The sequence below is a fragment of the Corynebacterium guaraldiae genome, from assembly GCF_053480195.1.
Window position 1 is genome coordinate 1 of sequence record NZ_JBRBAU010000017.1, and the last position, 43,960, is coordinate 43,960.

The window sequence follows — 43,960 nt, forward strand, 5'->3', positions numbered from 1 at the left end:
CGGCCACAATGAATAAAATCAACCAACACAAAAGTACATTGGCACACTATTGAGTTCTCAAACATCGTTCGCACACCACAAACAAAATTAACCAAACGTTAACCTCTCTGCAGCGGCCCGAACAACCTTACCCAACAAGCTCAACCAAAGTCAAACCCGCCGAACAAACATTGCCCGAACATCTACCACCAGTTAACCTCCCGGCTACCTCGCGGCGACTCGGATAAATATACGCACACCCCCAACAAACAACAAATCCCCAGGTGACACACCGAAAAGGTGCGCCACATAGGGACGTCGCCAAGCAATGCTCCTTAGTAGAGCTCCTCCTCTTGAGTGCGCTCGATGGTGGCGCCCAAGGCCTGCAGGTTCTCCACAAAGTTGGGATAGCCGCGGTCGATGTGAAAGACATCGTGCACGGTGGTCGTCTCATCCGCACACAAAGCGGAGAGGACCAATCCGGCACCTGCGCGGATATCGGAGCTCCAGACATGCGTCGAGGACAGGCGCTCTTGACCGCGGATAACTACGTGGTGTCCATCCACCTGGGCATCAGCGCCAAGGCGGAGCATCTCATCGACGAACCGGAAACGAGACTCAAAGACATTTTCCGTGATGATGGATGTACCTTCCGCGACCGCGGAGAGCCCGATGGCAATCGGCTGAAGATCCGTGGGGAAGCCGGGGTACGGCAGCGTTTGGTAGTCCACAGCAGTTGGACGCCGGTCCATGCGCACGCGGAAACCATTGACATAGTCCTCGATATCCGCACCGGCGGACTTAAGCTTCTCCAACGGCAGGTGCAGGTGCTTGGGAGCAATACCGCCCACCGTGATATCCCCGCGAGTCATTACGGCAGCATATGCCCACGTACCCGCAACAATACGGTCACCGATAACCTCGTGCTCCGTCGGTTGCAGCTTGTCCACTCCCCGAATGGTGATGGTGGATGTCCCCTCCCCGGAGATGTCGGCGCCCATTTCCTTGAGCATCGTGCACAGGTCCACAATTTCCGGTTCGCGGGCCGCATTGTGGAGTTGGGTTTCGCCATCCGCAAGGACTGCAGCAGTAAGAATATTTTCGGTAGCGCCTACCGAGGGAAAATCGAGCTTGATGTTCGCGCCATGGAGTTGATCCGCCTCTGCTACAACGGCGCCGTGTTCGATGCGCGTGCTAGCGCCCATCTTCTCTAGCCCAGATTGGTGCATGTCCAGTGGGCGGGAACCAATGGCGTCGCCACCTGGCAAAGCTACCTTTGCGTGACCACAACGCGCCGTCAGCGGCCCCAATACACACACCGACGCGCGAAATTGGCGCACCGCATCGAAGTCTGCATTGGAATGCAACGTGGCCGGCGTGGTGATCTGCACGGTGTGGCCATCGATTTCCACTGAACAGCCAAGGCCTTCAAGGACCTTTCGCATCAGTGGAACATCAAGGATTTTAGGACAGTTGGTCAGCGTGGTGGTGCCCTCCGCCAACAGTGCCGCAGCCATCAGCTTCAGCACACTATTCTTGGCACCGTCCACCTTGACGGTGCCCTGCAGGCGCGCCCCACCGGAGACAATAAATTGGTCTTTCACGCCCACCCAACTTACCTACGATCAGGGCAACGCGCCTATACGACGGGCCGCATTAACCGCCTCATAGCGAGTATGTGCACCCAGTTTGCGCATGACAGAGCGCAAATAGGACTTCACCGTTTCGGCGCCAATACCCATTTCCTCGGCCGCCTCGACATTGGTATGCCCCAACGCCACGCAGGAAAGAACATCCAGCTCGCGAGCAGAAAGCTTGGTGGACTGCTTAACGCGCACCGGGGAGACCATCTGGTCGCAAAGAGCCTCTAGTTCCTTACGGAGGTCTTCATCGTTGACTCGGTTAGCCAACATGCGGAGCTTGGAGTGCGTTGAGCGCACCTGCTCCCACTCAGCCCCGTTCATCACGTGACCGCGAGCAGCGCCGCCCTTGCCTCCGTCGGCACGACGCAACGCGGAATTAACGGCCAGATCCTGCTCGAGGCACCGAGCGGTCATGGTGACTTCCTCGATTACCTTGTCGCCCAAGCGCACCGGCGAATGGACGCCAACATAGAGGACACCGCGGATTTCACGCTGAACGGTGACCGGCACCGCCACGATCGAATGCAGCCCCTCATCTTGGATATGGCGATCATTCTCATGGCTAATTGTGGTGGCACGAGTGTAGTCGGACACACCAACCGCGCGGCGAGTGCTGACAACGCGCCCGCCGACGCCCACGTTCGCGTCAATCACCAAATTCTGCAAGGCCGGGGTCCGCAGCCCTACCCACTGGGTAATCTGCAGGCGATTGTCCGGCAGCAAGGTCCCGTACATCGTGACGGGGATTCCCGTTGCGGTCTTTAGTGACGAGAGCGCTGCGCGTACGGCTTCGTCGTCATCCTTGAGTCGGTGCGGCTCCATGAGACTCTCTCTTACTCGGGGGTAACCAGCAGGTGCACCCACATTTCCCGCCTGAAACGGGGGTAGGCGAACACTATTTGCGAAGTATAACCGGCCGACGGGGGTAATTCTAAATCACGCCTCGCCCTCATGAGACGCCTCAAATCCCACATGCCATGCCCGAATGATCTGTTCAGAATCTATATACCACTTGGTCTATTGCCACGGTGTAGAGTGTCTGCTGTACATCAGAACTTATTTTCAAGGAGTCCACATCGTGGCTGTATACAACAATATTCTCGACACCATCGGCGGTACCCCGCTTGTCCGCCTCAACCGCCTGACCGAAGGCCTCGGCGCCGAGGTACTGGTGAAGGTTGAGTCTTTCAACCCCGCTAATTCCGTCAAGGATCGCATTGCCAAGGCGATTGTCGACACCGCCGTAGAATCCGGCGAGCTAAAGCCAGGCGGCACCATCGTTGAGGCCACCTCCGGCAACACCGGCATCGGCTTGGCACTCGTCGGTGCCGCCCAGGGTTACAAGGTCATCCTCACCATGCCGGAGACCATGTCCAACGAGCGCAAGGTACTGCTGCGCGCCTATGGCGCTGAAATCGTCCTCACCCCGGGCGCTGCCGGCATGAAGGGTGCTGTCGAGAAGGCCAACGAAATTATCGCTGAGACCCCCAACGCCATCCTGGCCTCCCAGTTCGCCAACGAGGCAAACCCGAAGATTCACGAGGCAACCACGGGCCGCGAGATCTGGGACGACGCTGAGGGCAAGGTTGACGCTTTCGTCGCTGGCGTCGGCACCGGCGGCACCGTCACCGGTGTGGGCCGCTACCTGCGTTTCCAGAACCCCGACACCTATCTGGTCGCCGTTGAGCCCGCTGACTCCCCCGTCCTCTCCGAGGGACACGCTGGCCCCCACAAGATCCAGGGCATCGGCGCCAACTTTGTCCCCGAGGTTCTGGACCGCGAGATCCTCAACGAGGTGCTCACCGCAACCACCGAGGAATCCGTTTCCACTGCCCGCAAGCTGGCCACCGAGGAAGGACTGCTCGTCGGCATTTCCTCCGGTGCCAACGTCTCTGCGGCACTCAAGCTGGCTGCGCGCGAAGAGTTCAAGGGCAAGACCATCGTCGTCGTCGCCCCGGACTTCGGTGAGCGCTATGTCTCCACCATCCTCTTCGAGGACATTCGCGAGGCCTAAGGAAAACGCTAACGTGGCTTTCCACGGGACGTCGCCAAGCACGGCGCCGTGGTGAGCCCTCCGAATAAAAGCGCCCTCTGTGCTAGGGGGCGCTTTTTCTTTCTAGATAGGATGGTTCGCATGCACATCTTGAAGATGATTCGTGAAGACCTCGCCAACGCGCGCGAGCATGATCCGGCCGCGCGCGGCGACGTCGAAAATGCCGTGGTCTACTCCGGCCTTCACGCCATTTGGGCGCACCGAATCGCCCACCGCATGTGGAAACGTGGATGGCGTGGGCCAGCCCGTATTTTGGCGCAGCTTAACCGCTTCTTCACCGGAATCGAGATTCACCCCGGCGCTACCATTGGCCGGCGCTTCTTCATTGACCACGGCATGGGGATCGTCATCGGTGAAACCGCCGAAATTGGCGATGGCGTCATGCTTTACCACGGCGTCACGCTCGGTGGTCAGGTGCTGACACAGACTAAGCGCCACCCAACAATTGAGGACAACGTCACCATTGGCGCGGGCGCTAAAGTGCTCGGCCCGATTACCGTCGGCCACGGCTCCGCTGTGGGTGCCAACGCCGTGGTGACAAAGGACGTGCCACCGGAGCACATTGCCATCGGTATCCCGGCCACCAACCGCCCGCGCAAGAAGGATGAGCGCATCAAGCTGGTGGACCCGGACTACTACATCTAATAGACCGTGCCCTTAAAGGCTGCCTTCACGGGCAGTCAGCCGCTGGTAATCGGGATTCTTCTCAATGAAGCGCGCCACGGCGCTGCACGTTGGAATGACTTGGCGGCCGGCCGTTGAGTCATCATCCAGTGCCGCTTTAATTAGCGGCTTGGACAGTCCTTGGCCCTGAAATGACTCGAAGATTTCCGTGTGCGTGAATTCGCGTGTGGTAGCGGAATCACTGTATTCGGCGAAGCCTGCTTCTTCCCCATCAACGGTGATGACGAAACGGGATTGATCGGTTTGGTGCGCAACTGAAGTAGTCATGCCGCCCATTAAACCAAAAAGAGCAACAAAAAAGCCCCTTCCAATGGAAGGGGCTGTCTTGTGGCCAGAGCCAGGATCGAACTGGCGACCCCACACTTTTCAGGCGTGTGCTCTACCGACTGAGCTATCTGGCCAGAAGCCACGAGGACTTCGGCGACCCTGACGGGACTTGAACCCGCGACCTCCGCCGTGACAGGGCGGCGCGCTAACCAACTGCGCCACAGGGCCATTTTCAATTATCTGTTGTGCGCTGGGCACGAATAAGTACTCTACACAAAGCTAGATAAGCACACCAAATCAGCATGTCATTCACCGTTTTCAGGGTGATGCAGCCCCTCAATACACACTGTCACCACAGCGCCTAGACCTATACAGATCTATGCGCCATTTGCGACGTTGCAGGAGCCTCCACACACCACCATAAAACGACACAAGCCCCGAGGCATATGTTCTATAAACAATGCTCCGAGGCTGAAATATGGCGACCCTGACGGGACTTGAACCCGCGACCTCCGCCGTGACAGGGCGGCGCGCTAACCAACTGCGCCACAGGGCCATAAGTATTTTCTTGTGCACCAACACAAAAGTGTTGGTACCCCCAACGGGATTCGAACCCGTGCCGCCGCCGTGAAAGGGCGGTGTCCTAGGCCGCTAGACGATGGGGGCCCGTTGCCTTGAGGCAACTTTGTAAAAATATACTGGAGACATCCTCACTTAACCAAATCGTCCTGGCAGAAAGGCAGAAAACCATGGCTGACCAGCGGGATACCTGTTCCTGTCACGAGCCGGGTGTGCACGGCTACAACTCCAATGATGAGCAGAAAGCAAAGTACTTGGCTCGCCTCAAGCGCATCGAAGGCCAAACCCGAGGCATCCACCGCATGATCGCGGAGGACCAATACTGCATCGACATCATCACGCAGATCTCAGCGGTTACTTCAGCGCTCGAGAACGTTTCCCTAGCGCTCTTGGAGGACCACATAGAACACTGTGTGGCGGGAGCAGCCGCCGAAGACGGACAAGTAGCCACAGAGAAGCTCGAGGAGGCCATGCGGGCCATCAGGAAGCTCGTTAAGAGCTAGCCCTGAACCCAGCCCTGCGCTTGGGCCCCAAAACAAAAAAGAGCCGCCCGAAGGCGGCTCTTTTTGTGGGCCCTGTGGGGATCGAACCCACGACCTGCGGATTAAAAGTCCGTAGCTCTACCAACTGAGCTAAAGGCCCAACGCTCACCTATCCTAGCCGGTGGCACCAAAGAAAAGGAAATGGCCCTCACCTTCAGCGGTAAGGGCCACAACCTTGCGGGTCTAAGACTTAGCCGCGCATGTCACCCTTCTCCATGAAGTTCACCTGGAAATCGAAGGCGGTCTTCAGATCGTGCGGGGTGTGCTGGAACTTGTTAGCCTTGGCGCGCTCGAAGTACTCCTCCAGCATCGGGCGGTAGTCCGGGTGAGCCACGGCGATGACCTTCTCCACGCGCTCCTTCGGGGCCAAACCGCGCAGGTCCGCAACGCCATACTCGGTGATGATGACCATGGTGTCGTGCTCGGTGTGGTCGGTGTGAGAAACGAAAGGCACGATGGCGGAGATAGCGCCGCCCTTGGCCACCGACGGGGAGACGAAGGTGGAGATGTAGGCGTTACGGGTGAAGTCACCCGAGCCGCCAGTACCGTTCATGATGCGGGAGCCGGAGACGTTGGTGGAGTTGATGTTGCCGTAGATATCGCCCTCAATCATGCCGTTGGAAGAAATCAGGCCCACGCGGCGAATAACCTCCGGGTGGTTGGATACCTGCTGCGGGCGCAGGATGATGTGCTTGGCGTAGCGATCAGCCTCAGCGTTCATCTTGTCCGCGTACTCCGGGGACAGGGCGAAGGAGGTTGCGGAGGCGACGGTCATCTTGCCAGCGTCGATAAGATCCAGCATGCCGTCCTGGATAACCTCGGTATAGGCCTGAATGTTTTCGAACTTGGAGTCCAACAGGCCTGCCATCACGGCGTTCGGGACGTTGCCCACACCGGACTGCATGATGAACTTGTCATACTCTAGGCGGCCGGCAGCAACCTCGCCCTCGAGGAACTCGATGAAGTTTGCAGCAATCTTCTCAGAAACCTCATCCGGGGCCTTGAACGGAGCGTTGCGGTCCGGGGCATTGGTCTTGACCACAGCCACGACCTTCTCCTCCGGAATCTCGATGTAGGTGGTACCGACGCGGTCAGCCGGCTTGGTAATCGGGATTGGCTGGCGGTTCGGCAGCTTCTCGATCTTGTAGATATCGTGCATGCCCTCGAGGTTGAGGGACTGCCACTCGTTGATCTCAATGATGATCTTGTCGGCGGCATCGATGTATTCGAGGTTGTTGCCCACGGCGGAGGACGGAACGATATTTCCGTTCTCATCAATACGAACGGCCTCAATAATGGCTACCTGGAAGTCACCGTAGAAGCCCTCTTCCACCTGCTGGCCAGAGTGCGAGAGGTGGATGTCCTGGTACAGGGCGGAGCCGTCGTTGAAGCGGCCGCGCAAAACCGGGTCAGAGTTATACGGAGAGCGGAAGCGGATGGCGTCTGCCTCAGCCAACACACCATCACAGTCCGGAGCGGTAGAGGCACCGGAGAAAACATCGATCTTGAACTCCTCGCCCGCCTCATGAGCTGCCTTCGCCTTCTCCGCGATGGCAGTCGGCAACGCCTTAGGGTAGCCAGCGCCGGTAAAGCCGGAGATTCCCACACGGTCACCGTGGTTGACGAACTTTGCGGCCTCGTCAGCGCTCATCACGAGCTTCTCAAACGGTGCGTATGCAATTCTCTCAGACATTAGTCCTCCTTTTATGTGCAGAAACGACCTACGTTACAGTCCTTTCCTGTTAGTTACATGCACCACACTAGCGAATCGGTGGAGGATTTACCGCACTCTGCCCCAAACTGTGTGCACCCCTCACTTTCCTCGTGAGAATTTGCCACCCCAGGCTCTTTCCGCGCACAATTGGCGGCGTGACTCTTGCTATCGGAAAAATCCAGCTCAACTCCCCCGTTGTCCTCGCCCCCATGGCGGGCGTGACCAACGTGGCCTTTCGCGTGCTGTGTCGCGAGCAAGAGATAGCGAAGACCGGCACCGTCTCCGGCCTTTATGTCTGCGAAATGGTTACCGCCCGCGCCTTGGTAGAGCGAAATCCCAAGACGCTGCACATGACCACTTTCGATCCACAGGAGAATCCGCGCTCGCTGCAGCTGTACACCGTCGATCCGGAGTACACCTACAAGGCGGCGAAGATGATCGTGGATGAGAATCTGGCTGACCACATCGATATGAACTTTGGCTGCCCGGTTCCCAAGGTCACGCGCCGCGGCGGAGGCTCCGCACTCCCCTATAAGCGCCGCCTCTTTGGCAACATCGTCGCCGCAGCGGTCAAGGCCACAGAGGGCACCGATATCCCGGTCACCGTGAAAATGCGCGTGGGCATCGACGAGGATCACCACACGCACCTCGACGCCGGCCGCATTGCGGTGGAAGAAGGGGCGTCGGCAGTCGCGCTCCACGGCCGTACCGCCGCGCAACGCTACTCGGGCCATGCGGACTGGAATGAAATTGCGCGCCTTAAGGAGCACTTGGCCCATACCGGTATCCCTGTCTTGGGTAACGGCGATATCTTCAAGGCCACGGATGCCCGCGCCATGATGGAACAAACGGGCTGCGACGGCGTCGTCGTAGGGCGAGGTTGTCTGGGTCGTCCTTGGCTCTTTGCGGAGCTCTCCGCCCACCTTCGTGGCGAGCCGGTGCCGGCCGAGCCCACGTTGGGTGAGGTCACGCAGATTATGATTCGCCACGCAGAACTGCTGGCGCAGCACGAGGGCGAGGACCAGGCCAGCCGCGATATCCGCAAGCACATCGGCTGGTACCTACGCGGTTTTCCCGTGGGAGGTCAGGTCCGTGCTGGCCTGTCCCGCGTGAACTCCCTCGACGCTCTCCGGGAGCTGCTCGAGCCGTGGGCTGATTCGCCTGCGCTTGCCGACGACGCCGATGGCGCCCGCGGACGCCAGGGATCCCCCGCCAAAGTGGTCCTTCCCGAGGGGTGGCTCGACGATCCGGAGGATGCAACCGTGCCGGAAGGCGCGGAGATTATGCATTCCGGCGGCTAGCCACGAAAATCCCCTTTTTGTGTCGCTCGACAGGCACTAGACCAAATGTTCAGCTAAAGTACGTGACATGCGCGCTGCCTACCGTGAACAGTTGGACAACTTTGCCCATGACCTCATCATCATGAGCACTGCGGTTCATAAGCTGATGACTCTTGCCTCTCAGGCATTAATCGAATCCTCCCTGCAACCAGCCGAAGAGGCCTTGTCGTTGCGCGATGAGTTGGATGAAGTCCGCTCGCGCTGCGAAGACCGTGCGGTGTCCCTTCTGGCCTTGGAAAACCCGATGGCCAAGGATCTGCGCCAGGTCATCGCATCCATCTATATTGTGGAAGATTTTTACCGCATGGGCCGCTTGTCTCAGCACATTGCCACCAGCGCCCGCCGCCGCCACCCTGAATCAGTTGTTCCGCCAGACATTATGGGCTATTTCGAGGAATACGCCCGCCTCGTTCTCGACATGTCCTTAGGCCTCAAAGACATCCTTATCACCCGCGATCCGGAGCTGGCGCTCCGTTTGACCGAGGACGACGACGCCGTCGATGACATCAACCAACACCTGCTTCGTATGTTGACGCAGCGGGAGTGGAAAGGAACGGTGCGCCAGGCCGTGGAAACCTCGCAGCTTTCGCGCTACTACGAGCGATTCGCCGATCATTGCGCAGCAGCTGCCGGCCGCATCATTTACCTGGCAACGGGTTTGGACCCCGACCGCTACATGCGCAAGCGCGATCAGGAGCAACGAGAGGCAGAGCTGGAGGCCCGCATGGCGGAGCTGGAGCGCCAGTTTCACCGCTAGCCCCTACCGCTCGCCACACCTAGCGCACAGTGCATGCACAAAGCCGGCACCTCTTCTAGACCTTTAGAAGAGGTGCCGGCTTTCGGCGCTGTCAGTGTTTAGCCGAAGCGCATGTTTAGCCGAAGCGGCCAGAGATGTAATCCTCGGTATCCTTCTTTGCGGGGTTTTCGAAGATCTTCGTGGTGTCATCGAACTCCACCAGGTGGCCAGGACGGCCGGTGGCTTCCAGGGAGAAGAAGCCGGTCTTGTCCGACACGCGGGCTGCCTGCTGCATGTTGTGGGTAACGATAACGATGGTGAAGTTTTCCTTCAGCTCATGGATCAGGTCCTCCACAGCCAAGGTGGAAATCGGGTCGAGCGCCGAGCAGGGCTCGTCCATCAGCAGGACTTCCGGCTCCACGGCAATCGCGCGAGCAATGCACAGACGCTGCTGCTGTCCGCCGGACAGGCCGCCGCCCGGCTTGTCCAGGCGGTCCTTAACCTCATCCCAAAGGTTGGCGCCGCGCAAGGACTTCTCGGCGACTTCCTTCAGCTTCTTCTTGTTCTTCTCGCCGGACAGCTTCAGGCCGGCAACAACGTTATCCTCAATGGACATCGTCGGGAACGGGTTGGCCTTCTGGAAGACCATGCCGATGGTGTTGCGAACGGAAACCGGATCGACCTTGGGCCCGTAGATGTTCTGGCCGTCCAGGAGAATCTCACCCTTGACATAAGCACCAGGGATGACCTCGTGCATGCGGTTCAGGGTGCGCAGGACTGTGGACTTACCACAACCGGAAGGGCCGATGAAGGCAGTCACGGCCTTCGCCGGGATCTGCATGTTGACGTTCTGTACGGCGTGGAAGTCACCGTAGTAGATGTTCACGTCGTTGAGCTCAAGCTTGGACATGAGTAGTGCTCCTATGGGGTAGGTAGAAAGTGAATACGGTTACTTCTTGACGGAGAACTTCGCCGAAACGATGCGCGCGCCAATGTTGAGAATCGCGATGAGGAGAACCAACGTAAGGGCGGCACCCCACAGCTTGTCCAAGACGGCCGGATCAGCGCCGGACTTGTACATATCCAGCATCATCAACGGCAACGAGGACTGCGTACCCTTGAGTGCGTCCCAGTTGATGGAGGAGGTGGAGCCCACCAACACCAGCACCGGCGCGGACTCACCCATGATGCGGGCCACGGCCAACATGATGCCGGTGACGATGCCGGACAGTGCAGTCGGTAGAACGATGCGTGCGATGGTCTTCCACTTCGGCACACCGAGAGCATAGGAAGCCTCACGCAGATCCATCGGGACCACGCGGAGCATCTCTTCGGTATTGCGGACCACAATCGGAATCATCAGGAGCACGAGCGATAGCGCCACCGCCATACCGGAACGCTTGAAGCCGAACAGAGTAATCCACATGGCGAAGATGAACAGGGCCGCAACAATGGAAGGCACACCGGAGAGGATGTCCACCATGAAAGTAGTAAGGCGGCTGAGCGTTCCACCGCGGGAGTACTCCACCAGGTAAATCGCGGTGAAGATGCCGATCGGAACGGAAATGACGGTCGCGATGACGGTCTGCACAAAGGTACCGATAATAGCGTGGAGCGCACCGCCGCCGGCCTCGGTATCAAGGATTCCGCGCTGGGAGTGGGTCCACCATTCGGGGTTCAGGATAGCGCCCGAACCGCGAGAAATGAGCTCAAAGAGAACCCACAACAGCGGGATCATGGCGATGATCATCGTTGCCCACACGAGAACGGTGGCAACAGTATTGGTGGTCTTTCGGCTCGAGGAGATATCCAGGAAGGTCGGGCCGGAAGATGCCGGGACAGAGTTGGAAGTTGTAGTCGTAGTCATCTCTGAGCCCTCCTTACTTGCTCTTCACGATGGAACGGGCAATAGCGTTGACCAAGAAGGTCAGAAGGAACAGCATGAGGCCTGCGGCGATATACGCACCGGCACGCATCTCATTACCGAACTCAGCAGCCGCCAGGGCGATGGCCGTTGCGAAGGTGGTACCGCCGTCGAACAGCGAGAAGCGGAAGTCCACCAGCGGGGAGACAACCATGTACAGCGCCATGGTCTCACCCAGCGCACGGCCCAGTCCCAGCATCGAGCCGGCGATGTAGCCGGACATACCGAAAGGAAGGACCGTCATGCGGATAACTTCCCAGCGGGTGGCGCCGAGTGCCAAGGCGGACTCGATCTGACCGGGAGGGGTCTGCACAAAGACTTCGCGGGCGGTGGCAGCGATGATCGGCAGGATCATCACCGCCAGAACAATGCCACCGGTGAGGACGTTGCGGCCCGTCGCAAAGTTCGGGGAGTTGTCGTAGACCTTGAAGAGGAAGAAGCCACCAGCCCAGGAGTGCAGCCAGGTGTAGAAGCCGGACAGCGCAGGGCCGAGCACCTGCCAGCCCCACAGGCCGTACACGATGGATGGCACGGCGGCGAGCATGTCTACCAAGAATCCCAACGGCTTGACCAGCTTGGCCGGCGCGTAATTGGACAGGAAGATGGCAATGCCGAGCGCGACCGGCATCGCGATGATGAGAGCCACGATGGAAATCAAGACGGTGTGACCGAACATGGTCGGTATACCGAACTTCATAGCATCGGTGTCGTTGGTCTCCCAACGGTCACCGTAGGTGAAGAAGCCCAGAATGCCACCCTCATTGACGGACAGAGAAGGAACCGCACGCCAGATCAGGAAGGCCGCAATGGCAGCGATCATCACCGTAATCAGCGTTGCGGACGCAGTGGACAGGAATTCAAAAATGCGATCACCAGGGCGTTTCACACCGGACTTGACGGCGGGCGTAGAGGTGGCGTCCGCCTCGGACGCATGCGCGCTAGGGCGAGTCGCTGAAACGGCATCCTCCTTCACGGACGACGCTGTGGTGAGATTGTTGTCTGCCATGAGACTAGGGAATCCTTTTCAACGGAAACAATGAAAATACGGGACATGCTGCCGCCCCCAAAGCGCTCGTGAAGGGCGGGTTGGGGGCGGAAGTGTGTGTTCAAACGGACACTACGGGGGTTCAAAGAAACCCGCGTAGTAACGCGCTCTTACTGGATAGCCTCGACGGCTGCCTTCAGGCGATCCAGGTGGTCACCGGAAACCGGGATGAAGCCTGCCTTCTCCAGTTCCTCGGACTGATTGTCCAGGACGGTGTTGAAGAAGGCCTTCACCAGAGCGGAGGTCTCCTCGTCGTAGCCAGCGGAGCAGACGATGTTGTAGGTGGTCAGGATGAGCGGGTAAGCGCCCTCATCCTTGGAAGCAAAGAGCTTGTCGGAGTCAACGACCATGTCGTGCTCGGAGTTGGTCTCCTTGAAAGCGAGGTGGTCGAGAGCGACACCGACGGACTCAGAGCTGAGCTCAACCGGGCCGTTGCCGAAGTCAATCTTGGCAATCTTGACGCCATCGGCTTCCTTCTGGTGAGCGTAGCCAGCCTCAACGTAGGTGATGGCGCCCTCGATGGAGGCAACCTGGTCAGCCACACCGGAGGAACCGTTAGCACCCTCACCAACAGAATCCGGGAACTGCTTGCCTTCGCTGTCCCAGTTGCCGGTAGCGGACTTCAGGAACTTCTGGAAGTTATCGGAGGTACCGGACTCATCAGAGCGGAAGATAACGGTGATGCTCTTGTCCGGAAGGTCGGTGCCCTCGTTCTCAGCCTTGATGGCGTCATCGTTCCACTTGGTGATCTCGCCCTTGAAGATCTTGGCGAGGGTTTCGGTGGAGAGGTTGACCTCGGTGTCACCCAGGTTGTAGGCGATGGCGACGGGGCCAATGGTCGTCGGCAGGTGCCATGCGTCGTTGCCACCGCAACGCTCCTTGGCGGCCTCAACCTCGCCCTTATCTTCCTTCAGAGCGGAGTCAGAACCGGCGAAGTCAACGGTGCCGCCGTTGAAAGCCTTCACACCAGCGCCGGAGCCGGAAGAAGTGTAGGAGAAGTTAGCATCCGGGTATGCCTCCAGGAATGCCTTCTCAAAGACGGACATAGCGGACTTTTGGGAGGATGCGCCCTCACCAGAGAGGTCGCCGGAAACCTCTGCCCCATCGGAGCCGCCTTCAGCGGAGCCAGATTCGTTGGACTCAGAGCAGGCAACGAGAGCGGTGGAGGTGGCGGCGACGATGCCGAAGATAGCGGCGGTGCGCTTGAAGTTGCGGATCACGGGAAACCTTTCCGGTGCGGATACAAGAGAATGATTGTCCGAGCAAATCGCCCTCTACTCTTCTTTGAGCGATCTTCTTGAGACGAGCGCGATTAACTCACGTGTTGTAAAGCTATACAGGGCGGGTTAACCCCACAGGGATCAAGAGATGAACAATCGGTGAACTTGTACCAAAAGCCGGTGAGGCTAGTCACTTTTCGCCCAGACGCAGTGTTCCTCAGCGATGCCAAAGCCCAAACGCTCGTAGGCCTTTACCGCCGGAGCGTTATCAGCCTCGACATACAAAATGACCTTGTCCGCGCCTTTAGCCGCCATGCGCTGCAGCCCAGCGCTCAGCAGCGGTCCACCGAGCCCGCGCCCGCGATAGTCCTCACCCAATCCCACAACATAGACCTCACCGAAGGCTGGGGTAGCCTCGTCGTGCCACTTCAGCCAGTGGAAGCCGGCCATTACCGGGCGGTCGTGGGAGTCATTCGAAGAATCCCACAGGAAAAGCACGTCGGCAGGATCGAACCACTCTGCCTCCATCCCGCGGTGCAGACGCTCCAGATCCCAGCCTCCTTGTTCCGGGTGCCACGAGAAGGCCTCGTTGTTCGTGCGTACCCATTCCGACTCGACGTGCTCACGCCCGAAACGCTCCACCGACTCTGTGTACGTATATATCTCTAGCTCTTCTACCGTTGCCGGCGCATCCTCGGCCGCGCGCAAGTCCTTCCCTTCAATCGCCATGACAAGCAGGCGCCTGACGACGTCCAACTCGTTGCGCTTCGCCAGCGCTTGCGCAGCGGGAAGATTGCCATGGGCCCAGATTTGGGGGGAGGTTGGGAGGGCGTCGACAAGCGCCTGCCCTACCCCTCGCCCACGGTGGTCCATGCCAACAAATAGCTCTACAGTCTGCCCATCGAGGGCAGCCACGCCAGCTACCGCACCATCCTCAATTGCGAGAAGATGATGGTGCCCAAGGCGTTCATCCCTGAGCCCTAAAAGAAACTGCTCGGAGAGGGGCGCAACGCCGTCGTGAGCTTCAGCAGCAGTGGCCAGCTCCTCCACGCGCTGGGCCACATCTGGGTTCTGTGGCAGAGTCTTGGTCTCAATATTCATGCTTCCCACCCTACGTGCGGTAGTAATAGAGGGGTGACTGTCATCTACCTCAACCGCACTGCCGTACGCCTTGCCGCCGTTGCGGGTGTGGCCCTGACAGCATGGCTGGCGGATTCAGCGGTGGCGATGCACGCGGAACACACCGTGGCCCAGAAAGCAAAAGCCAGCTCCCAGTTGGAAAACACCCCGAATGTCTACATCGGCGGCGTCCCCTTCTCCCTTGCCGCGCTAACCAAAGAGATTCCATACCTGGAGGTCAACTCCTCCGACGTGGAAGTTCCGAAACTCGGCATGGTCAATGCCTCCACAACGCTGCGCGACATCACAATTGACCCCGAGCAACTCTTCAGCGGCGAACTGGAAGGCTCACCGGTATCCACCTATACGCGCAGTATCAACCTCGACGGAGTGGCCTTGGGCCGCATGCTGGGTATTACTGACCTCTCCATTGCCAACCCCGATAATATGTCCCCTACCGGCGGGCCCTCCGCCGAGGCTGAGCTCACCGGCACGCTGCCGGGGGATGCCACCAAGTCCACCGCGACGGTGACACTGCGCCTCGTCGGCACAGAGTTTCGCATGAGTGTCTACGGGACGGATGACGAACGCTTGAAAAAGGCTTTCGGCCTGGTCTTGGACACACGCCAACTCCCGTTGCCTTCTCAAGCCACCTCCGTGAAACTACACGGCGGCTCCATCACCTTCGAGGTACAGCGACGCAACATTACGCTGAAAACGGCACAGCTCTCCCCGCTGGAGATCGATGGTTCGGAGGAGAAGGCCGTCGAGGATGCCGCGCAAAAAGCGCAAGACACCGCCAACGAAGTGGGCAGCGCGCCGACGACGCCGCCGAGCTGGCGCCAAAACAGGCAGAACTAAGCCGATGCAAAACTAAGCCGACGGTGCACCAGCGGTACCCGCACCGCAGACTTGTTACTACCGCCGGCTACTTAATACGGATGAGATCTCGCAGGACTCGGCGGAAGCTGCGGTGAATGGGCGGGGCTGGGTCGATGGGAGCAAAGACTTCCAGCGCGTCTGCTTCCGACTCCAAGTGCACCTCCGTAAAGGTGCCTTCCGACTCCCCGTCCGCTTGGAAGCGGTGCGGCTTGGGGCAGACCAGGTCCACCTCAACGGCATCCTCAAAATGCAGCGTGCGGGCATCCGTGACCTTATTCAACCAGTGACGGTGATCCACGCCGAACAGGTGGAGAACGCCCACGAGACCATCAATCCCGCCGAGGTCCGACACACCAAAAAGGCCAAGCCCCTGATCGAAGGAATTGCGCGGATTAGTCACCACCGGCAGCGGCCCCAGGAAGGTCCACGGGTTGGTGTTGGAGGTGAACATGACGGGAACGTCATCGGCCGCGAAGGTTTCGCCCGAGCTCGAGCGCGCACGCACATTAATGCGCGGTGGGCGGATGCGGGCGCGCTGATAGGCCTGAAAGGCCACCGCCAGGTAGCGCAGCGGGGTGGCTGAAAAGCCCATCTCCCGTGCACGGTCCACGCGAGCCAGCACGTCTGCATCCAGCCCGAAACCAGCATTGACCGCAAACCACCGGTCATTCCACATACCCAACGACACGGTGCGGCGGGTGTTTCGCTCCAGCATCCTAGCCAGCACGTGTGCAGCCTCGACAGGGGTATTGGGGAAACCAAGGGCGCGAACGAAGACGTTTGCTGAACCAGTAGGGATCACCGCTAGCGCCGGGATCTCCTGGGGGCTAGGGCGCTGTGCGGAATTCGCCGGGCCGAGCAACCCGTTGACGATCTCATTGACCGTGCCATCGCCGCCGAAGACCAGGATGACGTCAAAGTCCTCCCGGGTCATACCGCGCACCATGTCTTCCGCGTGGCCCGGGTAGTGCGTGAAGCGAGCGAGCAGCTGCAACCCATCCACCTCCCGAATGACGGGCAAAACCTCTCGGAAGAGAGCCGCATTCTGGCTCGTAGAATTAGGGTTTGAAATCAGCAAAGCGCGCATGGCTCCCTAGACTACTGGAGCCTAGTGGTTTCCGCGGCGCTGCCACGACTACGCTGGGGCAGCATGAGCGAACAGACAAATAGCGAGAAAAACACGGAAAACACCCACCCGGAGAACACCAAGGTAGACGGCAACGCGGCCGTCAACCAGGCAGCGGAGGCATGGAAGGATGCAGCCTCCCGCAACATTCCCACCGTTGATGTAGCAGATAATCCCCTGCCGGATGAGACGGCGAACTTGCGCCAGGGCCCGTCGCTGCACGATGGTCTGCTCGGGCTTCTCCCCCTCGTCGGTGTATGGCAAGGGGAAGGCCAAGCCCACAGCACCGACGGTGAACAGTACGCCTTTGGCCAGCAGCTCATCATCGCCCACGACGGTGAGAATTACCTGACCTATACGTCCCGCACCTGGAAGATTGATTCCGAGGGCAACCCGGTTGGCCCCGATGTCCGCGAGTCCGGGTTCTGGCGCATCTCACTCAAGGACGAGATTGAGATGACCTATACCTCGTCCAACGGCATCAACGAAATCTTCTATGGTTCGCTGTTTAACGAGCGCGCCTGGCAGCTCGAGTCCGCGTCCACGATGGTCACCGAAACCGGCCCCGCCAACCTCGGCCCCGGCAAGCGCATGTATGGCCTCATGCCGAACAACAACCTCGGCTGGGTGGATGAGCGGCTTGTCGACGGCGAAATGCGCCCTTACATGTCCGCCGAGCTCACCCGTGTGGCTGGCTAACTAGCAATGCGGCGAAGTTAGCGTGCCAGGGCGGCGTCGATCAGCGCGCGTATCTTCTCCGCGTTCGCCGGCGCCTTGAGCTTCTTTTCATTCAGGCGCGTCACACGCACCGCAGTGCGCACCGAGGAGACGAGCCACACTGAGTCAGCCTCCTCGAGGTAGCGCAGATTCAGCTCCTTCGCCTTGCAGCGATATCCCTGTTCAGAGGCATACTCAAAAAGCGCAGCTTGCGTGGTGCCAGGCAGTATTCCCTTGCCCGCCGGAGTGCGCAGCTTTGTACCCTTGACCGCCACCACGGTGGAGGTGGCCCCTTCCAAGACCAGCCCCGTATCGGGATCGGTAAAAATCACATCATCAAATCCACGCTCGCGGGCCAGGCGCAGCGTGGCCATCGTGGCCGCATAATTCAGCGTCTTCGCCGGCAACTCTTCCGCCACCTGCCACAGACGCGGCGTGCTCATCACCTTGACGCCGGTATCACGCTGCGCCACAACGTCATCCGGAATCTCCTGAACCACCACCCATGCCGTGGGCACCCCAGTCGAGGCCCGCCCGCGGGTATAGGTCCACGTGCACTTGGCCTCTCGCGCTAAACCGTCCTCGCCTTCCCCGGCGGCGGGACCACAATAGTCCGCGATGGCCAGCTCGGTGGCTTCTTTCCACTTGTGGATGGGTGGCTCCGGAAGATCGAGAGCACGCGCGGAATGCCGGAAGCGCTCCGCGTGGCGATGAAAATTGGCCGCCTTGCCGTCACGCACGAGGAGGGACTCGAAGATACCATCACCGCGTGTGACCGCAGCATCGTCCCAATAGACCAACGGTAGGTTCGGCATATGACGCCGCACCGACCCTCCAAACGGTTCCACGACGTAGATGACCGGCTCTTTCCTACGCTGAAGGCTCATAGACCCGATTATGCCCTACCATCGGAGGGCGTGAGTTATACTTCGCCACTTCTTTCCCGGCCCGGGGCCGCTGAGTTCCAGGGCACCACGCTTGTCGACGTCTCCGGTATCCCCTGGCATTACGGCAACCCCCTCGTGGAGCAGCGCGCGGTGGAGACAGGTTCCGCCATCATCGACCGTTCCCAACGCCGGGTCATTGCCGTTTCCGGGCCCGATGCCCGGGCTTTCCTGCACAACCTCCTGAGCCAGAAGCTCGATGACGTGGACGCCGGATTCTCTGCCGGCGCCCTTGATCTAGACATGCAGGGCCACGTCCTACACCACATCGACCTGTCCTTCGACGGGGAAACCTTCTACCTCGATGTGCCACCGGCCCAGTTCGAATCTTTGCGGGACTTCCTCACCGCCATGATTTTCTGGTCCCAGGTCACCGTGAAGGAAGCGGACGCGGCGATCATCACCGTGCTGGGCAAGCCGCTACAGAAGCCTTCCAGCGCCGTGATGGAGCGCTGCGTGCACTGGCCGGGCTGCCCGCGCCAGGATTTCCTCGTGCCGCGGGGTGAGCTGGAGACAGCAGTCGCAGAGTTGGAAAAGCAGGGCGGAAGTTTAGCGGGGCTCATGGCCTACACCGCTGAACGAGTGCGCGCACGCGAACCAGAATTGGCCGCTGACCTCGATGCGAAAACCATCGCCCACGAGGTTCCCCAGTGGATCCGACGCAGCGATGATAACCCCGCGTTCGTCCACTTGGAGAAGGGCTGCTATCGCGGGCAGGAGACGGTCGCGCGCGTAGAGAACCTCGGGCGCTCTCCGCGCTTATTGGTCATGCTGTACCTCGATGGCTCCGCTCCGGAGCTCCCCGTAAGCGGAGCGGATATTTCACTTGGGGGACGGCGCGTCGGCAAGCTCGGCACCGTGGTCGAGGATTGCGATTACGGCCCCATCGCGCTTGGTCTAGTGAAACGCAGCGCCCTCAACCACGGGGATCTGAGCATTGGTCCAGTGGCGGCATCGGTCGAGCCGGACTCCATCCCCGCCGACGAGGGCCCCAAGGCCGGACGCGCCGCTGTGGACCGGCTGCGCGGAAAATAGTGGCGAAATGCACACTGCCCGTTGGCCGCGGGCTAGCGCACTTTTCCACGCACCACTGGGGGGTAGTTCGGAATTTTTTCTTCACACAGGCTATGGTGTCTTACAGGAACATACACATATCTGACTAAGACGATGGGGCGGCCAAGAATCCCTGGACCGCCCTACACACCTCAAGGGGGTCATGCACATGGGACGCGGACGCGCAAAGGCAAAGCAGACCAAAGTTGCACGCCAGCTGAAGTACAATTCGCCCGAGATGGATCTGGATTCGCTCCAGCGTGAGCTCGCCTCACAGAACTCCAAGCGTTCCCACGATGAGGACGAAGACCAATACTCGGAGTACGCGGATTACGAGGACTACGCAGATCGCTGGGACTCGGATGAGTGGGATGAGGATGATTCCGACGCGCGCTAGGCGCGCGAGTCACTGTCCCACCCTGTACATCACTTAAGCGAAAGGCCGGAGCCGTCTCCCCCTCTTCTTAAGGGGAAGCGCCTCCGGCCTTGTTCCTTTTCTCAGGACTTAGAACCCTGGGTGCTCGCCGGTCATGACAACGCGCGGCTCGCCCTCTTCGGCAGCACGAACGGTGCCCAGTTCCCACGCCTCCACGTGGCGGGCGGTCATCATAGCCAATGCTCGCTCGCGATCCTCCGGCGCAACGACGGCGATCATGCCAACGCCCATGTTGAAGGTCTTCTCCATCTCCTCGAGGGCAACCTTGCCCACCGAAGAAATGGTCTTGAAGATCTGGCCCGGAGTCCACGTCGAGCGGCTCACCTCAGCGCTCAGGCCCTCCGGGATGACGCGCTCTAGGTTTCCGGCAAGGCCGCCTCCGGTGACGTGGCAGAAGGTAGACACCGCGCACTCCGATGTCAGCGCCAGGCAGTCCTTGGCGTAGATGCGGGTAGGCTCCAGAAGTTCCTCGCCGAGGGTGCGACCTAAGTCCTCCATGTAGCCGTCGAGCGGCAGACCCGCCTGCTCCAGGAGCACGTAGCGCGCCAAGGAGTAGCCGTTGGAGTGCAGGCCGGAGGACTTCATGGCGATGAGAACGTCGCCTTCGCGCACCTTGTCCGGGCCGAGCAGCTCATCAGCCTCTACAACGCCAACCGCAGTAGCGGAGACATCGTATTCATCCTTGCCCATCACCCCTGGGTGCTCGGCGGTCTCGCCGCCGAGGAGCGCTGCACCAGCCTGGACGCAGCCCTCAGCAATGCCCTTAACAATCTCCGCTACCTTTTCCGGCACTACCTCGCCCACGGCGATGTAGTCCTGCAGGAAGAGCGGCTCAGCGCCGCACACGACAAGATCGTCCACGCACATGGCGACGAGGTCGATGCCGATGGTGTCGTGCTTGTCCATGGCTTGGGCCACAGCCAGCTTGGTGCCTACTCCATCAGAGCCAGCCGCAAGGACCGGTTCTTTGTACTCCCCCAACTTGAATAGGCCGGCGAATCCGCCGAGCCCGCCGATAACCTCGGGGCGGGTGGCGCGCTTGGCGTGGGGGGTGATTAGCTCTACTGCGCGGTCGCCTTCCTCAATGTTGACGCCGGCGGCAGCATACGTGTTCTCGCTCATGAGTGACTTAGTCCTTATTCGTTAGTTGTCGTCGAGCCCTGCAGGGTGCGCACGGCCTCAGCATTGGGGTTTCCGGCAGGCAGTCCGAGTGGGTACTTACCGTCGAAACATGCGCAGCACAGTTCGTTGCGCGGCTGTTGAGTAGCCGCCACCATCTCATCGGTGGAGACAAATCCCAGCGAATCCGCGCCAATCGCGGTGCAAATGGTCTGTGCTACCTCTTCCGGATCATCGGAAGGGTTGGCGTTGGCAATGAGCTCGCCTGGGGAGGCGAAGTCGATGCCGTAGAAGCACGGCCACTTCACCGGCGGGGAGGCGATGCGCACGTGGACTTCGGCAGCACCGGCTTCCCGCAACATCCGGATCAGCGCGCGCTGCGTGTTACCACGCACGATTGAATCATCCACCACGACGATGGACTTGCCTTCAATGACCTCCCGCAGCGGGTTGAGCTTGAGGCGAATGCCCATCTGGCGCTGGGACTGCGTGGGCTGGATGAAGGTGCGGCCCACATAAGAGTTCTTCACCAAGCCGTGCGCGAAGGTCAGCCCGGATTCGCGGGCATAACCGACGGCAGCCGGGTTGCCGGACTCGGGAACGGGGATCACCATGTCCGCATCGGGTGCCGGGTACTGGCGCGCTAGGCGCCGCCCAATTTCCACGCGCGTGGCGTTGACAGAACGGCCCTTGATATTCGTATCGGGCCGAGCTAGATAGACATATTCAAAGACACAGCCATGGCGCTTGGTCTCGGCGAAGCGCTCGGAGCGGATTCCGGTCTCATCGATGGCAACGAGCTCGCCCGGTTCGATCTCCCGGATAAACTGCGCGCCGACGATGTCGAGCGCACAGGTCTCACTGGCTACCACCCAGCCGGTAGTGAGGCGGCCGAGGGCAAGCGGACGCACGCCATGTGGGTCACGCGCCGCATACAGGGTGTGCCCGTCCGTAAAGGTCAGGCAGTATGCACCCTTCACCGTGGGCAACAATTGCAGGGCCGAATCAAAGACGGTGTTGTCCTCGTTGACGCCGTCCGCCAACAAGATGGACAAGCACATGGAATCCGAGACGGACTCTTCCTGCGGCTTGATCAGCCCACGCCGCACGGCCTCTGCGCGCAGTTCCAGGTAATTTACTAGGTTTCCGTTGTGGCCGAGCGCGATGTCAACACCGCTGGGCGACGTCCCGAACATCGGCTGCACATTCGACCATTCCTTGCCGCCTGCAGTGGAATAACGCGTATGGCCGACGGCCACGTTTCCATGCAGCGAGCTCAGGATGGATTCATCGAAGACATTGGAGACAAGGCCCATTTCCTTAAAGACGACGATGCGATCATCATCGCCCACCGCGATACCGGCGGCCTCCTGTCCGCGGTGTTGGAGGGCGAAAAGCCCGAAGTAGGTTAGCTTCGAAACCTCTTCTCCTGGTGCCCAAACACCGAAGACTCCGCATTCTTCGCGGGGTTCCGGATCCAGGCTGGGATCCGTCGACAAGGGCTTAGTCATGCTCTGGACGTGTTCAGCTACCACGGCGCCAATCCTAGCTGTTTGGGCCTGTGAAAACTAACGGAATCACGGGCAAACAGGCTGCGATGTCGTGGGAGCGGGATCCGGAGGCGTCTACGCGGCCAGCGTTAAGCGCCTGCTCCCAGCCAATGACTCCCGTGGCCAGCTGCAACCATGTCAGGGGATCCATCTCCACCACATTCGGAGGGGTACCCCGGGTATGCCGGGGACCAGCGATGCACTGGACTGCCACGAATGGGGGGACCCGCAACTCCACGGAATGTCCCGGCGCGTCCGCCTCCACTAGGCGGGCCGTAGTGCGGGTGGCCTTTGCCAGAGCAGAGCGACCTGGTTTTTCGGTCCTCTCAGGGTCACGGATCCACTCCGCCACCGCTTCGACGGCAGCACGGGTGGTGGCGGCATCAACGGCCTTTTTCATACGCTATGCACACTCCCTGATACTTTGTTATCCATGTCACCAACCATGCCACCAAGCTCCTCGGAAGAAAAGAAGCCTGTCCCGACCGGGAAGTCCCCCTCCATCACGCTGCGGTTTATGGCCGCCCCGACAGATCTCACCATCGCCGGCGCCCAAGGCATTGGCGGCGGTCGCGTTTTGGAATGGATCGATAAGGCCGCCTATGCGTGCGCGGTTCAATGGTCCGGTACCTACTGCGTGACGGCCTACGTGGGCCACATCCACTTCACGCGCCCAATTCCTTCGGGCCACTTGGTGGAGGTACGCTCGCGCATCGCGATGACGGGGCGGTCCTCCATGCACATCGTCAACGAGGTGCTCTCCGCCGACCCGCGCGATGGCATCTTCACGCGCGCCTGCGACTGCCTCGTCATCTTCGTGGCCAAGGACACCGAGACCGGAAAGTCGATGGCCGTTCCGCCGCTCGTTCCGGATTCCACTGAGCACCAGCGCGTATGGGAGGCCGCGGAATCCCGCATCGAGCTGCGCAAAGCCATCGAAGCGGAGATGGAAAAGCAGACTTATGACGGCCCGTCCGACGCTCCCCGCATGGTCAACCGCTTCTTGGCCAAGCCCACCGACGTCAACTGGGGCGGCAACGTCCACGGCGGCACCGCCATGGAATGGATTGATGAGGCGGGTGCCGCCTGCACCATGGAGTGGTCCGGCGAGCACACCGTCGCGGTCTATGCCGGCGGAATCCGCTTCTACCGGCCAATCCATATTGGAGATCTCATCGAGGTGGATGCCCGCATGATGCGCACGGATACCCGCTCGATGCAGATGTCCGTCCACGTGCGCTCGGGCAACCCGCGCGGCGGCCGCGAAAAACTGGAGACCGCCATCCACGCCACAGTCTCCTATATGGCGATGGACGCTGACTGGCAGCCGCTGGCTGCCCGCCAATTCACTCCCCGCACCGAGGAAGACAAGCGCCTCTGGGAGCACGCCGGCATCCTCCGCGGCCTGCGCGGCAAGTACTCCCCGAAGCCACTGGTGGTGGCACCAAAGCACCAACACGTGGATTAGCCGGTGGATGAGCCAGAGGCTCATCCACCGGGCCGCGCCTACTCTAGAGGCTCAACCCGGCACGCCACGTGGAGGGAGCTTGGGTCCTTGGCCTTGCGCAAGGTGACGGTGCGGGCTCCGATCTCACTGTTTGTGGCGACGCTCGGAGCCACAAACACTCCCGTGGTCGCCGGAAGGATGACGGGCTTGTAGAAGTCCGCGCTGATGCGCACAGCACCGGGGAGGGTGCCGTCGAGCACCGACAGCATGCGAGCGTGCGTGTACATGCCGTGCGCGATGGGCGCGGGGAATCCGAAGAGTTTGGCACCCACCGTGGACACGTGAATGGGGTTCTTATCGCCCGATGCCGCGGCATAGACGCGGGTGCTTTCGGGGCTAAATCGCAGCGTTGCCGTAGGCGTTCCCGCCTCATCGCCGGGGAAGTCGAGGAAGCGCTCGGCCTCCGGACGTGTTCTCACTTGGCGCGGGGTGTCCTTCGTAAACTTCGCCCCCTGGCCGAGGAAGACTGATGTCTGGCGCCAGATCTCCTCGCCGCCAACGCTGTACGTGGTCACCATATCGATGACCAACCCTTTGCGGTGCGGGCGCAGGTTTTCCGCGTGCACCGCGATGTCACAGCGCTCGTCGACGCGCAGCGGGCGTTTCTGCTCAATGCGGTTGGACAGATGCACCACGCCCACAGCTGGGAACGGAAAGTCCGGTGCTGCCATGACCTTAATGGCGAGCGGGAAGGCCAGCGCGTAGAGATAGGTAGCAGGCAGCTCGTTGCTCAGCCGCAGGCCCGTGGCCTGGCAGTAGCGAGCCAGGTGCTCGGTGTCGACGCCTACACTGTCGACGCGGTACGCGGTCTGCGGGTCCTCAACCTTGCGCTTGCCCGCCCCCAGCCCGGGGATGGGGACCGCACCCAGCATGAGGCTGCGGTAGAGCGCAGGAAGATCCGGAATCTCGTTGAGTGTGGTGACGTTCATTTAGGCTCCCATGAGGTTCTGACCGCAGACGCGGACGGTGTTGCTGCTCACCGCCGCGGAGGCCGGCGAGGCGAAGAAGGCGACGGTCTCCGCGACGTCGACAGGCAAACCGCCCTGTTGCAGTGAGTTCAGGCGGCGGCCGATCTCGCGCGGCCCGGTCGGCATCGCCGCGGTCATGGCGGTTTCAATAAAGCCCGGCGCCACGGCGTTGATGGTGGAGCCGTTCTCCGCCAACACTGAGCGCAAGGAATCAACGAGGCCAATGATGCCTGCCTTGGTCGTGGCGTAGTTGGTTTGGCCGCGGTTGCCGGAAATGCCAGCCATAGAGGACACACCAATCACTGCAGCACCCGGCGCAAGGGAACCGGATTCCAAGAGGCTTTCGGTAATGCGAACCGGCGCCAAAAGGTTAACAGCAAGAACAGAGTCCCACTGGCCTTCATTCATGTTGGCCAGCAGCTTGTCACGGGTAATTCCGGCGTTGTGGACGATGACGTCAATGGCTCGACCGTGGCGCTCCTGCGCGTGCTGGGCAATCTTGTCCGCAGCTTGGGGGTCGGTGACGTCGAGAGGCAGCGCGGTGCCCTTGACCTTGTTCGCGGTCTTGGCCAAATGCTCGCTGGCCTGCGGAACGTCGATGCAGATGACGCTCGCACCATCGCGCGCCAGCACCTCAGCAATGGTGGCGCCGATGCCACGGGCAGCACCGGTCACCACCGCCAGCCGCCCGTCGAGCGGCTGCTCCCAGTTCTGCGCTTCGCCATTGGCTGCGGGTGAATCGTGTCCCTGGGCGCTGACGCGCACAACCTGCCCGTCCACGAAGGCCGACTTGCCAGAAAGGAAGAAGCGGAGCGTGGACTCCACCTCTGCGGTGGCAGCAGGGTCTGCCCAGACCAGGTTCACGGTACCGCCCTTGCGCATTTCCTTGGCCAGGGAACGGGTGAACCCTTCGAGTGCACGGGCGGCAATGCGGGCGTCGATAGTGTCCGCAGCTTCCGGGGTGGTACCGATGACCACCAAGCGCGCGCACGGCAGAAGGTTGCGCATCTGCGGGTTGAAGAAGTCATAGAGCTCACGCAGCTGCTCTGGGGTCTCCAGGCCGGTGGCGTCGAAGACGAGGGCGGCCCGCTTCGCCTCCGCGGAAGCATTGATGACCTGGTAGTCCACGGCTAGCTGAGAACTCAGAAACTCAGCGATGCGCCCCTGGCCGCCAATGACGATGGGGCCATCGAGCGCTGGTTCCCCAGCCTTGTGGCGGCGCAGGGGATGACCTTGGGGTACTCCTGCTTTGGCGGCGAGCGGTGAGTTGATGAGCTTCTCAGCAATTGTGACGTTCGGCATAGGCTGGCATGTTCCTTTCTCGATTCTTCACAACCTTGCGAGCTTTGTTGAGCTGGTTGCAAGGTTAGTTAATTGAGTGATAGAACTAACAATATCACTTTAGTTGTGACGCGAAACGAACAGCCGGGTTGCTACCCCCCCCCTCCCGCTGGGATGATTCGCACGAGACCACTCGCGAAGGAGCTTTTTAATGACCAACCCCCCGCACCGCGTAGCCATCCTGGGTGGCAACCGCATCCCATTTGCTCGTTCCAATAAGCAGTACGCCCACGCGTCCAACCAAGACATGCTCACCAGTGCGCTGGATGGACTCGTCGCACGCTACGGGCTTCACGACGAACGTCTCGGCCTCGTCGCCGCCGGCGCTGTGCTCAAGCACTCCCGCGATTTCAACCTCACCCGCGAGGTCGTTCTAGGCTCCGCCCTGGACTCCACAACCCCCGCCATCGATGTACAACAGGCCTGCTGCACTTCTCTTGCGGCAGCTATCCACGTCGGCGATGCCATCGCCCAAGGTCGCATCTCCGCCGGCATCGCGGGCGGAACGGACACCACCTCGGATGCCCCGCTGGCCGTTAATGACACGCTGCGCCGCACGCTGCTCAACCTCACCCGCGCCAAGACGGCCGCTCAGCGCGCCCAGCTCATAGGCTCTATCCGCCCCTCACAGCTGGCCCCGGAACAGCCACAGAACGGTGAGCCGCGCACCGGACTCTCCATGGGTGAGCACGCCGCCATCACCGCCCGCGAACTGAGCATCGGCCGCGAGGCCCAGGATGAGTTGGCACTCGCCTCCCACCAGAACCTCCACAAGGCTTGGGAGGAGGGCTTCTTTGAAGACCTCACCACGGGCTTCCTCGGCGTCAACCGCGATACCAATCTGCGCCCGGATTCCTCCTTGGAGTCCTTGGCCAAGCTCAAGCCGGTCTTTGGCAAGCGCGATGCTGAGCAACACGGCACGCAGGCCACGATGACCGCAGGCAATTCCACGCCGCTGACCGACGGCGCCTCCGTCGCCCTGCTGAGCTCCGAGGAATGGGCGGCCGAGCACAACATTGAGCCCCGCGCCTTCCTCGTGGACTCGGAGACCGCGGCCGTCGACTTTGTCCACGGCCCCGACGGCCTACTCATGGCCCCCACCTACGCGGTTCCGCGCCTGCTCGAGCGCAACAACTTAAGCCTGCAAGATTTCGATTTCTACGAGATCCACGAGGCCTTCGCCTCCCAGGTCTTGGCCACCTTGTCCGCATGGGAGGACGAGACCTACTGCCGCGAGCGCCTCGGATTGCAGTCCGCATTAGGCCCCATCGACCGCACCAAACTCAACGTCAAGGGCTCCTCCCTGGCCGCCGGCCACCCCTTCGCCGCCACCGGCACCCGAATCCTCGCCACCACCGCCAAGATTCTCGAAGAAAACGGCGGCGGACGGGCCCTCATTTCCATCTGCGCCGCCGGCGGTCAGGGCGTCGCGGCCATCGTCGAACGTTAAGAAAAGCCTCCCAGAAAGGACCACTCATGCCACTGACCAAGTCTTCCGCTGACAAAAAGTCCATCTCCCCGGAGCTCAACAACCAGGCCTCCACCGACGCCCCCAAGGCCGAGGCCCGCAGCCCACACCGCCTGCCCACCACCCCGAAGCCTGCTGTTGCCACCGAACTTGCCGCGCTTCTTGACGGCCCCCACGCCGCCTTCCGCCAGGAGCTGCGCACCTTCCTCAACGATCCTTCGCTCTTCCCAAACCCGGATCTACCCATGGCGGAGCAGCGCCAACACACCTTTGAGAACCTCTCCAAGGTTCGTGACTTCGGCGGATTCAACCACGGCCTGCGCCGCGCCAACGGCGGTGCCGGCAAGCCAAATCTCTCCACCTTCACCCTCGAAGGCTTGGCGTGGGTCGACGGTTCGCTGGCGATTAAGTCCGGTGTGCAATGGGGCCTGTGGGGCGGTGCGCTGGATCAGCTAGGCACTGAGCGCCACCTCGAGTGGGTTAAGAAGGCCGCCAGCCTGGAGTTGCCGGGCTGCTTCGCCATGACTGAGCGCGGCCATGGTTCCGATGTGCAATCCCTCGAGACCACCGCCACCTTCGACCCGGAGACCGATGAGTTCATCATCAACACCCCCTCCGATTCCGCGGTGAAGAACTACATCGGCAACGCCGCCAAGGACGGCCGCGCGGCCATCGTCTTCACCCAGCTCATCACCCCGGACAGCGATGGCCGCTCCCACGGCGTCCACGCCATCATCGTCCCCATCCGCGATGAAGAAGGCAACGAGCTGCCAGGCGTTACCTTGGGTGATCATGGCCACAAGGGTGGTTTGGTGGGCGTCGACAATGGCACCCTGCGCTTCGACAACGTCCGCGTGCCGCGCGAGAACCTACTCAACCGCTTCGCCGATGTGGATGAGAACGGCAAGTACTCCTCCCCCATCGAGTCGAAGAATGCTCGCTTCTTCACCATGCTGGGCACGCTTATCCGCGGCCGCATCGGCGTATCCGGCGCAGCGGGCGCGGCCACCGAGGCTTCCCTGGACATCGCCATCCGCTACGCCAACCGCCGCCGCCAGTTCGAGGGCGCGACCGGCGCCGAGAAGCGCCTCATCGAACACCGCCAGCACCGCCGCCGTCTGCTCATTCCGCTGGCCCGCACCTACGCGCTGCACCTGCTCTACAACCAGATTCTGGAGCGCTACCAGGAGCAAAACGATCAGCACGAGGCTGGAACATGGTCTGTGACGGAGCCGACCGAGGAGCAGAAGTTTGCCTCCCGCGAGATGGAGTCCCTGGCAGCAGCCATCAAATCCGCGCAGACCCAGCACGCCACCCGCACCATCCAAGAGTGCCGCGAGGCCTGCGGCGGTGCCGGCTACATGTCCGAGAACCGCCTGACTACCTACCGTGCCGATTCCGATGTCTTCGCCACCTTCGAGGGCGATAACACTGTGCTCATTCAGATGGTGGGCAAGAACCTTCTCACCGCCTATGGTCGTGCGATGAATGACATGAGCCCGTGGGACACCGTGAAGTACGCAGCCACCACCGCCACCGAAGTGGTTCGCCGCCGCTACGGGTTCACCACCCGTCTGCAGGGGCTGGTGGACCGCGTGAATCCTTCAGAAGCCTCGCTTTTCGACGCCACCTACCAGGCCAAGCTGATCGACGACCGCGCCCAGTCCATCCTCTTCTCCCTCGTGCGCCGCATCCAGCCGGCCCGCAAGGCCGATAAGGTGCAGGCCGCTGCCATCGTGGACCAGTGCCAGGATCACCTCATCGCCGCCGGCTGGGCCCGCGTGGATACCTTGTTGGTCCAGGCCATGATTGAGGCAGAAGAGCGCCTTGAGGAAGGTTCGCTGGCACGCCAGGTCTTCGAGCAGCTGCGCCACCTCTTCGTCTTCGACACCTTGGTTCAGCACGCGGGCTGGTACCAGGAGCATAACCTGATTCCGGCCGGCCGCATGAAGGCCGCCCGCGCTGCTATCAACGACCTCGTCGATTCGCTCGCACCATGGTCCGTCGTACTCGTGGATGCCTTCGGCGTTCCGCCTGAGGTGCACAACATCCCGATGCTCACCGAGGCCGGTGTGGATCCGCTCCACGTGTAGTCACGCCACGCATCTCGAGGGCACTTCCGCCATCTGGCGGGGTGCCCTCCCTGCTTTCGCCCAGTTTTCGGCCACTGTCAGTATCACGCATCTACCATCCACAGACATGACCACTTCACACTCCATGTTCTCTAGTTCCTTCCCACCTTCCGATGATCTCTTAGTTTCCGGCACTCTGCGCAACGACATCTCGCTACATTTGTGTCACGGCCATTCACGCCAGGACATTCACAACGATTTCTTCGAGCTTCTCGATTCCCCAGCCGAGTGGAAGATGGTGTGCAAGGACCCGTTCCCGGAGGACTTCGACGCCATCATCGACGAGGTAGCCGCTGAGTATGCACAGAAAGTTACAGAAAAGTCTGCTGACGCACAGCGCCTCGAGAACCTCCGGAATGAACTCCAGCAACGCAACCTAGCTTTTCAGCTTCGGCGAAGGCTGGGATGCTTCCGAAGGCGCCGAGTACGGCGCCGATAAGGCGGAAGAAGACGATGCCGCAGGCTACGTCTATTGCCACATGCAGGACGTCGACAGGATGATTCACACTGGCGAGCTCTTGTTCGGGTTCGGCACTATGAAAACCGACGACGCACTCGGCACAGCTGCAGCTGTAGGTGAGCAACTCGTTGATGCGCTGCGCGCTGTTGGCTTCAACCCCACGTGGGACGGTAACCCTGACGCACGCGTGCTGTGCGAGGGTCTCGTCGTCGAATACCCCCTCGCGGATGATCTCCGCTAACCAGCCACAACCATCCATGTACTCGCAGGGCTGACGTCTTCCAGTGGGCCACCTCAGTGTTTATTGCCTTAACTGCATGAACTGCGAGCCCTCCCCCAAGTTATTGCGACAGCACCGAAAGTCGCCCAAGCGATGTGCACAAGAAGAAGAATAAGCAGGGCGGCGCTGACAGTATCTAACCATTCCACGTTCCACGACAGCCTAGTGCCCTGCGTAGACAAGGCATGAGCACCGAGGCAACATGTGCCTACAGGAAAAGTACTGGCCCACCACGAGGGGTTGTAGGACATTGGAGTGCTACCCAGGACTGCTCCCCAGTGTTTGGTGACGGCATAGACAGCTAACGGGACACCGAGGCTGAGCATCGCGGCGCCGTAGACCGCAGCTCGAAGATGCCATTGATCTCCGTCGAGCAATTTGTCACCAGCGAGTAGCTGCGCGCCTGCGGTGGACTGGCCAACCAGGCCGAGTGGGATCCAAGCAGTGGCGGCGAAGCTGGTGGGAAGCTTGGGAAAAGTGCGCAGGTAGACGAAGACAAACGTGGGTACCGCGGTAGTCCAGGCTAGTACAAAGCAGGCCACACCGATACCGTGGACTACCGAAGCCCACTCGCCAGCATGTGGTGTCAATTGCGCTGAGGACGTGGCGGCCACCATGGGTGCTACGAGGGGCAATCCCCAGGTGAATGCCGGCCCAGAGGGGCGTGTGACGATAAGGAAATGGAGAAATCGAAGGCAGGTAACGACGCCAAGGACTGTTCCTACTCCCCAGCACAGCGCATGGATTGTCCAAGCAGTGAAAACACCGGAGTATGCGCTCCCCAAGGCGAGGATGCCCATTGAAGCCATACCCCACGATGGCATTACAGTGGAGTGAAATCCAGGAACGCGGTTTCTCAAGAAGCCGATCAGGAGCGCTAGGGCTAGAGAGGTTGCAATCCCAAGCATGAATGCGGCGGGCAGCCTACCCACAACTGGCGTCAGATGAATGTTGATAAGGGTCGATGAGATCGATAGACCCATGAGTGAGCCAGCCCAGGCAGGGCCTAGAGGTGGGAGATCTATCTCATCTTGAATTTTTAACATGGGTTTCAGGCTAGGTACTGCCGCGACGAAGCGGGAGAGCGCACAAACCGAACGGGGTTACAATAAATGAATGTACCCCATGCGAAATAACGATAATGATGAATTTTTTCCAGTTCGACGCGGCTACGTTCCCGACGCTCTTACAGTTGATGCGGTGCTTGCCGTTGTTCGGTATGGGGGTATGAATAAGGCCGCTCATCACTTGGGAGTCTCCCAACAAGTGGTAAGTACGCGTATTTCGAAACTTGAAATGCGATTAGGTCAACGCATTTTTTGGCGCGGAGCGGCGGGTAGCTTCACCACAGAGTCGGGGAGCCGGATCGTTCGTGTGCTCGAAGGTCTGCAAGGTGCTTTGGATGAATGCGCGCGGGGTCTCGAAATCGCCGTAGGGGGAAGTCCCACCGAGGAAGTCAAACTGGTGGTTTCTCATACGATCGCCGAAGTGGACTATCCTCGCTGGGCCGCGGCCTATCAGCGTGCTCACCCACATAGCCATCTGCATATGCGTCAGCTCAACAGCCGAGAAGCGCAGACTCACGTGGTTCAAGGCCATGCCGAACTAGCCATTGTTGAAGGCAACTGGGTAGCGCACGAGCTGCATCAGCGTGTAGTCGGGCACGATGAGTTGGTGGTGGTTGTCCCCGCAGCGCATCGCTGGGCTGAAACGAATAATCCCCGTCAACCAAGCGGTACTGAAGTTCCCACATCGGCTCCTGAAATAGCGGCGGTGACTAAAGAGGAGTTGCAATCTACGCCTCTGGTTTTGCGTGAGCATGGAAGTGGTACGCGCGAAGTTGTAGCCGATGTTCTGGGGACGCTCGCCTCGCCTGCGGGAGAGTTTGGTTCTCTGGGTGCGCAACGTACTGCCATAGGTGCTTTAGAAGCTCCTGGAATAATTGCGCGACGTGCGGTGGCGTCCCAGCTGGAGACGGGTGAGTATGTCGAAGTACCGGTGGCTGGTATTAGTTTTGACCGTCCGCTACGAGTCGTGTGGAGCTCGCAGAACCGACTTTCCGATCCTGCTCATCAGTTCCTGCGCTTTCTCGTGGACTACGCGGATGCGGGGAGGGCATAGCCCAGAGAACCTGCAGTCAGGCCTGGGTAGGCTCAGAGCTCGCTGAGGAGGAAGGCCGCAGCGGTTATGCCTACTGCCACCGGCAGGACATCAGCCGGGCTATCTACAACGGCGAACTGTACTTTGGTTTTCCGCCATGGAAAAAGCGAAGAGGCAACAATAAAGGTCGGCGCGCAGCTTGTCGACGCCCTGCGCGCCCTTGACTTTGCCCCCCGAATGGAACGGCTCGACGAAAGCGCGCGTTCTATGCCACGACGTCACCCTCGAATTCCCCCTAGCGGACGACCTCACCGACTAAGCGGCTCCAGATGGTCAACCCCTTATTCGGCTATCCCGCAACAACCATCCAGATGGCTACCATGTGCACCACTGCCGCGGCAATCGTCGCGGTGTGGAAGTGTTCGTGGTAGCCATACCAGCGTGCGTTGCGCCCTGGCCATTTGAAGCCGTACATCAACGCACCCACTGAATAGACCACGCCGCCGGCAAAGAGAAGCCACACCACGGCTGGGCTCGCGGAGTGCCATAGGTTCGGCAACAATGGCAGAATGAGCCATCCCAGCACGAGGTAGACCACCACGTCCAGCCAGCGCGGGTGATTAATCCACACCAAGTTCAAGACAACCCCCATGATGGCGCCCACCCAAGCAGCAGTCAGCATCCACAGCGCCTGGGTCGGCTCTAGAACGATGGCACACAGCGGCGTGTACGTCGCGGCAATAAAGACGGAAATGGTGGCATGGTCCGCCCGGCGCCACCACTGCACCGCCCGCATGGTCACCCACGGCCAGCGGTGGTACAACGCCGAGACCGTAAAGAGACCCACCACGCCGACGCCGTAGACCGTCACCGCGAGCCCCTGCCACCACGGCAGTGTCATCCACGCAAAGGTAATCAAAACCGTCGATGCAATCAGGGAGGCGATGGCCGCAAAGAAGTGGCCCCAGCCGCGCGTCAGTGGGCGCGGGCCGCGGTCCGCCATCCAGTACGTGCGCTGGATGAGCTGCTCTATCGTGCTGCTTTCCTGCACAGAGCCTTCTTCAACTGGAAATTCTTGCGGGGACGATTTCTGAGCACTGGGTGCGTTCATAGTGGGGGCCTTGCCTTGCCTGAGATGCGGGTCATGCGTATAACGCATTCACTCCCAAAACTTACGTACCCGTAACTATACGGACGAGCATTGTGGCAGACAAGGGTGGAGCAACAGTTTTCACCAGTTTTTCTTCCAATATTTGCAGTTCGAGGGCGCTGGCCACGTAAACTACCCACATTATGCTTTCCTTTGTCTCACGCTCTCGCCGCACCGCGGCGCTGTTCGCAGCTGCCATGGTGGCGCTGGGGGCGGCGTCGGCAGGCGTCGGCTCCGCTTCCGCACAGTCCAGCACCATCGGCGAGGTTTCCTCGCGCGTGACCAACCCGCAGCCCTGGCTCGGTGACAAGGCCTTCATTACCTCAAAGCGCCACATGGGTGGCAACCACTGGGTGGTAGACGTGTGGTCCCCTGCCAACCGTGCGGTGATTTCTAATAACGTCCTGCTCCCCGAGGGCGATAAGCCGCGCCCCTCCTTCTACCTGCTGCCCGGAGTGGAAGGCGGCCAGGCCGGCATGAACTGGATGACCCACTCTGATATCCGCAATTGGGCCGTGGGCAAGAACGTCAACGTCGTTATGCCGCTCGGCGGCGCCTATTCCCTCTACACCGATTGGAATGCCGAGGACCCCATCCTGGGTGTCAACAAGTGGAACACATACATGACCGCTGAGTTGCCCCCGCTGATCGACGCCGAATTCCACGGCACCGGCCGCGATGCCATCGGCGGCATTTCTTCCACGGGCGGCGCCGCACTCGACATCGCCGGCCACGCCCCACAGCGCTACAAAGCAGCAGCCTCCTACTCCGGCTGCCCGGTGCGCTCCGGTGCGATTGGCTTCCCCACCTCCACCGCGATGATCGCCTATGGCGGCGGATCCTCCTTCAATGCGTGGGGCCTGCCGGGCTCCCCGCAGTGGTTCGAGCACGACCCCAACGCCAACCCTGGGCACCTGCGCGACGTCGAGGTCTTCGTGGGCTCGGCCTCCGGCACCCCGGGTCCCATCGATGGGACCAATAACCCCGGCCAATGGCTCGGACCCCGCGCGGTAGAGACGGTTGCTAACCAGTGCTCAGAGGAATTCACCCGCAACGCCCGCAATGCCGGGGTGCGAGTGAACCGTTACTTCAGCCCCCAGGGCTCGCACACCTTCAACCTCTTCTCCCACCAGATGAAGCTGAGCTGGGACCAGACCATCGCCCGCACCATCGGCGCTTAATTGGTTGGTTCCTAGGAGGTTGCCGCCTCACGGCGGGCGGGGCCGGCCCCTCGCTCCTGCCTTCGGCATTTCCTAATAGCTCCCTTGCCTCCCCACACGATGAAGGTCTAAACTCAAGGCGAAAGGTTCCGCCCCACTGAAAGAGCCCCTGAAGGCTTTCCGGCTTACGCCGGTAGGTGGGGCGGTCGCTTATTTTCGGACCGGGCCACTCCAGTAATAGGTCTTTCCCGCCGAAAACATATTGAATTGATCCCAATTGTGCCGCTGCGAAAGTGCTTGAACGTACTGTCCCTTGCCTCGTTCCATTTTCTGAAACCAGGACCAAGAAAAGTAGTCAGCAATCTGACCATTCAAATCCTGTTTTACTGGATGAAAGAGCACACGGAACTTTAGCTGTAGGCCTTTCAACAGAGGCTTTATCCTCTTTTCAAATGCCGATCTTTCCTTGCCAGTAAGAACCGAGTCGAAAATTAAGATTACGTCGCTTACCTCTGAGTCTCCCCACACCGCATTAATCCACTTCCCCATTGCACCAGCAAAGAGCCCTAAAAGCTGCGGTGGAGACTGGTAAGTCGGATGCGTCATTCGCTTATCCACCCAGATCGTGTGGACACGGCACCGATCAAGCTCATTAATTCGGTCTATTACCCGCTTTCGCGTTCCCTTCGAATTTTCTGTTGCATGAAACTCAAGGTCTTTACTCCCCGCTGCCATAAGTTCATACTTCAGCGCTTGCAGTCCTATCGCAGTGCCTGCTGGATTGAAAGTGCAAAATGCTGTGATTAGGAAGTGCGTGGAGGCTTTTGCACCAAACTGCATATCCCCCGACTCATCGAGAAAAACATACAAAGTTCTTTTTCTCTTCACGTCTTCCATCTCTGTTCCCCGGCCCCCGTACGCAGCTATTACTAATAGTCTACAACGCTGACTGGAGCAATTAGACAGTGCGGGCAGGGCCTCGCCTTGGCGAGAACCCTGCCCGGTTGCAGTACTGTGCGTGAGGTCTACTCCACGACGGAGTTGGCGCCCACCGCGTGGCCAAAGAGGTCCGGCAGGGTTGCTGCCCAGGCCTCACGAAGCTCGGAGACAGCAATGGACTCGCCGCCGAGCTCAAACTCGCCATTGTCGGTGGTCTGGCCGATGACGACGGCCGGCACGCCGCACTCCTCAGCGCGGTGCAGCAGCATGTCGACGCGGTCAGCGGTCGTTGCCACGAGCACGCGGGAGGCGGACTCGGAGAAGGCAGCCACGAAGGCATCCTCATGGACCTTGGACAGATCCAGGCTCAAGCCCACGCCGCTGCGCTTGGCCATCTCGAACGCGGTGACGGCGAGGCCACCTTCGGAGATATCGTGAGCGGCGGTCAAGCCTTCGCTGCCCACGAAGAAGTCAGCGAGGCGCTGCTCATTAGCCAGGTCGACCTGCGGCGGCAAGCCGTTGAGCCCGTTCTTCGCCTCATGGCCCTGCTCATGAGCGCTCACCTGCTGCCAGATGGAACCGCCGAACTCATCCTTGGTCTCACCCAGCAGAACGAGCACCTCCGGTTCCTCCACGAGGCCGAGCTCGTTGCCAATGGACGCGTGGACGTCATCGATGACGCCCAGGACGCCCACGACGGGCGTCGGCAAGATCGGCTCCTCGCCGGTCTGGTTGTAGAAGGAGACGTTGCCACCGGAGACGGGGATGCCGAGTTCCACGGCGCCGTCGGCAAGCCCGTGCACGGACTCGCGGAACTGCCACATGACGTCCGGGTTTTCCGGGGAGCCATAGTTGAGGCAGTTGGTGATGGCGACCGGGCGGGCGCCGGTGACGGCGACGTTGCGGTAGGCCTCCGCCAGAGCCAGGCGTGCGCCCATGTTCGGGTCCAGCTTGGTGTAGCGGCCAGACGCGTCAGCCGACACCGCGATACCGCGGCCGGTCTCCTCATCAATGCGCAGAACACCAGCGTTCGCGTGGTGGGACTGCACGGTGTTGCCGCGTACGTAGCGGTCATACTGCTCAGTGATGAAATCACGTGAACACAGTGCCGGGGAGGCCACGAGCTTCTTGAGCGCCACAGTGATGTCCTGCTTCTCGACGCCCTCGAATTCCTGCAGCGCATCCTGCCACTCCGGGCGTGCGTACGGGCGGTCGTACACCGGGCCCTCGTTGGCGATGGTGTGTGCCGGGGCATCGACGACGACCTCGCCCTGGTGGCGAATGATGAGGTGCTTGCCGGTGGTGACCTCACCGATCTCGGCGCAGGTGACGTCCCAGTGCGCGCAGATCTCCTTGAACTTCTCCACGTTCTCCGGGGTCACCACAGCGCACATGCGCTCCTGGGATTCGGATGCGAGGATCTCTGCGGCGGTCATGTTCTTCGCACGCAGCGGGACGTTGTCCAGGTTGATCTCCATGCCGCCGTCGCCGGACGCAGCCAGCTCGGAGGTGGCGCAGGCCAAGCCCGCACCGCCCAAATCCTGGATGCCCACCACGATGCCGGACTTGTACAGCTCCAGGCAGCACTCGATGAGAACCTTCTCCGCGAACGGGTCACCCACTTGGACAGCCGGCAGCTTGCGCTCCGCGCCATCCTCGAAGGTGTCAGACGCCAGCACAGACACGCCGCCGATGCCGTCGAGGCCGGTGCGCGAGCCGAAGAGCATCACCTTGTTTCCGGTACCAGAAGCGAAGGCCAGCTTGAGGTCCTCGACCTTCAGCGTGCCCACGCATAACGCGTTGACCAACGGGTTACCAGCATAAGATTCATCAAAAACGGTTTCGCCACCAATGTTGGGCAAGCCCAAGCAATTGCCGTAGTGCGAAATGCCGTCGACAACACCCGGCAGAACGCGCTTGGTGTCGGGCGCATCCGCCGGGCCGAAGCGCAGCTGATCCATCACGGCAATCGGGCGCGCGCCCATGGCCATGATGTCGCGGACGATGCCGCCCACGCCCGTCGCGGCGCCCTGGTGCGGCTCCACGTAGGAGGGGTGGTTGTGACTTTCCACGCGGAAGGTCACGGCGTTGCCGTCTCCGATGTCCACCACGCCGGCGTTCTCACCGATGCCGGCGAGGATCTTGGAGCCCATCTCTTCCGTCATGGTCTCGCCAAAGTAGCGCAGGTGCGCCTTGGAGGACTTATAAGAACAGTGCTCCGACCACATCACCGAGTACATGGTCAGCTCGGCATCGGTCGGGCGGCGACCCAGGATCTCGCGGATGTGCGCGTATTCGTCATCCTTCAGGCCCAATTCGCGGTAGGGCTGGTCCAGTTCAGGCTGCGCGGATGCCTGCTCGACGGTGTCGTTGTGTACGGTCATTGTTTCTCCTTTAACCGTCGGCGCGGGTTAAGCGACGACCTTGAGGGCGGACACAAACAAACCCAGACCGTCGGTGGACGGGCCGGTGAGAAGATCGATGGCATGCTCCGGGTGCGGCATCAACCCCACCACGTTGCCGGCCTCGTTGGTGATGCCGGCAATGCCATTGATGGAGCCGTTGAAGTTATCGGTATAGCGGAAAACCACGCGGCCCTCGCCCTCCAAGCGCTCCACGGTCTCCGCATCCGCCTGGAAACGGCCTTCGCCGTGCTTCGCCGGGATGAGGATGCGCTGCCCCTGCGCAAACTCGCTGGTCCAGGAGGTCTGTGCGTTCTCCACCTCGAGGTAGGTATCCACGCAGTGGAAATGCAGGCCCTGGTTGCGGGTCAGGGCGCCGGGCAGCAGGCCAGCCTCCGTCAGAATCTGGAAGCCGTTGCAGATGCCGAGCACCGGCATGCCCTTGTTAGCGGCATCGACGACCGCGCGCATCACCGGGGCGAGCGCCGAAATCGCGCCGGAGCGCAGGTAGTCACCGTAGGAAAAACCGCCGGGAACCACGACGGCATCGACGCCGCGCAGGTCCTCGTCCGCATGCCACAGGGACACGACTTCGGCGCCGGCGGTGCGGGCGGCGCGGGCCGCGTCGACGTCGTCAAGCGTGCCGGGGAAGGTAATAACGCCGATCTTCATTACTGGATGACCTCGTAGTCCTCGATCACGGTGTTGGCCAGCAGGGTGGAAGCAACCTTCTCCAGCTCCTCGGTGCTGACCGAATCATCGACTTCAATTTCAAAGCGCTTGCCCTGGCGCACGTCGCTGACACCAGCAACCCCCAGGCGGCCCAGCGCGCGAACAACGGCCTGACCTTGCGGGTCCAAGATCTCGGCCTTGGGCATGACATTGACAACTACACGAGCCATGAAAATTTTTGCCTTACTGTGCGTGAGTATAGGTGCCCCGCCAGTCTATCCCGCCGGCAAGAAAGATTCGGAATCTTTGGGGGTGATGAATTCAAACCAAACGGCTGAAAAATTCTTGGGGAATCCCACCTTAACCCCCAGCTCACCTAGTGCGCTCCGGTATCACTCGGTGCGAAACCCGGGTAGAACGAGATGCATTGGCCTGTTCTCACCTATCCAAGGAACCTCTCATGCATCTCAAAGGCATTGGCTCACTCGCCATCGCTGCTCTTGTCTCTACCTGCATCGTCGCACCTCAGGCCGGTGCGGCGGCGGACGGCTCCAACGCCGTTATCTCTGAGGTCTACGGTGGCGGCGGCAACAAGGGGGCGGCGTTTACTAAGGATTTCATCGAGCTTTATAACCCCACCTCCGCTGACCTCGACCTCACTGGCTGGTCCGTGGAGTACCTATCCGCTTCTGGCAACTCAGGCGGAAAGCACGAGCTATCCGGCTCCCTCCCGGCTGGGGGCTACTTCCTCATCCAGGAAGGTGGCGGCGACACCGGGGAGCCGCTTCCTTCCCCTGATGCAGAGGGGAACCTGAACCTGTCCGGCTCCAAAGGCTCGGTCAAGCTTTACGACGCCTCCGGGGCCGAGGTGGACATCGTGGGGTACGGGGAGGCGTCGATAAGCGAGGGCTCCCCCGCCCAGGCACTGGACAACTCCACCTCCGCGCAGCGCGACGCCGAGGGCTCCGACACCGACGACAATGCCGCAGACTTCAGCGCTGCAGCGCCGACGCCGAAGTCTGCCGGCCGCGCAAATGTGTCGGACCCAGACCCCACCCCAGCCGAGCCGGGTTCCGCCGTCACCATCCCGGAGATCCAGGGCACTGGCGCGGAGTCCCCGCTCAAGGGCCAGAACGTCACCACCCAAGGTGTGGTTACCGCGGTGTGGCAGGGTGAGAAGTCCCTCAACGGCTTCACCATCCAGACCCCGGGCACGGGCCAGACCGCGCCGACCGAGGCCTCCGAGGCCGTCTTCGTCTACACCGGTGGCACCGGCTTCTACCCGGCCATCGGGGATTCCGTCGAGGTCACCGGCACCGTTGATGAGTACTTTGGGCAGACCCAGATTGCCCTGAGCGCCGGCTCCACGCTTGACGACGCCCTCCCCGCCGTCACCCCGCTCGCCATCGATGCCCTTCCGGAAGGCGATGAGGAGCGGGAGAAGCTCGAGTCCATGCTGCTCAAGCCTGGCGTGCACACCGTGACCGACAATTACGGTCTCAACCGCTACGGCGAGCTCGGCTTGGCTCCAGGCACCGAGGCTCTGCGTCAGCCCACCGACATCGTCTCCCCGGGCAGCCAGGAACAAAAGGACATGGAAGCCGCTAACGCGGCAAAGTACGTCATTTTGGACGACGGCTCCACCCGCGACTTCTCCCGTGATGGCGCCTCGACGAAGCTGCCCTACATCATGCAGAACGGCTCGGAGGTCAAGACCATCCGCACCACCAACCAGGTAGAGTTCGCGGACTCCGGCGTCATCCTGGGCTACGGTCACGAGCAGTGGCGCTTCCAACCCACCGCGATGATTACCGGTGACTCTGCCGCCGCGGACCTGCCGATTACGTGGGACCCGGCCCGTCCGGAGGCCCCGCAGGTGGACGGCGATTACACCGTCGCGGCGTTTAACGTGCTGAACTTCTTCATCAACCTGGGCGAAGACAACGGCGCGAAATCCTACAAGGACCGCTTTGGCAACGGCGTGGGCTCCGATAGCGGGACCTTCCGCGGTGCGTGGTCCGAGTCCGCGTTCAATGACCAGAAGGGCAAGATCCTCACCGCGCTGGAGGGCCTTGATGCCGATGTCATTGGCCTGTCTGAGATCGAGAACGCCGCGAATACCGTGGGGGGCTCCTACGATGACGCCGTGAAGTACCTCGTGGGTGAGCTCAACTCCCGCGCGGGTTCTGAGAAATGGGACTACGTCAAGGCCCCGGCGAACGCGTCAGCCGATACGGACGTCATCCGCACCGCGATCATCTACAAGAAGGACCGCGTTAAGCCGGTGGGTGAGGCCACCTTGCTTGAGGACGCCCGCTTCAAGGGCACCGCCCGCACCCCGCTCGCCGCGGAGTTCCAGCCTGTTTCCGATAGGTGCGCTGTTGAAGGTCCCGATTCCTTCGTGGTGGTGACCAACCATTTCAAATCCAAGGGATCGGTAGCGAACGGTGATGCCGATACCGGCGACGGCCAAGGCAACAACCCCAACGTGCGCAACGCCCACGCCCAGGCCGTCCTCGACGGGCTGGCCAAGCAACCGCAGTGGCAGAAGAAGGCCACCTTTGTCATGGGTGACCTGAACGCCTACTCCAAGGAAGATGCCATTTCCGTCTTCCGCAATGCGGGCTACACCATCCCGGTGGAAGAGCTCAATGCGCAAGAGGACTGGCAGAACGTGGCCTCCTACCAGTTCTCCGGTCGCCTCGGCTCCCTGGACCACATCCTGGCCAACGAGCACGTCGACGCACAGGCCGCGCAGACCTGGAACATCAACTCTGACGAGCCCATCGCCATGGAATACTCCCGCCGCAACTACACCGGCGGCGATGTCTTCGAGGCCGATAACCCCTACCGCTCCTCCGACCACGACCCGGTCAAGGTGGGCTTTAACCTTGCGACGGTGAAGCGCACCGATAACCAGCTCAAGGACTGCACCACGACCGACGAGCCGGACCCGTCTGAGGAGCCGGCTCCGTCGGAGGAGCCGGATCAGACCGACGATGACGACAAGGTTGACACCAAGCCAACTCACAGCTCCGGTTCTTCTGCCGGCGAGCACTGCCTGCCGACTGCCCTCGGCCTCACCATCCCCGCAGCCCTCGCCATTCCGGTTGCCTTCCTTGGGTTTGCCAACACGCAGTTCAACATCCCGGGCTTCGAGCCTGTCCGGAAGCAGATTGAGTCGATGACCCGCAACATCCCGCGCGAAGCTCAGTACGCCGTCGGTGGCCTCGGCCTGCTGGCTGCGCTTGGCATCATCGGCGCGGCCTGCGCCCCAACCGAATCTGAATAGAGACCAGCCGGACCCGATGAAACAAGAGGCCACCCCTCCCCTTTTTTTTGGGGGGAGCACAAGGCAACATCAAACCGCCTGACGGTTGCAGGCTCCTTTTCGATGCCTCATAATTCACTACAAGGTGAAAGGGACTTACCCCAGCTCACCCCACAAATCATCTCTCTCCTGCAAAGGACACTCATGAAGTTCTCTCTTCGGAATCCTTCATCCAGGAACCCAAACTCGACTTTGCTATAGCTTAGACACCACAGGCGGACAAAGCGGTTCTCCGGTCTATGCCACAGACAACGCTGCCATCGGCATTCACACGCATGGCATCAGCGATCTCGGCTGCCCTGAAAACAGTGCCCTACGTATAAGCCCAAGCATGCTAAATACCTTCAATGACATTAAGGAGATCCAAAACAATGCAACCACAGATCCCGGTTCCAGCTCAGGTTCAAGCTCTCATTAATAACCCCAGTAACCTTCTCGGACTCATTGGTACCGTTCTGGGCATTATTTCCCTAGTTGTTGCAATCAGTGTCGGCCAAGGCCTCCCCAACGATGGGCAGTCCAAGCCTAATGCAGGAGAATCAACGATTCGCGTTGTAACCTCCAGTGGTAACCCGGCAGGCGAATGTAAGCTTCTTGGCCTTTCGCAGGAAAAGGTACACACGACTAATGCCAAAGGCGTGTACTTCTACGCGTTGGAACCTGGTTCGCATACCATCAACGCATCTTGTTCAGGGCTTTCCAGTCTTTCCTCCGCGCGAGCGCTCGAGGGTAGTCAGGAAGTAACCGTGAATGACGAGCCGGTAATGGTAAAGATTGTTGTTAAGTAGATTGGCCCTAACTTTCTTGGTTCTAAAGAGCTAAGAGAAACACGCACGTGCCCCCAGGGAAACCTCCCGGGGGCACACGCTTTTCAATGAACCACACCTAATTCGAGAGGGAACCGTACTTTCGTACGCGCCCGTATGAGAAGCTGGCGCATTTAATGACAGCAGCAAAACATCATTTTCAAACAAATGAACGCTTTTAAACCTCTGCCCCAAGAGCGCCAAACGCTTATCTGCATGTGTTTACACGGGCAGTTGGCTGTAAACCTGTAAAGACCCCATCACCTTCAATGCACATCGCGATGATCTGTTTGAAGTTAGCCACAAGAACTAGCTTTTCCAAGTAGAAGTTGACGCAACGCCACCGAGTCGTGGCGCCTCCAACCCCCCATGTAGTACCGAGTACGCGCTAGACGCCGCAAACAGTGCAGCCGGACACCCGCCAGCATTACTGACGGAGCTTCCTGCTGTTGCGACCGGCTATTTGGTAGCAGTGTCGTGACTATCTGGTAGCGCTTCAGTGAGTATCTGGTAGCAGCTCGCGGCGCTCGGGGTGATACTTCCGGTAGCCGCACCACTCGGGTGCGGCGCGT

Annotated in this window: 39 protein-coding genes, 5 tRNA genes and 1 pseudogene; 18 read left to right on the forward strand and 27 right to left on the reverse strand. The window is 60.6% G+C overall.

Translation table 11 applies throughout. The annotated features are described in order from the left end of the window. Nucleotides 1-314: 314 nt before the first annotated feature. Together murA and ramA are read right to left on the reverse strand one after the other, a co-directional pair. Entirely contained in the window at nucleotides 315-1,583 is a 1,269-nt protein-coding gene (gene murA / locus ACUY3D_RS11375; protein WP_070523021.1) for a UDP-N-acetylglucosamine 1-carboxyvinyltransferase, read from the reverse strand. Between the two features lie 21 nt (nucleotides 1,584-1,604). Further along, nucleotides 1,605-2,444: an acetate metabolism transcriptional regulator RamA gene (ramA, locus tag ACUY3D_RS11380; RefSeq protein ID WP_070522991.1), complete on the reverse strand. Its 840-nt coding sequence runs from the start codon at nucleotides 2,442-2,444 to the stop codon at nucleotides 1,605-1,607. Between the two features lie 253 nt (nucleotides 2,445-2,697). On the opposite strand from ramA, the gene cysK reads away from it, so the two are divergent. Together cysK and epsC are read left to right on the forward strand one after the other, a co-directional pair. After that, nucleotides 2,698-3,636 carry a cysteine synthase A gene (gene cysK, locus ACUY3D_RS11385; RefSeq protein ID WP_527249347.1) on the forward strand — a complete coding sequence of 313 codons (939 nt, stop codon included), beginning with the start codon at nucleotides 2,698-2,700 and terminating at the stop codon, nucleotides 3,634-3,636. A gap of 120 nt (nucleotides 3,637-3,756) precedes the next feature. After that, nucleotides 3,757-4,320, forward strand: coding sequence for a serine O-acetyltransferase EpsC (gene epsC / locus ACUY3D_RS11390; protein ID WP_070522984.1), 564 nt, complete (start codon nucleotides 3,757-3,759; stop codon nucleotides 4,318-4,320). Nucleotides 4,321-4,332: 12 nt separating this feature from the next. Here epsC and ACUY3D_RS11395 read toward each other — a convergent pair whose 3' ends face one another. The 5 genes from ACUY3D_RS11395 to ACUY3D_RS11415 form a co-directional block, all read right to left on the reverse strand. Next, nucleotides 4,333-4,635, reverse strand: coding sequence for a GNAT family N-acetyltransferase (locus ACUY3D_RS11395; protein WP_070522980.1), 303 nt, complete (start codon nucleotides 4,633-4,635; stop codon nucleotides 4,333-4,335). 52 nt (nucleotides 4,636-4,687) lie between these two features. Continuing rightward, nucleotides 4,688-4,760, reverse strand: a tRNA-Phe gene (locus tag ACUY3D_RS11400). A 20-nt stretch (nucleotides 4,761-4,780) separates the two neighbouring features. Further along, nucleotides 4,781-4,854, reverse strand: a tRNA-Asp gene (locus ACUY3D_RS11405). Nucleotides 4,855-5,105: 251 nt separating this feature from the next. Then, nucleotides 5,106-5,182: transfer RNA gene (locus ACUY3D_RS11410), tRNA-Asp, on the reverse strand. A 34-nt stretch (nucleotides 5,183-5,216) separates the two neighbouring features. After that, nucleotides 5,217-5,292 (reverse strand) — tRNA-Glu (locus ACUY3D_RS11415). Nucleotides 5,293-5,375: 83 nt separating this feature from the next. On the opposite strand from ACUY3D_RS11415, the gene ACUY3D_RS11420 reads away from it, so the two are divergent. Then, a complete protein-coding gene (locus ACUY3D_RS11420; RefSeq protein WP_070563984.1) occupies nucleotides 5,376-5,708 on the forward strand; it encodes a metal-sensitive transcriptional regulator in 333 nt (110 codons plus the stop codon). 66 nt (nucleotides 5,709-5,774) lie between these two features. Here ACUY3D_RS11420 and ACUY3D_RS11425 read toward each other — a convergent pair. Together ACUY3D_RS11425 and scpC are read right to left on the reverse strand one after the other, a co-directional pair. Beyond that, a tRNA-Lys gene (locus ACUY3D_RS11425) sits at nucleotides 5,775-5,847 on the reverse strand. Nucleotides 5,848-5,937: 90 nt separating this feature from the next. Beyond that, complete coding sequence (gene scpC / locus ACUY3D_RS11430; RefSeq protein ID WP_070522973.1) at nucleotides 5,938-7,440, reverse strand: succinyl-CoA:acetate CoA-transferase ScpC; 1,503 nt, start codon at nucleotides 7,438-7,440, stop codon at nucleotides 5,938-5,940. Between the two features lie 176 nt (nucleotides 7,441-7,616). Between scpC and dusB the strand changes: the two genes are divergently transcribed. Together dusB and phoU are read left to right on the forward strand one after the other, a co-directional pair. Beyond that, nucleotides 7,617-8,762: a tRNA dihydrouridine synthase DusB gene (dusB, locus tag ACUY3D_RS11435; protein ID WP_070522970.1), complete on the forward strand. Its 1,146-nt coding sequence runs from the start codon at nucleotides 7,617-7,619 to the stop codon at nucleotides 8,760-8,762. A 67-nt stretch (nucleotides 8,763-8,829) separates the two neighbouring features. Further along, nucleotides 8,830-9,558: a phosphate signaling complex protein PhoU gene (gene phoU / locus ACUY3D_RS11440; RefSeq protein ID WP_070623131.1), complete on the forward strand. Its 729-nt coding sequence runs from the start codon at nucleotides 8,830-8,832 to the stop codon at nucleotides 9,556-9,558. A 115-nt stretch (nucleotides 9,559-9,673) separates the two neighbouring features. On the opposite strand, the gene pstB is transcribed toward phoU, so the two are convergent. From pstB to mshD, 5 genes are all read right to left on the reverse strand, one after another. Then, complete coding sequence (gene pstB / locus ACUY3D_RS11445) at nucleotides 9,674-10,447, reverse strand: phosphate ABC transporter ATP-binding protein PstB (protein ID WP_070532392.1); 774 nt, start codon at nucleotides 10,445-10,447, stop codon at nucleotides 9,674-9,676. 39 nt (nucleotides 10,448-10,486) lie between these two features. Further along, entirely contained in the window at nucleotides 10,487-11,404 is a 918-nt protein-coding gene (pstA, locus tag ACUY3D_RS11450; protein ID WP_448241136.1) for a phosphate ABC transporter permease PstA, read from the reverse strand. Nucleotides 11,405-11,417: 13 nt separating this feature from the next. Then, nucleotides 11,418-12,467, reverse strand: coding sequence for a phosphate ABC transporter permease subunit PstC (pstC, locus tag ACUY3D_RS11455; protein WP_070522957.1), 1,050 nt, complete (start codon nucleotides 12,465-12,467; stop codon nucleotides 11,418-11,420). A 149-nt stretch (nucleotides 12,468-12,616) separates the two neighbouring features. Continuing rightward, a complete protein-coding gene (gene pstS, locus ACUY3D_RS11460; RefSeq protein ID WP_448241137.1) occupies nucleotides 12,617-13,726 on the reverse strand; it encodes a phosphate ABC transporter substrate-binding protein PstS in 1,110 nt (369 codons plus the stop codon). Between the two features lie 186 nt (nucleotides 13,727-13,912). Continuing rightward, nucleotides 13,913-14,827: a mycothiol synthase gene (gene mshD, locus ACUY3D_RS11465; protein WP_448241138.1), complete on the reverse strand. Its 915-nt coding sequence runs from the start codon at nucleotides 14,825-14,827 to the stop codon at nucleotides 13,913-13,915. A 33-nt stretch (nucleotides 14,828-14,860) separates the two neighbouring features. Between mshD and ACUY3D_RS11470 the strand changes: the two genes are divergently transcribed. Continuing rightward, nucleotides 14,861-15,706: an LmeA family phospholipid-binding protein gene (locus tag ACUY3D_RS11470; RefSeq protein ID WP_448241139.1), complete on the forward strand. Its 846-nt coding sequence runs from the start codon at nucleotides 14,861-14,863 to the stop codon at nucleotides 15,704-15,706. A gap of 67 nt (nucleotides 15,707-15,773) precedes the next feature. On the opposite strand, the gene ACUY3D_RS11475 is transcribed toward ACUY3D_RS11470, so the two are convergent. Further along, nucleotides 15,774-16,814, reverse strand: a complete 1,041-nt coding sequence (locus ACUY3D_RS11475; RefSeq protein ID WP_070532383.1) for a diacylglycerol/lipid kinase family protein — start codon at nucleotides 16,812-16,814, stop codon at nucleotides 15,774-15,776. Nucleotides 16,815-16,877: 63 nt separating this feature from the next. On the opposite strand from ACUY3D_RS11475, the gene ACUY3D_RS11480 reads away from it, so the two are divergent. After that, the gene (locus ACUY3D_RS11480) at nucleotides 16,878-17,552 is read left to right on the forward strand and encodes a heme-binding beta-barrel domain-containing protein (protein WP_070522940.1); all 675 of its coding nucleotides are present in this window, start codon (nucleotides 16,878-16,880) and stop codon (nucleotides 17,550-17,552) included. A 17-nt stretch (nucleotides 17,553-17,569) separates the two neighbouring features. Here ACUY3D_RS11480 and ACUY3D_RS11485 read toward each other — a convergent pair whose 3' ends face one another. Then, nucleotides 17,570-18,457 (reverse strand): aminodeoxychorismate lyase, encoded by an 888-nt coding sequence (locus ACUY3D_RS11485; protein WP_070522936.1) that lies wholly within the window; start codon nucleotides 18,455-18,457, stop codon nucleotides 17,570-17,572. 30 nt (nucleotides 18,458-18,487) lie between these two features. Here ACUY3D_RS11485 and ygfZ point away from each other — a divergent pair, with 30 nt between their 5' ends. Continuing rightward, complete coding sequence (ygfZ, locus tag ACUY3D_RS11490) at nucleotides 18,488-19,549, forward strand: CAF17-like 4Fe-4S cluster assembly/insertion protein YgfZ (RefSeq protein WP_448241140.1); 1,062 nt, start codon at nucleotides 18,488-18,490, stop codon at nucleotides 19,547-19,549. Nucleotides 19,550-19,736: 187 nt separating this feature from the next. Next, nucleotides 19,737-19,964, forward strand: a complete 228-nt coding sequence (locus ACUY3D_RS11495) for a DUF3073 domain-containing protein (RefSeq protein WP_070532434.1) — start codon at nucleotides 19,737-19,739, stop codon at nucleotides 19,962-19,964. A gap of 108 nt (nucleotides 19,965-20,072) precedes the next feature. On the opposite strand, the gene purM is transcribed toward ACUY3D_RS11495, so the two are convergent. Genes purM through ACUY3D_RS11510 form a run of 3 tightly spaced genes read right to left on the reverse strand, consistent with a single transcriptional unit; the run spans nucleotide 20,073 to nucleotide 23,072 of the window. Next, nucleotides 20,073-21,125 carry a phosphoribosylformylglycinamidine cyclo-ligase gene (gene purM, locus ACUY3D_RS11500; protein WP_070623108.1) on the reverse strand — a complete coding sequence of 351 codons (1,053 nt, stop codon included), beginning with the start codon at nucleotides 21,123-21,125 and terminating at the stop codon, nucleotides 20,073-20,075. A gap of 14 nt (nucleotides 21,126-21,139) precedes the next feature. Beyond that, nucleotides 21,140-22,633, reverse strand: coding sequence for an amidophosphoribosyltransferase (gene purF / locus ACUY3D_RS11505; RefSeq protein WP_269948774.1), 1,494 nt, complete (start codon nucleotides 22,631-22,633; stop codon nucleotides 21,140-21,142). A gap of 34 nt (nucleotides 22,634-22,667) precedes the next feature. Beyond that, a complete protein-coding gene (locus ACUY3D_RS11510; protein WP_070522921.1) occupies nucleotides 22,668-23,072 on the reverse strand; it encodes a sterol carrier family protein in 405 nt (134 codons plus the stop codon). A 33-nt stretch (nucleotides 23,073-23,105) separates the two neighbouring features. Here ACUY3D_RS11510 and ACUY3D_RS11515 point away from each other — a divergent pair, with 33 nt between their 5' ends. Further along, on the forward strand, nucleotides 23,106-24,140 hold the full coding sequence (locus ACUY3D_RS11515) for an acyl-CoA thioesterase (RefSeq protein WP_070522918.1): 1,035 nt from the start codon (nucleotides 23,106-23,108) through the stop codon (nucleotides 24,138-24,140). A 38-nt stretch (nucleotides 24,141-24,178) separates the two neighbouring features. Here ACUY3D_RS11515 and ACUY3D_RS11520 read toward each other — a convergent pair whose 3' ends face one another. Next, nucleotides 24,179-25,108, reverse strand: a complete 930-nt coding sequence (locus ACUY3D_RS11520) for a MaoC/PaaZ C-terminal domain-containing protein (protein WP_269948762.1) — start codon at nucleotides 25,106-25,108, stop codon at nucleotides 24,179-24,181. Beyond that, nucleotides 25,109-26,449, reverse strand: coding sequence for a 3-oxoacyl-ACP reductase (locus tag ACUY3D_RS11525; protein WP_448241141.1), 1,341 nt, complete (start codon nucleotides 26,447-26,449; stop codon nucleotides 25,109-25,111). Between the two features lie 190 nt (nucleotides 26,450-26,639). Between ACUY3D_RS11525 and ACUY3D_RS11530 the strand changes: the two genes are divergently transcribed. The 4 genes and pseudogenes from ACUY3D_RS11530 to ACUY3D_RS11545 form a co-directional block, all read left to right on the forward strand. Next, nucleotides 26,640-27,938, forward strand: a complete 1,299-nt coding sequence (locus tag ACUY3D_RS11530) for an acetyl-CoA C-acetyltransferase (RefSeq protein ID WP_448241142.1) — start codon at nucleotides 26,640-26,642, stop codon at nucleotides 27,936-27,938. A gap of 26 nt (nucleotides 27,939-27,964) precedes the next feature. Next, nucleotides 27,965-30,049: an acyl-CoA dehydrogenase family protein gene (locus ACUY3D_RS11535; RefSeq protein WP_448241143.1), complete on the forward strand. Its 2,085-nt coding sequence runs from the start codon at nucleotides 27,965-27,967 to the stop codon at nucleotides 30,047-30,049. Nucleotides 30,050-30,155: 106 nt separating this feature from the next. Beyond that, a complete protein-coding gene (locus ACUY3D_RS11540; protein WP_448241144.1) occupies nucleotides 30,156-30,527 on the forward strand; it encodes a hypothetical protein in 372 nt (123 codons plus the stop codon). A gap of 31 nt (nucleotides 30,528-30,558) precedes the next feature. Then, nucleotides 30,559-30,789: pseudogene (locus tag ACUY3D_RS11545) on the forward strand (DUF6891 domain-containing protein); the annotation flags it as partial. A 68-nt stretch (nucleotides 30,790-30,857) separates the two neighbouring features. Here ACUY3D_RS11545 and ACUY3D_RS11550 read toward each other — a convergent pair. After that, nucleotides 30,858-31,874 (reverse strand): TDT family transporter, encoded by a 1,017-nt coding sequence (locus ACUY3D_RS11550; RefSeq protein ID WP_070562242.1) that lies wholly within the window; start codon nucleotides 31,872-31,874, stop codon nucleotides 30,858-30,860. A 79-nt stretch (nucleotides 31,875-31,953) separates the two neighbouring features. Between ACUY3D_RS11550 and ACUY3D_RS11555 the strand changes: the two genes are divergently transcribed. Further along, nucleotides 31,954-32,949 (forward strand): LysR family transcriptional regulator, encoded by a 996-nt coding sequence (locus ACUY3D_RS11555; protein WP_083299134.1) that lies wholly within the window; start codon nucleotides 31,954-31,956, stop codon nucleotides 32,947-32,949. Nucleotides 32,950-33,277: 328 nt separating this feature from the next. On the opposite strand, the gene trhA is transcribed toward ACUY3D_RS11555, so the two are convergent. Beyond that, nucleotides 33,278-33,931 (reverse strand): PAQR family membrane homeostasis protein TrhA, encoded by a 654-nt coding sequence (gene trhA, locus ACUY3D_RS11560; RefSeq protein WP_246818353.1) that lies wholly within the window; start codon nucleotides 33,929-33,931, stop codon nucleotides 33,278-33,280. 290 nt (nucleotides 33,932-34,221) lie between these two features. Here trhA and ACUY3D_RS11565 point away from each other — a divergent pair, with 290 nt between their 5' ends. Further along, a complete protein-coding gene (locus ACUY3D_RS11565) occupies nucleotides 34,222-35,259 on the forward strand; it encodes an alpha/beta hydrolase (protein WP_448241145.1) in 1,038 nt (345 codons plus the stop codon). 189 nt (nucleotides 35,260-35,448) lie between these two features. Here ACUY3D_RS11565 and ACUY3D_RS11570 read toward each other — a convergent pair whose 3' ends face one another. The 4 genes from ACUY3D_RS11570 to purS form a co-directional block, all read right to left on the reverse strand. Beyond that, a complete protein-coding gene (locus ACUY3D_RS11570) occupies nucleotides 35,449-36,135 on the reverse strand; it encodes a DUF3800 domain-containing protein (RefSeq protein WP_070522896.1) in 687 nt (228 codons plus the stop codon). Between the two features lie 128 nt (nucleotides 36,136-36,263). Beyond that, nucleotides 36,264-38,561, reverse strand: coding sequence for a phosphoribosylformylglycinamidine synthase subunit PurL (gene purL, locus ACUY3D_RS11575; protein WP_070532365.1), 2,298 nt, complete (start codon nucleotides 38,559-38,561; stop codon nucleotides 36,264-36,266). Between the two features lie 27 nt (nucleotides 38,562-38,588). Next, the gene (gene purQ, locus ACUY3D_RS11580) at nucleotides 38,589-39,251 is read right to left on the reverse strand and encodes a phosphoribosylformylglycinamidine synthase subunit PurQ (RefSeq protein WP_070532362.1); all 663 of its coding nucleotides are present in this window, start codon (nucleotides 39,249-39,251) and stop codon (nucleotides 38,589-38,591) included. Next, complete coding sequence (gene purS, locus ACUY3D_RS11585) at nucleotides 39,251-39,481, reverse strand: phosphoribosylformylglycinamidine synthase subunit PurS (RefSeq protein ID WP_070522888.1); 231 nt, start codon at nucleotides 39,479-39,481, stop codon at nucleotides 39,251-39,253. The genes purQ and purS overlap by 1 nt, the downstream gene beginning before the upstream one ends. Before the next feature lie 230 nt (nucleotides 39,482-39,711). Here purS and ACUY3D_RS11590 point away from each other — a divergent pair, with 230 nt between their 5' ends. Next, the gene (locus tag ACUY3D_RS11590; RefSeq protein WP_448241146.1) at nucleotides 39,712-42,543 is read left to right on the forward strand and encodes an ExeM/NucH family extracellular endonuclease; all 2,832 of its coding nucleotides are present in this window, start codon (nucleotides 39,712-39,714) and stop codon (nucleotides 42,541-42,543) included. Between the two features lie 410 nt (nucleotides 42,544-42,953). Further along, nucleotides 42,954-43,370: a hypothetical protein gene (locus tag ACUY3D_RS11595; protein WP_070522883.1), complete on the forward strand. Its 417-nt coding sequence runs from the start codon at nucleotides 42,954-42,956 to the stop codon at nucleotides 43,368-43,370. Nucleotides 43,371-43,960: the final 590 nt, after the last annotated feature.

Bases quoted from the DNA above. Each gene is read 5' to 3' on its own strand.
- ACUY3D_RS11530 (WP_448241142.1), top strand. From the start codon at position 26,640: ATGACCAACCCCCCGCACCGCGTAGCCATCCTGGGTGGCAACCGCATC.
- ACUY3D_RS11565 (WP_448241145.1), top strand. From the start codon at position 34,222: ATGCTTTCCTTTGTCTCACGCTCTCGCCGCACCGCGGCGCTGTTCGCA.
- ACUY3D_RS11480 (WP_070522940.1), top strand. From the start codon at position 16,878: ATGAGCGAACAGACAAATAGCGAGAAAAACACGGAAAACACCCACCCG.
- ACUY3D_RS11555 (WP_083299134.1), top strand. From the start codon at position 31,954: ATGCGAAATAACGATAATGATGAATTTTTTCCAGTTCGACGCGGCTAC.
- ACUY3D_RS11595 (WP_070522883.1), top strand. From the start codon at position 42,954: ATGCAACCACAGATCCCGGTTCCAGCTCAGGTTCAAGCTCTCATTAAT.
- ACUY3D_RS11525 (WP_448241141.1), bottom strand. From the start codon at position 26,449: ATGCCGAACGTCACAATTGCTGAGAAGCTCATCAACTCACCGCTCGCC.
- pstB (WP_070532392.1), bottom strand. From the start codon at position 10,447: ATGTCCAAGCTTGAGCTCAACGACGTGAACATCTACTACGGTGACTTC.
- epsC (WP_070522984.1), top strand. From the start codon at position 3,757: ATGCACATCTTGAAGATGATTCGTGAAGACCTCGCCAACGCGCGCGAG.
- ACUY3D_RS11420 (WP_070563984.1), top strand. From the start codon at position 5,376: ATGGCTGACCAGCGGGATACCTGTTCCTGTCACGAGCCGGGTGTGCAC.
- purS (WP_070522888.1), bottom strand. From the start codon at position 39,481: ATGGCTCGTGTAGTTGTCAATGTCATGCCCAAGGCCGAGATCTTGGAC.
- ACUY3D_RS11535 (WP_448241143.1), top strand. From the start codon at position 27,965: ATGCCACTGACCAAGTCTTCCGCTGACAAAAAGTCCATCTCCCCGGAG.
- purL (WP_070532365.1), bottom strand. From the start codon at position 38,561: ATGACCGTACACAACGACACCGTCGAGCAGGCATCCGCGCAGCCTGAA.
- ramA (WP_070522991.1), bottom strand. From the start codon at position 2,444: ATGGAGCCGCACCGACTCAAGGATGACGACGAAGCCGTACGCGCAGCG.
- ACUY3D_RS11590 (WP_448241146.1), top strand. From the start codon at position 39,712: ATGCATCTCAAAGGCATTGGCTCACTCGCCATCGCTGCTCTTGTCTCT.
- ACUY3D_RS11510 (WP_070522921.1), bottom strand. From the start codon at position 23,072: ATGAAAAAGGCCGTTGATGCCGCCACCACCCGTGCTGCCGTCGAAGCG.
- scpC (WP_070522973.1), bottom strand. From the start codon at position 7,440: ATGTCTGAGAGAATTGCATACGCACCGTTTGAGAAGCTCGTGATGAGC.
- ACUY3D_RS11475 (WP_070532383.1), bottom strand. From the start codon at position 16,814: ATGCGCGCTTTGCTGATTTCAAACCCTAATTCTACGAGCCAGAATGCG.
- phoU (WP_070623131.1), top strand. From the start codon at position 8,830: ATGCGCGCTGCCTACCGTGAACAGTTGGACAACTTTGCCCATGACCTC.
- ACUY3D_RS11550 (WP_070562242.1), bottom strand. From the start codon at position 31,874: ATGTTAAAAATTCAAGATGAGATAGATCTCCCACCTCTAGGCCCTGCC.
- ACUY3D_RS11540 (WP_448241144.1), top strand. From the start codon at position 30,156: ATGACCACTTCACACTCCATGTTCTCTAGTTCCTTCCCACCTTCCGAT.
- ACUY3D_RS11495 (WP_070532434.1), top strand. From the start codon at position 19,737: ATGGGACGCGGACGCGCAAAGGCAAAGCAGACCAAAGTTGCACGCCAG.
- purF (WP_269948774.1), bottom strand. From the start codon at position 22,633: ATGACTAAGCCCTTGTCGACGGATCCCAGCCTGGATCCGGAACCCCGC.
- ACUY3D_RS11395 (WP_070522980.1), bottom strand. From the start codon at position 4,635: ATGGGCGGCATGACTACTTCAGTTGCGCACCAAACCGATCAATCCCGT.
- trhA (WP_246818353.1), bottom strand. From the start codon at position 33,931: ATGGCGGACCGCGGCCCGCGCCCACTGACGCGCGGCTGGGGCCACTTC.
- purM (WP_070623108.1), bottom strand. From the start codon at position 21,125: ATGAGCGAGAACACGTATGCTGCCGCCGGCGTCAACATTGAGGAAGGC.
- purQ (WP_070532362.1), bottom strand. From the start codon at position 39,251: ATGAAGATCGGCGTTATTACCTTCCCCGGCACGCTTGACGACGTCGAC.
- ACUY3D_RS11485 (WP_070522936.1), bottom strand. From the start codon at position 18,457: ATGAGCCTTCAGCGTAGGAAAGAGCCGGTCATCTACGTCGTGGAACCG.
- pstA (WP_448241136.1), bottom strand. From the start codon at position 11,404: ATGACTACGACTACAACTTCCAACTCTGTCCCGGCATCTTCCGGCCCG.
- ACUY3D_RS11520 (WP_269948762.1), bottom strand. From the start codon at position 25,108: ATGAACGTCACCACACTCAACGAGATTCCGGATCTTCCTGCGCTCTAC.
- ACUY3D_RS11570 (WP_070522896.1), bottom strand. From the start codon at position 36,135: ATGGAAGACGTGAAGAGAAAAAGAACTTTGTATGTTTTTCTCGATGAG.
- mshD (WP_448241138.1), bottom strand. From the start codon at position 14,827: ATGAATATTGAGACCAAGACTCTGCCACAGAACCCAGATGTGGCCCAG.
- ACUY3D_RS11515 (WP_070522918.1), top strand. From the start codon at position 23,106: ATGTCACCAACCATGCCACCAAGCTCCTCGGAAGAAAAGAAGCCTGTC.
- pstC (WP_070522957.1), bottom strand. From the start codon at position 12,467: ATGGCAGACAACAATCTCACCACAGCGTCGTCCGTGAAGGAGGATGCC.